Origin of the sequence: Pseudomonas sp. SWRI99 (assembly GCF_014270125.1) — a bacterium.
Classification (GTDB): Bacteria; Pseudomonadota; Gammaproteobacteria; order Pseudomonadales; family Pseudomonadaceae; genus Aquipseudomonas; species Aquipseudomonas hamedanensis.
Window position 1 is genome coordinate 57,114 of sequence record NZ_JABWQR010000023.1, and the last position, 55,894, is coordinate 113,007.

Genomic DNA, 55,894 nt, shown 5'->3' on the forward strand with positions numbered 1-55,894 from the left:
CGAAGTGGAGTTGCCTCATGTCCGACCAAAGCCGCCAGATGACCCCTGAAGAAGCTGCCGAATTCACCGAGCAGGTTTTCAACAAGGCGCGCGACGGTGATGCCGAAATGCTCGATCGCCTGGTGACCGCCGGTTTGCCGGTGAACCTGAAAAACAGCAAGGGCGACACGTTGCTGATGCTTGCCAGCTACTACGGCCATGTTGATGCCGTGAAGGTCTTGCTTAAACACAAGGCCGACCCTGAGATGCGCAATGGCAACGGCCAGAGTCCGATTGCCGGTGCAGCATTCAAAGGCGATCTGGCGGTGGTCAAGACGCTGGTCGAAGCGGGCGCTGACCTTGAAGGCTCGTCGTTCGATGGCCGCACGGCGTTGATGATGGCGGCGATGTTCAACCGCGTTGAAATCGTGGATTACCTGATCAGCAAAGGCGCCGATCCGAAAGCCAAGGACGCCAATGGCGTGACCGCGCTGGACGCGGCCCGCACCATGGGCGCGGTGGACACCACGGCGCAGCTGGAAAAACTCCTGGCCTGAAGTCCTGTGGCGAGGGAGCTTGCTCCCGCTCCAGTGCGAAGCGCTGGCAGAAAGCGGGGGGCCTCGGATTTTATTTGGGCCGCTACGCAGCCCAGCGGGAGCAAGCTCCCTCGCCACAGGTGTCGGGTGCGCTGAAGAATGCGTTATCCTTCGCGCCCTCGAAATCCATCTTCGCCACAGGATCCGCCCTCATGAAAGCCGCACTTGTCGAACTCATCAGCAAAATCAGCTCCGGCTGCATGGGCGAGGACGAGATCCGGACAGTGGCCGATGAAGCGGCGCAAGCTTACGCCGATGCCGACGCTTTTCTGGCCGCCAACCCGGATATCAACTACGACGACACCTTCCCGATTCCGCTGGGCGAGTGGGTGGTGGTCGGCAGCCTGCCGGAAACCGTGCTGTTCCAGGCCGACACTTACGTCGATCTGTTCGCGCAAATCGTCGCCTCGTTCGGCCCGGGTGTGGACTTCAATCTCAAGCCCAAACAATTGGCCAAGACCGAAGCGCTGACCGCACTCAACCGCATTCAGGTGCAGATGAGCAGCCTGAGCAAGGAAAACGGCGGTTACACGCTGATGAACTTCAGCCAGTTGCTCGACGATGAGCTGCAAATGGTGCTGGTCTACGGCAATGACGTCCCTCGGGTGCTGGAGTTGTGTGCCGAAGTCGGCATCGCCGCTGCGCCAGCGCTGGAAGCCTTGAAGGTCGCCGTTCACGTCTGAACGCAATAAAAGGGAACCCTGCGCGCGACCGTCTATCCTAAAAGTGCATGCCACTATTCTGGAGCGACACCATGGGTTCCACCTTCAATGGTCTGATCGGCCTGATCATCCTCGCCCTCGACATCTGGGCCATCATCAACGTGCTGAAAAGCGGCGCCTCCACCGGGATGAAAATCGTCTGGGTGTTGCTGATCATCCTCTTGCCGGTGCTGGGCCTGATCATCTGGGCGATCGCCGGGCCGCGGGGCAACGTCCGAATCTGATAAACACCGCATCCCATTGTAGGAGTGAGCCTGCTCGCGATAGCTATTTCTCAGTCAACGTCTCTGTGACTGATAGACAGCAATCGCGAGCAGGCTCACTCCTACAAGGGTTATGTGTGCAGCCGATCAAGTGACGTTCGACCTGTCATCTTCGGCGACGTAGAATGCGCGCCTTTCCCGGGCAATCGTCCCCACGTTTGACGCCCGCGCATTTATCGGAGCACTCGACCATGACCGTCACCAAGACCAGCGAATACCTGGAAACCCTCTATGAAGGCTACGGCCAGCGTTTTCGCATGGAAAAACTGCTGCACGAAGTGCGCACCGAACACCAGCACCTGGTGATCTTCCAGAACCCGCGCATGGGCCGGGTGATGGCGCTGGACGGCGTGATCCAGACCACCGAAGCCGACGAATTCATCTACCACGAAATGCTCACCCACGTGCCGATCCTCGCCCACGGCACTGCCAAGCGCGTGCTGATCATCGGCGGCGGCGACGGCGGCATGTTGCGCGAAGTGACCAAGCACGCCGGTGTCGAACACATCACCATGGTCGAGATCGACGGCACCGTGGTCGACATGTGCAAAGAATTCTTGCCGAACCATTCCGCCGGTGCTTACGACGATCCGCGTCTGAACCTGGTGATCGACGACGGCATGCGTTTCGTTGCCACCACCAGCGAAAAATTCGACGTGATCATCTCCGACTCCACCGACCCGATCGGTCCGGGCGAAGTGCTGTTCTCGGAGAACTTCTATCAGGCCTGCCACCGTTGCCTGAACGAGGGCGGTATTCTCGTGACGCAGAACGGCACGCCGTTCATGCAGATCGACGAAGTCAAAACCACGGCCGGTCGCCTCAACAGCCTGTTCCCGGACTGGCACTTCTATCAGGCCGCCGTGCCGACCTACATCGGCGGTTCGATGACCTTCGCCTGGGGTTCGACCAACCCGGTCTACCGCAAGCTGAGCCGTGAAACCCTGCAACAGCGGTTTATCGGCAGCGGCATCGTCACCCGCTACTACAACCCGGAAATCCACATCGGCGCATTCGCCTTGCCGCAATACGTGTTGCAGGCCGTCAACAAGCCAAGCAACGACTAAATATTTGCAGGATTTCCTGTGGCGAGGGAGCTTGCTCCCGCTTAAGTGCGCAGCACTCGCAAAATGTGTGGAATTGCCGATTTTGCGGCCGCTGCGCAGCCCAGCGGGAGCAAGCTCCCTCGCCACAAAAGTGATGTTGTTCATACCCCGGTGCTGTAATCCTTTTGAACCAACTATCGCGGGAAAAAGTCGAGATAGAGGTAAGCCCATTTACGGGTTGATCGAGGAGGCACTGATGCAAAAGTGGAAAGTCACTTTCGTGGATGATCACGGTGAAATTGTTGATGAAGTCTTCGAACGTGAGGAATGCCCGTCCGACGATGAGGCCGCACGGCTGATCAAGGAGCGGCTTCTTCCGGTCGCCGCCAAATTGGACCTGAACGATCTGGAAGGGCGCACCGCCGATGCCGGGGTGAAAAACCTCAAGACGCAGAACGGCATCGAAATCCGCAGCATCACCCCCATCTGAATACTTCCTGTCATCTCGTAAACCAGGCCTTGGCAGCAGCGCTCTCTTGGGGCTACTCTGCAAGCGAGATCAGCGAATGGATCGCTAAGGTCTGGTCTTGTCAGCTACATGCTTGCTTCCCGCGCGCAACCACGTTGCCGTAGTACTTTGGCCAAAAGGCCCGGGGCGGGAATACGGAAAGTCTATCCATCAATCGAGGGGGACGATTCATGAGCACAGCCTATCAAGAAGACATCAGCAGCAATGTTCTGCGCCGCATGAAAGAAGGCGGTTTCGATTTTTCCCGTTTCCATCCCATCGAGTTCTACGCGATTTTCCCGGACGAGGAACGGGCGCGCAGGGCAGCAGGCAAATTTCGCGGTGAATCGATCAATGCCCAGGTCAGTGCGCGCGACGATGGCGCCTGGTCGCTGGAATTGAGCAAAGTGATGTATGCGACCTACGACGATATTGGTGATTTCGAGCAGGGCTTTTCCGCAGTGGTCGAGCCCTTGGGCGGCATTATCGAGGGCTGGGGCGTGAAGCAGGAGGTGCGCAATCGCTATCGGTTGAATTGATATTGCGCAGTGTTTGTCGAGCAACGGCTGACCTTCGGGTCGGCCGTTGTTGTTTTCGGAGTACCAAATTGCCGTGGAAAAACCCTGAAACAAGAATCCCGGACAAAAAAAAGCCACCGGAGAGGGTGGCTAAAAGGGAAGACCGATAAGGAGAGGAAACCGGTCAGGGTTACGGCGGGGCAGGCTGCCGAGGCAGTCCAGAGCGGTTGAGCGGCAAGCTTTTCGGCGTCTCTGCCGAGGAGGTTTTGCAGCGAATGCGCGGATTATCCGCAGTCACGCTCAGGCAGTGAAATCAACTCTGACTATGCTGGTGATAGACGCCGCAGTGCGTCGCAATGAAGCGGGGGCAATCGGGCCGGGGCATTTGCCGCACAGGAATGGTGCGCTGCCCGCGGCGTGGATATACAACCGATTGAAATCAAAGCGTTTATGCCGATGGCACGGGCCTTGCGAAGGCCTGTATGTCCGGGTGACAAGGAGTACGGCATGATCCGCACCTATTTTGATGAGATGTACGATGCCGGCGGCCAGGTTCGCCCGCATTATCGAGAGTTCGCCCGTTGGCTGGCGGATACGCCTGACGAGTTGCTCGCCCAGCGGCGACGCGAGGCCGATCTGCTGTTCCATCGTGCCGGCATCACCTTCACGCTCTACGGGGACGAGCAGGGCACCGAGCGCCTGATTCCTTTCGACACCATTCCGCGCAGCATCCCCGCCAGTGAGTGGCGGATTGTCGAGCGCGGCTGCATCCAGCGGGTCAAGGCGCTGAACATGTTCCTCGCCGACCTGTATCACGAGCAGCGCATCATCAAGGCCGGGATCATTCCCGCCGAACAGGTGCTGGCCAACGAGCAATATCAGTTGGCGATGCAAGGCCTGGATCTGCACCGCGACATCTATTCGCACATTTCCGGCGTCGATCTGGTGCGTGACGGCGACGGTACCTATTACGTACTCGAAGACAACCTGCGCACTCCCAGCGGCGTGAGCTACATGCTCGAAGACCGCAAAATGATGATGCGCTTGTTTCCCGAGCTGTTCGCCGCCCAGCGCATCGCGCCCATCGACCACTACCCGAACCTGTTGCTCGACACCCTGAAAAGCTCCAGCCCGCTGGACGACCCGAGCGTGGTGGTATTGACGCCGGGGCGCTTCAACAGTGCGTTTTTCGAACACGCGTTTCTCGCGCGGGAAATGGGCGTCGAACTGGTCGAAGGCGCGGACCTGTTTGTGCGCGACGACAAAGTGTTCATGCGCACCACCGATGGGCCAAAAGCGGTGGACGTGATCTACCGCCGTCTCGACGATGCGTTCCTCGATCCGCTGGCCTTCAATCCGGACTCGATGCTCGGCGTACCGGGGCTGCTGTCATCCTATCGCTCCGGCAATGTGGTGCTGGCCAACGCCATCGGCACCGGCGTGGCGGACGACAAATCGGTGTACCCGTTTGTCACCGACATGATCCGTTTCTACCTCGACGAAGAACCGATCCTGAAGAACGTACCGACCTGGCAATGCCGCAATCCGTCTGAACTGTCCCATGTGCTGGCCAATCTACCGGATCTGGTGGTCAAGGAAACCCAAGGCTCCGGCGGTTACGGAATGCTGGTAGGGCCGGCGGCCACGACGGCTGAAATCGACGCGTTTCGCGAGCGCATCAAGGCCAAGCCTCATGCCTACATCGCGCAACCGACACTGTCGCTGTCAACCTGTCCGACTTTTGTCGAAAACGGCATTGCGCCGCGCCACATCGACCTGCGCCCGTTCGTGCTGTCCGGTCGCGAAACCCGGGTTGTGCCCGGCGGTTTGACCCGTGTCGCCTTGCGCGAAGGCTCTCTGGTGGTGAATTCCTCCCAGGGTGGCGGAACCAAGGACACCTGGGTGGTCGAGGACTGAAGGAAGCTTGCCATGTTAAGTAGAACTGCCTCGGATCTGTACTGGATGTCGCGTTATCTGGAGCGAGCGGAAAACCTCGCGCGGATGCTCGACATCAGCTATTCGCTGTCGCTGATGCCGCAAGACGGGCGCGGCGACGGTCTGCACGAACTCGCCATGCCGCTGCTCATCACCGGCACGCTGGATGATTACCTGGAACGCCACGGCGCATTGCATGCCGAACGCTTGCTGCATTTTTTCGCCCTCGATGCCGCCAACCCGGCGAGCATCTACAGTTGCCTGGGGGCGGCGCGAGCCAGCGCCCATGCGGTGCGCGGGCGTATCACCGCGGACATGTGGGAGAACATCAACGCCACCTGGCTGGAGATTCGCGGGATCGCCGAACAAGGCCTCAGCCGCTATGGCATGAGCCGTTTCTGCGAATGGATCAAGGAGCGTTCGCACCTGTTCCGCGGCGCCTCCTACGGCACGATCATGCGCAACGATGCCTTTCGCTTCATTCGGCTCGGCACGTTTATCGAACGCGCGGACAACACACTGCGCCTGCTCGATGCTCGTTATGAAATGGCCGGCGATCAGGCCGAAGCGGTCAGTGACGGTACGGCGCACGCGTATTACCAATGGAGTGCGCTGTTACGGGCCCTGTCGTCATTCGAGGCCTACACGGAAATTTACCGTGATGCCCCCGGCGCCCGGCATGTCGCCGAGTTGTTGCTGTTGCGCGCCGATGTGCCGCGGTCACTGCGCGCCTGCACCGAAGAAATCGACCAGATTCTTGCGCAATTGCCCGGCGCCAACGGTCGTCCGGCCCAACGCCTGGCCGCCGAAATGGATGCGCGCCTGCGCTACACCGGGATCAACGAAATCCTCGAGGAAGGCCTGCATGCCTGGCTGACCGAATTCATCCCGCTGGTGCGCCAGTTGGGCAACGCCATTCACAGTTCCTACCTGGAGGCTGCATGAGACTTTCCATTAGCCACGAGACCACCTATCACTACGAAGATCAGGTGCGGGCGAGCATCCAGTATCTGCGCCTGACGCCTCACGACAGCGAGCGTCAGCACGTCCTCAGCTGGCAGCTCGACCTGCCGCGTCCGGTGCGTGCGCAGCTCGATCCGTTCGGCAACATCCTGCATGTGCTGACCATGGACGAGCCACACGAAGCGATCATTATCGGCGCTCGCGGCCAAGTCGATATCGACGAACTGCGTGAAGCCGAGCATGAAAGCCAGTCGGCGTTGCCGTTCCTGCGCTTCACTCGTTTGACCGAAGCCGATGAAGCCCTTCGCGCGTTTGCCGAGCACGCCTGCAAGCAGCGCCGTGACCGCACGGCCCTGATCGATTTGATGCACGGTCTGAATCAGCACATGAGCTACACGCCGGGCTCGACCGAAGTCGATACCAGCGCCGCCGAAGCCTTCGCCGGGCGGGCCGGGGTCTGTCAGGATCACACCCACGCGTTCCTGGCCTGCGCCCGCAGCCTCGGCGTGCCATCGCGTTATGTGTCGGGCTATCTGTACAGCGAGGACTGCGAACATCTGGCCAGTCACGCCTGGGCAGAAGCATGGCTGGATGACGCCTGGTACAGCTTCGACGTGACCAATCAACTGGCGCGGCCCGAGCGTCATTTGAAACTGGCGGTGGGCCTGGATTACCTGGATGCCTGCCCGGTACGCGGCATGCGCCGGGGCGGCGGCTGCGAGCAGATGCATGCGAAGGTGTTTGTCTCGCCGACACCGGTCATTTCCGTCCAGCAGCAGTAAGGATTCGCACCATCCCCTGTAGGAGTGAGCCTGCTCGCGATAGCGGCATATCAGGCGATACCGTTGTGACTGACCCACCGCTATCGCGAGCAGGCTCGCTCCTACAAGGGGATCGGTGTCAGGGCTTGGCTTTGCGCCCGGCCATGTGCTTGAGATAGCCGATCAACATTTCCAGATCAGCGTCCGGCAACACCTGCGCCGAAAACCCGGGCATCTTCGCCTGCGGCCACTGACGCAAGCTCTGCGGATCACGAATGTAACGCTTCAAAAAGTCTGCACCGAAATACTCGGTCGGGTTGTACGGAATATTCAGATCCGGGCCGAATTGCGCATCTCCGGCACCGTTGAGGCGATGGCAAGCCAGGCAGTTTTTCTGAAACAGCGCAAAACCCTTGTTTACCGGATCATCGGCCTTCAGCGCGGGATCGGGGAGCAGGGCAGGGAAGCGCTGGGCCACCGGGGCCATCAGCTTGATGCTGGCGACTTGAAACGGCCACTGCTCGGGGCTGATATTGCCGACCTGCGGATCCGTCCACACCAGATAGAACGGCCCAGCGCCGTGTTTGCCCGCGGCCAGCGGCGGCCACGGCTGAGCGGGATCTTCAATGGCCAGCCAAGCTCGTGCGCCTGTGGTGTCGAGCAGCGGCGCCGCCGCCAGTTCGGCAGCAAACCCGTCCAGCGCCACCGCTTGCAGGTGATCTTCGGGCTTGATCCCGGTCAGCAATGCAGCCATGGGCACCGCACGGTAGGTCATGTCTTTTTTATAAGAGACATCGTTCTTGACCGTGAGCGTGCGTATTTGGGGAAGCTTGAGCAGCTCCTCGGTCTGCCAGGTGCGGCTGTTCGCGCCAAGCTGCAACTCCAGCTGTGCGGCAGACAAGGGCATGCTGAGCAGCAAGACCCCGAACGCAATGAGGGTTTTCAAAATGATCGCCGTCCATGTCGTGAAAGTGCACAAAGGTTGGCACAGCCACGCTGGCCCGGGTAGCGGGCCAGTCACATTTTCTGTGGCGACAGTCAGCGCCTGGCGCTTGAGTCAGCCGATGACCTTGGTCAGATTCGGCAAAATCAACAACAGCGTCGTGGCAAAAAGAATGAGCCCTGCTTGACGAACTTTCGGTTGTTTGAACATGGCTTGACCGCCTTTATTGTTATTTCCTGATGCCTGCCTGCATATCCATGACGGCATGCGTTGCACTTCCTGTTGAGGGACGACCGTCTCGGCAAAACCCGACAACGATGACGTACATGTTCACCTTAGGGCCGGTGCGCGCCGTGGCTTAGATCCATTTCACATGGAGATCTCGGAAAATGCGATTAAAAAGCTATGAGGCGTATTGCCAGCTTCTGTAGCGCCCGCTGGCTAGACAACTCGGTGACCTGAACCGGTTCACCTGATCGACGATGACCGTCCGTCTGAGCGTGTACGTCAAGCGCATTGAGCGCTGTGGTCATTGAATCCTGACGCGCTGCGGCCAAGAGTGACGGACCCGCCATCATCACCGCACAGGTTCGAGGACGTCATGACCCAAGCTTTGATATTCGACGCATTACGCACGCCCCGGGGCAAAGGCAAGGCCGATGGCGCCTTGCACAGTGTCAAACCGGTGAACCTGGTGGCCGGATTGCTGACCGCGCTGCAACTGCGCACCTCGCTGGACACCCGTCAGGTCGATGACGTGGTACTCGGCTGCGTGACGCCGATCGGCGATCAGGGCTCGGACATCGCCAAGACCGCCGTGCAGGTGGCCGATTGGGACGTCAGCGTGGCGGGCGTGCAAATCAACCGTTTCTGCGCCTCGGGGCTGGAAGCGGTCAACCTCGGCGCGATGAAAGTGCGTTCCGGTTTCGAAGACCTGGTGGTGGTTGGCGGCGTCGAGTCGATGTCGCGGGTGCCGATGGGCAGCGATGGCGGCGCCTGGGCGCTGGACCCGCAGACCAACCTGCACAGCCATTTCACCCCGCAAGGCGTTGGCGCCGACCTGATCGCTACCCTTGAAGGCTTCAGCCGCCAGGACGTCGACGCCTACGCCCTGCATTCGCAACAGAAAGCCGCGCGGGCCCGGGCCGGCGGGGCGTTCAGCAAGTCGCTGGTGCCAGTGCAGGATCAGAACGGCATCATCCTGCTCGATCACGATGAATTCATTCGTGCCGATTGCACGCTGGAGGGCTTAGGCAAACTCAAGCCGAGTTTTGAAATGATCGGCCAGATGGGTTTCGATGCCACGGCGCTGCGGGTCTACAGCCATGTCGAGCGGATCAACCACGTGCACACCCCCGGCAACAGCTCTGGCATCGTTGACGGCGCCGCGCTGATGCTGATCGGCTCCGAAGCCAAAGGCCGCGCGCTGGGTCTGCAACCCCGGGCGCGGATTGTCGCTACGGCAGTCACCAGCACTGATCCGACCATCATGCTCACCGGCCCGGCGCCAGCCACCCGTAAAGCGTTGGCCAAGGCCGGACTGCGCGTGGAAGACATTGACCTGTTCGAGGTCAACGAAGCGTTTGCCTCGGTCGTGCTGAAGTTCATCAAGGACATGGCCGTCGACCCGGACAAGGTTAACGTCAACGGTGGTTCCATCGCCATGGGCCACCCGCTGGGCGCCACCGGTTGCGCCATCCTCGGCACTCTGCTCGACGAGCTGGACGCCCGGCGCCTGCGCTATGGCCTGGCGACCCTGTGCGTCGGCGGCGGCATGGGCATTGCCACCATCATCGAACGCCTCTGAGCCCCGCATTCAAGGAATCCTGCTATGAGCGAAGCCATTCGTTACGAAAAAGGCCAGGAGGGTATCGTCGTGCTGACCATCGACCTGCCGGGCCAGAGCGCCAACACCATGAACGCCGTGTACCGCGAGGCCATGGCGGCTAGTGTCGCCCGTCTGCTCACAGAGAAAGACAGCCTGGCCGGAGTCATCATCACCTCGGCAAAGAAAACCTTCTTTGCCGGCGGCGACCTCAACGAACTGATCAAGGTCGGCAAGCCGCAGGCCAAAGCGTTCTACGACATGGTGCTCGCCCTCAAAGGCCAACTGCGCACGCTGGAAACACTGGGCAAGCCGGTGGTCGCCGCCATTAATGGCGCGGCACTGGGGGGCGGTTGGGAAATCTGTCTGGCCTGTCATCACCGCGTGGCGCTGGACGATGCTTCGGTGCAACTTGGCCTGCCGGAAGTGACCCTCGGCCTGCTGCCGGGCGGTGGCGGCGTGGTGCGCATGGTGCGCCTGCTTGGCATCGAGAAAGCGCTGCCGTACTTGCTCGAAGGCAAGAAAATCCGCCCGCAGCAGGCGTTGCAGGCGGGTTTGATCGACGCGCTGGCGACAGATCGCGATGACTTGCTGGCCAAGGCCCGTGCCTGGATCGTCGCCAACCCAGCGGCTGTGCAGCGTTGGGACGTCAAGGGTTATCAGATCCCCGGCGGCACACCGTCCAACCCGAAAGTTGCGCAAATGCTGGCAATCGCACCGTCGATCCTGCGCGCGAAAACCCAAGGCACGCTGCCGGCACCGGAGAAGATCCTGTGTGCGGCGGTGGAGGGCGCGCAGGTGGATTTCGACACAGCGCATCTGATCGAAACCCGCTATTTCACGGAGCTGACCACTGGGCAGATCGCGAAAAACCTGATTGGCACGTTCTGGTTTCAGCTCAATGAAATCAATGCCGGCGGTTCGCGACCACAGGGTTTCGCGCCACATAAAACGCAAAAGGTCGGCGTGCTGGGCGCCGGCATGATGGGCGCGGGGATCGCTTTTGTCAGCGCCTCGGCCGGTATCAACGTGGTGCTCAAGGACATCAACCTCGCTGCGGCCGATAAAGGCAAGGCGCATTCAGCGGCACTGCTGGACAAGAAGGTTGCACGGGGGCAGATGACGGTTGCGCAGCGTGATGAGGTGCTGGCGCGGATCCACACCACTGAGGGCGATGCCGATCTGGCCGGGTGCGATCTGGTCATCGAGGCGGTGTTCGAAGACCGCGAACTGAAAGCGACGGTCTCGGCGGCGGCGCAAAAAGTCGTTGGCGGCGAGGCGGTGATTGCGTCCAACACCTCGACGTTGCCGATCACCGGTCTGGCGCGCGCTGTGCCGGATCAAAGCAAGTTCATCGGCCTGCATTTCTTCAGCCCGGTGGAAAAAATGCCGCTGGTGGAAATCATCAAGGGCGCGCAAACCAGCGACGCCACCCTGGCGCGCGGTTTTGATTTCGTCCTGCAAATCAGGAAGACCCCGATCGTGGTCAACGACAGCCGCGGCTTCTTCACCTCGCGAGTGTTTGGCACGTTCACCAATGAAGGCATCGCCATGCTCGGCGAAGGCGTCAGCGCGCCGATGATCGAGACCGAAGCACGCAAGGCCGGGATGCCGGTAGGCCCACTGGCCATCTCCGACGAAGTTTCCCTCAGCTTGATGAGCCACATCCGCACACAGACGGCCAAGGACCTACAGACTGAAGGGAAACCGCTGATCGAGCACCCGGCGTTTGCCGTGATTGACTTGCTGCTCAACGAATACAAACGGCCCGGCAAGGCGGCGGGCGCTGGCTTTTATGATTACCCGGTCGGCGCTCAAAAGCATTTGTGGCCCGAGCTGAAAAGCCGTTTCGAGAAGGCCGATGGGCAGATTTCGTCACAGGATGTGCGTGATCGTTTGCTGTTTATTCAAGCTATCGAAACCGTGCGCTGCGTCGAGGAGGGCGTGCTGACCTCGACGGCCGATGCCAACGTCGGCTCGATCTTCGGCATCGGTTTCGCCGCATGGACGGGGGGCGCGCTGCAGTTCATCAACCAATACGGCGTGAAGGACTTTGTTGCCCGGGCGCAGTATCTGGCGGAGCAGTACGGCGAACGTTTCGCACCGCCGGCACTGCTGCTGGATAAAGCCGCCAACGGTGAGATGTTCTAGGGGCCAAGGGCACTGCGGGGCTTGCCTTGCCAGGGTGTTTCAGGGCAGGCTCTGAGGTGTTCATTATTCCCATCACGTGTCAGGTATTTTTTATGTCGCTACGCATCTGCATACTCGAGACCGACATCCTGCGTCCGGAACTGGTCGACCAATATCAGGGTTACGGGCAGATGTTTCAGCGCCTGTTCTCGCAGCAACCGATTGCCGCCGAGTTCACCGTCTACAACGTGATGCAGGGCCACTACCCGAGCGACGACCTGAGCTTCGACGCGTACCTGGTCACCGGCAGCAAGGCCGATTCATTCGGCACGGATCCGTGGATTCAGACCCTCAAGCAATACCTGCTGGCGCGTTACGAGCGTGGCGACAAACTGCTCGGCGTATGCTTCGGTCATCAGTTGCTGGCGCTGCTGCTCGGTGGCAAGAGCGAACGTGCGACGCAAGGCTGGGGCGTCGGTACCCACAACTACAAACTCGCAGCCAAGGCGCCATGGATGAGTCCGGTGCGTGAAGAGCTGACGCTGCTGATCAGCCATCAGGACCAAGTCACGGCGCTGCCGGAGAACGCCACGGTGATTGCGTCCAGCGATTTCTGCCCGTTCGCCGCGTATCACATCAACGATCAGGTGCTGTGCTTCCAGGGGCACCCGGAATTCATTCATGACTATTCACGGGCGCTGCTGGATTTGCGTCAGGAAGCGCTGGGTGCGCAGATTTACAGCAACGGCGTCGCCAGCCTGGAACAGGAGCATCATGGCGCTACGGTTGCGGAATGGATGATGCGGTTTGTGGCGCACAAGCCAGAAGCTGTTCAGCACTAAAAGGGCCTGCTCCCACAATCCCTGTGGGAGCGAGCCTGCTCGCGAATCGCCCAGGCAACGCGGTCACTGCTACAACCACCCCGACCGCTTGAAACTCGCCCAAAGACTCACACAGCCCACCGCAATAAACCCCAGCACGCCGAAATAGCCGTAATGCCAGGTCAGCTCCGGCATGTTCTCGAAGTTCATCCCGTAAATCCCCGCCACCGCCGTGGGAAACGCCAGAATCGCCGCCCACGCCGCGAACTTGCGCTGCACCACGCTTTGCCGTGACGCCTCGAGCAACACGCCAATCTCGATGGTCTGGCTGGCGATGTCGGCCAGCGTACTGAGGTCCTCCATCTGCCGCGTCACATGGATCTGCACGTCGCGGAAATAGGGGCGCATGTTCTTGTCGATGAACGGGAAGCTGAGCTTCTGCAGTTCTTCGCCAATTTCTACCATTGGCGCTGCGTACCGGCGCAGGCGCACGACATCGCGGCGCAGGCCATGGAGCTTTTGAATGTCACGCTCGTTGAGCGCGCTGCACAGCACGTTGCGCTCCAGTTCATCAATCTCGGCATGAATGGCTTCGCCCACGGGCTGATAGTTCTCGATGACGAAATCGAGCAGCGCATAGAGCACGAAATCTTCCCCATGCTCCAACAGCAACGGACGTGCCTCACAACGTTGGCGGACTTGAGCGTATGAGGCAGAGTGGCCGTTGCGTGCGGTAATGATGTAGCCCTTACCGGCGAAGATATGCGTTTCGATGAACTGCAAAACGCCGTTTTCACGAACGGGCGAATAGGTAACGATAAACAAAGCGTCGCCAAAGGTTTCCAGCTTTGGCCGGCTGTGTTTCTCCAGCGCATCTTCGATGGCCAGTTCATGCAGGTTGAACTGACGTTGCAGGTTGAACAGTTCCTGCGCGTCCGGCTCTTCAAGACCGATCCAGACAAAGTGACCGGGTTTGGCGGCCCAGGCAGCGCCTTCATCCAGCGTGATATTGGTGACTTTCTTTCCCGCGCTGTAGACCGCAGCAGCAACAACTCGACCCATGGTGGTGATTCACTTCTTCTTGGCAGGTGACAGGAATACAAGGCTTCAGCTTAGCCGTGTCGCTGCTTCAGAGTCAGTGAAATCTGTACAGTTCAGTGGGCAAAAGAAAACCCGCACAGGGCGGGTTTGGTTTTCAGGCGGCTTGCAGTTGGCGATCCATCGATTCGATGCATTCGCGCATCTGTTCGCGGCAACGCTCTATCAGCATCGGCATGTCATCCATGGTCAATCCGACTGTAGGAATCGCCGGTAGCGAACGTATGAGAACGTCGCCGCTGCGCCAGCGATTCAGGCGCATGTGCTTGATGTAGCTGCTGACGCACACCGGAACGATCGGCACACCGGCGGCAATCGCCATCTGGAACGCGCCTTTCTTGAATGGCAGCAGCTCCTCACCGAGGTTACGCGTGCCTTCCGGGAACACCCAAATGGAAGTCTCTTCGTTCTGCAGGGTATGGGTGGTGGTCAGCATCGACTGCCGCGCCTTGTGCGCATTGCCGCGGTCGATCAACACATTGCCCGCCAGCCAGAACAACTGCCCGAACAGCGGCACCCACTTCAAGCTCTTTTTGCCGATGCACACGGTGCGCCGCGGCACCACGTTGCCGAACACAAACAGATCGTAGTTGGACTGATGATTGGCGATGATCACGCAGCTGTCGGGTTTGTTCAGCAAACCACCGACGTCGGATTTCACCCGCAGACGCAAAATGCACATCGCCGGAAGCGCGTAGAGGCGGGCGCACAGTCGACTGTTGTCAGGATTGAACGGGCGGCACACGCCGAGGATCACGCCGAGCACCCCAGCCAGAACAAAGTGCAGGCCCATCAATAACATACGAAACACGAACAGCATTTTCAGGCCCCACCGGGACAAAAGGTGGCGCAGTGTACGGATGTGCACTGTTTTCGGCAATTGCCGCTATAGACTCCGGAGATGGCCGATGTTTAAGCGCATGTTTCTAAATTGAAAGGCAGACCTGTCCTAGAGCTGTCGCTGCCTTTTAAATCCCGCGGGCAAGAAAAAGCCCGACACGACGGTCGGGCTTTTCCTATACGCATGGGCCCAGGCTTTAACCCAGATGCTCCTGGTCGAGGATGATCGCATTATCCAGCGTGTCCAGCAGCGCCTTGCGCACTTTCAGCTTGGTGTTTTTGTGCGCTGTCATGTTGATCTTCTTCAACTGACGAGCCGCGGCGAGGGCGGCGCCTTGCAGCTCCTCGGCCGACACCACCTTGTCGAGGAAGCCGGCATCTACCGCACTGTGCGGATCGAACATCTCACCATTGATCACCGAACGGTGGAAGGCCGAGCGACGCAGACGATCACGCGCCAGCTCGATGCCGGCGTGGTGCATGGTCATACCGATCTGCACTTCGTTCAGACCGATGCTGAACGGACCCTCGACGCCGATGCGGTAGTCGGCCGACAGCAGAATGAATGCCCCCTTGGCCACGGCATGACCAGGGCAGGCGACAATCACCGGGAATGGGTGAGACAACAGACGACGCGCCAGGGTCGAACCGGCGGTCACCAGCGATACCGCTTCCTTAGGGCCGGCGGTCATCACCTTGAGATCGTAGCCGCCAGACAAAATGCCGGGCTGACCCGTGATGATCACCACGGCGCGATCCGTCACGGCCTGATCCAGCGCCGCGTTGAAGGCCGCAATCACGTCCGGGGAGATGGCATTGACCTTACCGTTGTTCAGGGTCAGGGTCGCGATACCGTCTTCGAGGTGGTAGGAAATCAACTCACTCATGACGCTATTCCTTGTAAGAAAGATGGGCAGACGTTACCCACCGCCGCCAGTCAGGTAAAGCGCCGTGACTGACCCTCCGGTCACCCTTTTTCGGCTCATCCCGTGTGGTGCGCCATTCTGCTTCTCTATAGAGGCACGTCGCTCACCGAAGAATGGCCGGTTTGCCATGGCCCTCGGTGGCGGCCCTCCGGGTATTCTCTTAAGCACATGAAAATTCTAAAAAAAAGTTTGCCATCGGAAAAGCTTTCGACTACATTAGCGCGCCTCGACAGACAGAACATGTTTGCAGAGATACGGTGAAGTGTCCGAGTGGCTTAAGGAGCACGCCTGGAAAGTGTGTATACAGGAAACTGTATCGAGAGTTCGAATCTCTCCTTCACCGCCACATTCAGTAAACACAAACCCCTGATTTTCCTAGAGAAAGTCGGGGGTTTGTGGTTTTTGGTGTTTGGAAAAGAGCGCTGCATGCTTGGATCGGATGTGCTTCTGTTGTTCCTCGATCATGAGTCGCACGCCGGTTGCAAACGCAGAGTGGAACAAATGCCTTTCCGAGCGCCCGGCGATAGACTCCAAACACGGCTGTTTCGGCTTCACATTTTTTGTAAAAGGACGACTTCCATGATCATTTCCACCACTCACTCCGTTGAAGGACGTGAAATCACCGCCTATCTGGATATTGTCAGCGCCGAATCGGTGCAAGGCGTCAATGTGATCCGTGATCTGTTCGCCGGCATGCGCGACTTTTTTGGTGGCCGGTCGCAAACGCTCGAACGGGCTTTGAAGGAGGCGCGCGTGCAGGCGACCGACGAACTCAAGGAACGCGCGCGCGCGTTGCAGGCGGATGCAGTGGTCGGGGTGGATTTCGAGATCAGCATGCCGGCGGGCAAGGGCGGCATGGTGGTGGTGTTTGTGACCGGTACGGCGGTGAAGTTGCGCTGATCACCTGGCGGTCGTTTGCGCCTGATAGATTTCGATGTTGCCGTGTTTCACCTGTTGATACGCGGTGTACGGCAGAACCAGCGTATCGGCCAGGCCGGAGACTGCCAGATCAAGCAGAACCAGCGGCGCGGCGGGGCGACCGGCGAAACCTTTCTGCGGTAACTCAGGCGCGTGCAGTGTGCAGAAGTCGTAACCGATACCGCTGTAGATTCGGGAAATCGAATCGCAGTGGGTCTGGCGCTTTTTCAGGTCTTCGCCCGCGATGGAGTCTTCCTGGAAAACACTGCTGATCGTTCCGCATCCACTGATCGTGAGAGCCATGCAGAGCAAGGCAGCGGTTTTTAGCATCATGTTGGCAATCCTTGGCAGCGAGACGAGGATGCCAGATTAGCTGACTCGGGAAGGTCTTCGCCATAAGCGGCGAAGCCCATCCGTTCAAAGGATGGGCTTATTGCCGACGATCAGCCTTGTGGTTTGAGAATGACCGTGCCTCTGGAGTCATAGGTCAACGGTGTATCGATAGCGACCAAGGTCGGCGTGCCGCCAGATTGAGCCGGTTGCGCGGGTTCGCTCGGATGATAGATGACGCCTGGCTGCAAAATCGGTTTATCCGGGTACTTGATGGTGATTTCACCCGAGGCGATCTTGTCCTTGAGTTTTTCCGCGGCGGCTTTGCCGGCGGCGATCTGCTCATCCGTGAGCTTGACGACTGGCAGGTTGGGGGATCCGTTGATTTGCATGTTCTCTCCTTGAGATTCATTTGTAGGAAAAAGGGCAGCGGCCATTTGCTGAAAATCTTTAGCGGAGAAAGACCAGAGGTTGTAAGGGCGCGTGTTGAATGGCGGCACATCCATTCGTCGGGATCAGTCAGCATGAACAACGAGTCCAGGAATGACCGACTAGTCTCAAAAGCCTTGGAGGTCGATATTTTTCAGGCAAAGCGGTTTGCCGGTGTCGGCCCCATTGCGGAGGGGAGAGGCTATGACAGGTCCGTATATCGAAGACGATGGCGCTGAGTTTTCATTCAACAACTGCGTGCGCTGCGGGCAGACGGAGTATCAGTCGGGTTTTGGCGAAGATCCGGTGAGCAATGGAAAAATTCGCTCTACAGCTCCGAAAGGGCCGAAAGCGAAGTTTCTGCCCAAGGTCACGGCAAGGAAAGGAAGGTGATTTCGCCCGGTAACCCCGTCATTGAACGGGGTTTTTTATGGACGCAAGCCTACGGGTGGAAACGCCTGGCAACCGTTGACATTTATATGGGTTTTTTTTCACAAACTTTTCACGTGGGTCAACGTAGGGTGAAGCCATCCGTTAGAAAGCAAGTCTCCAGCCCGTCTCCCCAGCGGGCTTTTTTTTGCCTGGCATAAAACCTTTTCCACAATCGCTGTCCAACCCGGCGCCAAGTGCACGCGGATCTTTTGATTTCGTCTGGACTTTTGTGTGTCGAGAGCATTAAATCCCGGCCCGTTTTGTCATCCCAATTTTTTTGAGGTTTTCGTCATGCGTTTAACACTGCCCGCTGTGGTTCTTGGCCTTCTGGTTGCTCAAGGTGCGATGGCCGCCGGCGATGGCACCGCGGCACTGGGTGGCGGCCTGGGCGGCGCGCTGGGTAATGTCGTCGGCCAGAAAATGGGCGGCAGCACCGGTGCTGCGATTGGTGCCGGTGTCGCGGGCGCTGCGGGCAGCGCGGTCGCTGCACGCAAAGGCAGCCGCACCAAGGCAGCCATCGGTGGTGGCGTCGGCGCGGCCGGCGGTTCGGTGATTGGTCACAGCCTCGGTGGCAAAAATGGCGCGACCATTGGCGCGGGCCTGGGCGGTGCAGCCGGCGGTGCGGTGGGCAGCAATCTGGGCAAAGGCCACAAGGGCCACTGAGACGGATCTTCTGTCAGAAAAAGCCCGACTCGATGTCGGGCTTTTTCATGGGTGAACGTTTCTTCATAAATCATCTCCAATTCACATACGCCCCGCTTGGGCGGACTGTCCCGATTCGGGAACTGAGAGGTTCATATGCGATTGTCATTATCTGCACTGTTTTTCGGCTTGTTCGTGGCGCAGGGCGCGATGGCTGCCGGGGACGGCACTGCTGCCGTAGGCGGTGGTCTCGGTGGTGCGCTGGGTAATGTGGTTGGCGGACAGCTCGGCGGAAGCACGGGCGCGGCGGTCGGCGCAGGTGTCGGCGGCGCGGCGGGCGGTGCCCTTGGCGCGAACAAACGTAATCGCACCGAAGCGGCGATTGGTGGCGGCCTCGGTGCCGCGGGCGGCTCGGTCGTCGGCAACAGCCTCGGTGGCTCTACCGGTTCGACCATTGGTGCAGGCTTGGGTGGTGCTGCGGGTGGTGCGGTCGGGAACAACTTGGGTGACGACGACGGCGGATCCCACTCCGGTGGACACAAGCACAAGCATAAGTACAAAAACAAACACAAGAACTGACATTATTGAATCAACGGAAACCCGGCCTGGCGCCGGGTTTTTCGTGTGTGGCCGTTGGAATGAGGAACGATTGGCGGTAGGGCTTTTCGAACGTCATACATCCCATACGATCAAGAGGTTCGCCATGACTCCTGAAACCGAAGGCAAGGAAGAAAAAGGCCCGAGCGGCGTGCCGTTTATCAACGATCCGGAAAAGATCAACGATCCGGGTAATGAAGATCCGGGTTCGCTGATGGATGACGCGACGGTGCCGTTGATCGAGGAGGATGAAGATGACGAGGATGAACAGTAAGCCTTTTCCGGTGGCAATGTTTAGCTGAGTTCTGCCAATCGGATAACGCGGATAGAGGGGCATTGCCCGTTGCCCTAGGTCCATCCTCCTCGCTATGCTGCTGAACCCATTAATCAGATCCGAGTTGCGGCACTTTGCATGTCGCCCGGGATGTCTTTGATAACGGATCCGATGATGAATGCACCGCTGAAGGCGTTCGGCCCGATCAAGGCCGTGATTTTCGATATGGACGGGTTGTTGCTGGACACGGAGGGCATTTACACCGAGGTCACCTCCATCATCGCCGGGCGTTACGGGCGAACCTTCGACTGGAGCGTCAAGCAGAACATCATTGGTCGCGGTGCCAGCGATCTAGCCAATTACGTGGTGCAAGCGCTTGAGCTACCGATCACCCCGGAAGAGTTTCTGACGATCCGCGAGCCGCTGATGCGCGAGCGTTTTCCAATGGCTCAGGCAATGCCGGGGGCCGAGGCGCTGGTGCGTCACCTCAAGGCGAACGACATTCCGATTGCGGTCGGCACCAGTTCGTCACGCCAGTCGTTCGGCCAGAAAACCACCTTGCACCGCGACTGGTTTGCGCTGTTCGATTTCATCGTCACGGCGGACGATCCGGAAGTCGGCGCGGCCAAACCGGCGCCGGATATCTTCCTTACCGCTGCCCGGCGTCTGGGTGTCGCGCCGAAGGATTGCCTGGTGTTCGAGGATTCGCCGTTTGGTGTCACCGCAGCAAAAGCGGCCGGTATGACCGCGATCGCCATCCCTGACGCGGCGATGGCCGATGAAAAATACGCCCACGCTGACGGCATTCTTCGCTCGCTGAAAGCCTTCACCCCAAGCGCGTTCGGCTTGCCGGCGCTGGAATGGGCTTGACCCTCAACGGAAAAAACGCCGCCCTTTGTAGCACGAAGGGCGGCGTTTTTTTTGCGGTTTAAAAACTAATCAGGCGCCGAAACCACCGTCGATGGTCAGGCTGGCCCCGGTGATATAGCCGGCTTCCGGCCCGGCCAGATACGCTACGAAACTGGCAATTTCATCGGCGGTGCCGTAACGGCCCACGGCCATGAGGGGAATCAGGCTTTCGGCGAAGTCACCGTGTGCCGGGTTCATGTCGGTGTCAACCGGGCCGGGCTGCACATTGTTGATGGTGATGCCCCGTGGGCCGAGATCGCGAGCCAGGCCCTTGGTCAGACCGACCAGTGCCGATTTGCTCATTGCATATACGCCGCCACCGCCGAATGGCATGCGGTCGGCGTTGGTGCTGCCGATGTTGATGATCCGCGAACCTTCGCCCATGTGTTTCGCCGCTTCCTGCGAAGCGATGAACACGCTGCGCACGTTGATCGCCAGCGTCTGATCGAAGTCTTCCAGTTTGAACTCTTCCAGCGGTGCGATGGCCAGTACGCCGGCGTTGTTGACCAGAATATCCAGGCGGCCAAACGCTTCGACCGTGGCGCTGACGGCGTGGCGGATCGCGTCGGCATCGGCGCTGTCGGCCTTGATCGCCAAGGCTTTGCCACCATTGCCAGTGATGCTGTTTTGCAGTTCTTCAGCTTTTGCCGCCGAGCTGACATAGGTGAAGGCTACCGCGGCGCCTTCAGCAGCAAGGCGTTTGACGATGGCCGCGCCGATACCGCGCGAACCGCCTTGAATCAGAGCGACTTTGCCGCTGAAGTTTTGAGTGGTCATCTTCGATCTCCAAATGTTCAAGGCGGGATGCCCTGTTGTTGCAGCCGAGTATCGACCTGTTACCGACAACCGTGTAGACCCTGATTGCTATAGTCTGTGTAAACCAGAAGTTTATAGTGGCGCTCATGGAAACCTTCAGCAGTATCGAATGCTTCGTGCGCAGTGCCGAAGTCGGCAGTTTTGCCGAAGCGGCGCGACGCCTGAGCCTGACGCCGGCCGCGGTCGGCAAAAGCGTGGCGAAGCTGGAAGCCCGACTAGGGGTGCGACTGTTTCAGCGCAGTACCCGCAGCCTGACACTGACCGAAGCCGGGCAGCGCTTTTTGACGGAGGTCAGCGCGAGCCTGACTACGATCCAGAATGCCGTGGCCAATCTGGCCAGCGCCGAAGGGCAACCTGCCGGGTCGTTAAAAGTCAGCATGGGCACGGTGTTCGGACGTTTGTATATCGTGCCGCTGCTCGGTGAGTTTTTGCGTCGCTACCCGGCGATCAACCCGGACTGGCACTTCGATAATCGCCAGGTCGACCTGATCGGGCAGGGCTTCGACGCAGCCATCGGCGGCGGCTTCGAACTGCCACCGGGTGTGGTGGCGCGCAGGCTGACCGCGGCCCATCGGGTACTGGTGGCGTCAAAGGATTATCTGCACAGCCATGCGCCGATCAGCCATCCCGATGATCTCGCCCGACACGACGGGATTCTGATTCGCTCACCGCAAACCGGGCGCGTACGCTCCTGGCAACTGACCCACCGCGATCAGCAGCATAACCCGTTGACGTTAAAGCTGCGGATGACCATGAGCGATTCCGAAGCAGCCTGCGCGACGGCAGCGCAAGGTTTGGGGATTGCCCTGGTGAGCATGCCGTTCGCCGTTGGGTATCTGGAGGCGGGGACGTTGCAGCGGGTGTTGCCGGACTGGTTTGTCGATGATGGCAACATCTCGATCTATTACGCCGAGCACAAACTCCTGCCTGGCAAGACTCGCGCGTTTGTCGATTTCGTTATCGAGCAGTTTGCCGAGCAGGGCTTGGCGCGGCGGTTTAGTGCTGTTTGAGCAAGGCTTGGGACTTGGTTGCGGCCATCGCGAGCAGGCTCACTCCTACATTTGGAATGCGTTCCCCTGTAGGAGTGAGCCTGCTCGCGATGAACGATGACACGGTCTATCGAGCAAACCGCCCCGGCCAGCCAACAATGTTCTTCGGCCGCGGCGTCGCATAGGTGCGCACCTTGGACGTCGACAAGTTCAAGCGCACCAGCGCTTCGGCAATCGTCACCGCCGCCGTCACGCCATCCACCACCGGCACTCCGGTGCGTCGACGAATCTGCTCGTCCAGCCCGGCCATGCCGCCGCAACCCAGGCATATCACTTCTGCCTTGTCCTGCGTTACCGCCAGTTCGGCCTGGTGCACAATCGCTTCCAGCGCGCGCTGCGGCTCGTGTTCCAGCTCCAGCACGGCCAGGCCGCTGGCCCGCACCGAGGCACAGCGATCCCACAGGCCGGAGAGTTTCAGGCGATCCTCGATCAGCGGCACGGTGCGATCCAGCGTGGTCACTACCGAATAGGCATGGCCGAGGAACATCGCCGTGCTGGCGGCGGCGTCGGTGATGTCCACCACCGGCACGTTGAGCAATTCCTGCAGGCCCTCGCGGCCGTGTTCGCCGTAGCCAGCCTGAATCACGGCATCGAATGGCTGATCGTAGGACATCACGCGATCCATTACGGCGATGGCGGCCAGGTAGCTTTCGAAATTGCCTTCGATCGACTCGGCGCCGAAGTATGGCGTCAGGCCGACGATTTCCGTACCGGGTGAGGCGACGGCCTGCGCCGAACGGGCGATGGCATCGGTGATGGATTCGGTGGTATTGACGTTGACCACGAGAATGCGCATGGAAAATCCTTATTGCGGGCAGTTTTGCGGCCCGAAACCGGGCCGCGAGGAAATTAATGGCAGACGTTATCGACCGCGATGGCTTCGCCGCTGACATCGGCGTAGTGCGGCTGACGTTTGGCAATGATCAGATACAGCATGCCGGCGATTCCGGCGCCGATCAGCCAGGAAAATGGCGAAACGCTGTGGAAGCCCGGGACCAATGCCAGGACGATGGCGATCAACGCAGCAGGAATAAACGCCGCCACCGCGCGGAAATTGACGCCGCGACTGTAGTAATAAGCACCGTGTGGCGCTTCGCTGTAGAGCTGTGGCACATGGATCCGGCCTTTGCGGATCAGCCAGTAGTCAACCATGATCACTCCGTACAGCGGGCCGAGCAGAGCGCCCAGGCCGGACAGGAAATACACGATCACCAACGGACTGTTGTAGAGATTCCACGGCAGGATCAACACGGCGATGGTCGCGCTGATCAGCCCGGCGCGGCGGAAGGTCAGGTATTTCGGCGCCAGATTACTGAGCACGAACGCCGGGGCGACGAAGTTCGCCATGATGTTCACCGCGACGGTGACGATCAGGAACGCCAGGCAACCGAGTACCAGAAAAAACGTGTTAGGAATCGAAGCGATGATCTCGGTCGGACTTTCGATGATGCGGCCGTTGATCTGGAATTGCGCGCCGCACAGCACGACGGTAATCGCGGCGAACAGCAGAATATTCACCGGCAAACCCCAGAAATTTCCCACCTGGATGGTTTTGCGGCAGGGCGACGAGCGGGCGAAGTCGCAGAAGTTGAGGATCAGCGTGCCGTAGATCGCCAGCCATAAAGCGCCGCCGGCAAAGATGTTGCGCCACATCTCACCGCCCGTCAGCGGCTCGCGGATCGACCAGGCGATGGTTGCGTTGGCCTGGAAATACATCCACGCGGCAAGGGCGGCAACCGTCAGCAAAATCACCGGGCCGGCAAAGGCTTCATAACGGCGGACCATTTCCATGCCGTAGGCGAGGATGACCAGTTGCACCAGCCAGATTGCCACGAAGCACACCCAACCCAATGTCGACAGACCGAGGATCGAGTTGTGGTCGTATTCAGCGAAGCCGGGATGCACGGCGGTCAGCAACACACGAAACACCACCGAGGCCAGATAGGTCTGGATGCCGAACCAGGCGATGGCGATAACCGCCCGGATCAGTGCAGGAATCTGCGCGCCGTGGATGCCGAAACTGATGCGGCTGATCACTGGAAACGGCACGCCGGTCTTCTGGCCCATGTACCCGGACAGGTTCATGAAGAAGTACACCAGCGCCGCGCCGATCCCCAACGACAACAGAATCTGCCAGCCGCCCAGGCCCAGCGCATACAGGCCGATGGCGAACGAATAATTGGCGATGTTGTGCACATCGTTGGTCCACAGGGCAAAGATGCTGTATTTGCCCCAGCGTCGACCTTCGGCCTTGGTCGGCGCCAGGTCGCTGTTGTGCAGGCGCGGACTCAGCGGCTCGTCCACCCCGTCATGGGGCAACGGTTGGTCAAGTGTGGAGGACGGCAGATTCAGCGCGATGTTGTTCGAAAGACTTGTACGCATTCCGGCAGGCTCCTGATGCTCAGGGCCGCGATGACTGTGCATGAGCCGCCAGGCTCGACAAATCTTCGTCGCGGCAATGAAACATCGCAGGTTAGGGGCATCTGCAGCCTGTACGGGATAGGGCGCTTCAGGCGTGCGGATCGAAAGTGTGTGCATGTTTTGCGGTTTTGTATACAAAACATGTATGCACTTAAGCCAGATCTGTGCCAGTTGCGAATCTATGGGCGGCCGTACTCATTTCGAAAAGTTATCGAGGCGCGGTAAGTTGCTGAAAAAATGGAAATTTAAATTGACCGAATGAACAGGTTAATTTTTTCAGGGAAAAATTTCGGGGGCAGGCGAGGGCGGGAATCTTTTGAAAGGCGTGTAACTTTTCAGGGCGTGAAAACAAAAAGTGCACACATAAATGGCACCGATGGTGACATTTGTGTGTACACATTTTTCGCGTCGCTCGAGATTACTGTAGGAGTGAGCCTGCTCGCGATAGCGCTGTATCAGCAAGACCCATCTCAGCTGACACAGCGCTATCGCGAGCAGGCTCACTCCTACACAGGGAAATCAGCGCGGCTGAGGACTAGACCTTGCTCTTGCTGATGATGTTCCCCGCATGCAACCCGCACTCTTTCTGCGTCGCTTCTTCCCACCACCACCGGCCTTCGCGCTCATGCTGGTTCGGCAGGACCGGGCGGGTGCAGGGCTCGCAGCCGATGCTGATGAAGCCGCGCTCATGCAGGCTGTTGTACGGCAATTCCAGCATACGGATGTAGCCCCAGATCTCTTCGCTGGTCATCTGCGCCAGTGGGTTGAACTTGTACAGGGTGCGTTCCGGCGTCGAGAACGCGGTGTCGATTTCCAGCACAGCTACAGCGCTACGGGTGCCCGGGCTCTGGTCGCGGCGCTGGCCGGTGGCCCAGGCTTTGACGCCGGACAGTTTGCGCCGCAGCGGTTCGATCTTGCGGATGCCGCAGCATTCGCCGTGGCCGTCGCGGTAGAAACTGAACAGGCCTTTTTCCTTCACGAACGGTTCCAGTTTCGCGTGGTCCGGCGAGACGATTTCGATGTCGATCTTGTAGTGCTCACGTACCTGTTCGATAAATCGGTAGGTCTCGGGGTGCAGACGACCAGTGTCGAGGCTGAACACTTTGACGTTTTTGTTGAGCTTCCAGGCCATGTCCACCAGCACCACATCCTCGGCGCCGCTGAAAGAGATCCACAGGTCATCGCCGAACTCGGCAAACGCCAGTTTGAGGATGTCTTGGGCGGATTTATTGGCATAGGTCGTGGCGAGTTCCACGACGTCGAACGTTGGGCTCATCAGGGCGGCTTCCTACAGGTCGGTGGCGCTGGGCGCTCTATATGGCGACGATGGTAACAAAAAGCTGCCGCGCCCGGGGCGTCCCGTGCGTTGCGCCCGTCAGGTGCAGGCGCTAGAGTTCGGCCTCGCTCGACTCAAATAATCACTACAAACGGGAGTGTCTTGTGGAAATTGCTTGCCTGGATCTTGAAGGGGTATTGGTACCGGAAATCTGGATCGCCTTCGCCGAAAAAACCGGAATCGAATCCCTCAAGGCCACCACCCGGGACATTCCCGATTACGACGTGCTGATGAAGCAGCGTCTGCGCATTCTCGATGAACACGGCCTGAAACTGTCGGACATCCAGGAAGTGATCGCCACGCTGCAGCCGCTGGAGGGTGCCGTGGAATTCGTCAACTGGCTGCGCGAGCGCTTCCAGGTGGTGATTCTCTCGGACACCTTCTATGAGTTCTCGCAGCCGCTGATGCGCCAACTGGGCTTTCCGACCTTGCTCTGCCATCGGTTGATCACTGACGAAACCGGGCGGGTGACCAGCTATCAGTTACGCCAGAAAGATCCCAAGCGCCAGTCGGTGCTGGCGTTCAAGAGCCTGTATTACCGGGTGATTGCAGCGGGCGATTCGTACAACGACACGACGATGCTGGGTGAGGCGGACGCGGGGATTCTGTTTCATGCGCCGGAGAATGTTATTCGTGAATTCCCGCAGTTTCCGGCGGTGCATACGTTTGCCGAGCTGAAGCGGGAGTTCCTCAAAGCCTCAAGCCGCGACCTCAGCTTGTAACTGATACTTGTGGCGAGGGATCAGAGGTTCTGCAGGGCGTCGAGGAGTGATGATCGTTCCCACGCTCCGCGTGGGAATGCCTCAACGGACGTTCCGCGTTCGGCTTTGGATGGGACGCGGAGCGCCCCGGGCTGCATTCCCACGCAGAGCGAGGGAACGATCAACTGATACTTGTGGCGAGGGAGCTTGCTCCCGCTCGGCTGCGCAGCAGTCGCAAAGATTTTGGGAGCGCTCCGCCCTCCAGCGGGAGCAAGCTCCCTCGCCACAAGTGGTCAGAGGTTCTGCAGGGTGTCGAGGAGAATCCGCACTTTGGTAATCGATTCCTGATACTCGGCCTGCCACTGCGAATCAGCAACGATCCCGCCGCCGCCCCAGCAGCACACCTGCGCATCCTTGACCAGCAGACTGCGAATCGCGATGGAGCTGTCCATCTCGCCGCGCACGTCGAGATACAGCAACGAACCGCAGTACAACCCACGCCGGGTTGGCTCCAGCTCATCAATGATCTGCATGGCGCGAATTTTCGGCGCGCCGGTGATCGAGCCGCCGGGGAAACTGCCGGCAATCAAATCCAGTGCGTCGCGATCATCCGCCAATTCTCCGGTCACGCTGCTGACCAAGTGGTGCACATTCGGATAGCTTTCCAGACTGAACAATTCCGGCACCCGTACCGAGCCGATGCGGCACGTGCGCCCGAGGTCGTTGCGCAACAGATCGACGATCATCAGGTTCTCCGCGCGATCCTTGGGGCTTGCCAGCAGTTCGGCGGCGTTGGCCGCGTCTTCGCCGGGCGTCAGGCCGCGGGGGCGGGTGCCTTTGATCGGGCGGGTTTCCACCTGGCGCTGGCTGACTTTGACGAAGCGTTCCGGCGACAGGCTCAGCACTGCGCCGCCGTCGGGCAGACTCTGGAAACCGGAAAAAGGGGTCGGGCAGGCTTGGCGCAGGGCGCAATAAGCCAGCCATGGATCGCCCTCGCACGGCGCGCGGAAGCGCTGGGCAAAGTTGACCTGATAGCAGTCACCGGCCTGAATGTACTGCTGAATGCGTTCGAACGCCTGACGGTATTCGTCGGCCGAGAGATCGGCGCTCATCGGTTTGTTCAGTTTGAACGGCGTCAGTGCGTCAGCCCGTGGTTGGGTGAACAGCGCCGTCAATCGCTGCTGTTCACCGGCGGCAACCGACGGATGAAAGACCAATTGGCTGGTTTGAGTCTGGTGATCGCTGATCAACGCCCAGTCGTACAGGCCAAAACGCGCTTCGGGCAATTGCAGATCATCCAGCGCCTGGCTGGGCAAGTATTCCAGATGCCGCCCGAAGTCATAGCTCAGATAACCGATCAGGCCGCCGGCGAACGGTAACTCATACCCAACCGGCAATTGCGCTTCGCCCAAACGGCCGAGGTTGTCGCGCAGGCGTTGCAGAAAATGCGCGCCGCCCTCGTCCGGCAGCACCGCCAATTGTTCCAGCGGCCAGGCGCTGAGCAGGTCATAACGGCCCCGCTCGGCACTCGGCCGACCGCTGTCGAGCAGCACGGCGCCAGGGGCGTTGCGAATGACCGCGAAGTAGTCAGCGGGATTGGCGCGGTAGGGCAGCGGGAATACGGAACAGGTCAACATGGGCGGGGCAGATCGGCCATCGAGGCGGGGGTGGGGATTGTAGTCTTCTGTAGGAATTGCTCCTAGAGGGGATGTCGGTGATTGGCAGATTGGCGGCAGGGGTATTTCTGTGGTGACTGTGAATAAGTCATCGCGAGCAGGCTCACTCCTACAGGGGAACGCTTTCCAAATGTAGGAGTGAGCCTGCTCGCGAAGGCCGCGGCTCGGTTTTGGATCAGCCCTCGACCGCAGGAATATGCCCAAACATTTCCTGTGTAAACGCCACGCGCTCGTCAACCGACTCCTTCACCCCGCGCGCTTTCAGCTCTTCCAGCCGTGCTTCAACCGCATGGGTACGCAAGGTCAGCCCGCAATCATTGGCAATCTGGATATTCAGCCCCGGCCGCGCATTCAGCTCCAGAATCAGCGGACCTTTCTCCTGATCGAGCACCATGTCGACGCCGATGTAACCCAGTCCGCACAGTTCATAGCAGCCGGCCGCGAGTTTCATGAAGCCGTCCCAGTAGGGCAGTTGCACACCGTCCACTGCGTTGGTGGTGTCGGGGTGTTTGGTGATGATGTTGTTCAGCCAGGTGCCGCGCAGGGTCAGGCCGGTGGCCAGGTCGACACCGACGCCGATGGCGCCCTGGTGCAGGTTGGCCTTGCCGCCGGACTGGCGGGTCGGCAGACGCAGCATCGCCATCACTGGATAACCCATCAGCACGATGATGCGAATGTCGGGCACGCCTTCGTAGCTGATGCTCTTGAAGATCTGGTCCGGCGTCACGCGGTACTCGATCAGTGCGCGGTCGCGGTGGCCGCCCAGCGAATACAGGCCGGTGAGGATGCTGGAAATGTGATGCTCCAGCTCTTCATGGGCGAGGATCTTGCCTGACACAGTGCGGTAGCGGCCTTCGAAACGGTCGGCGATGACAATGATGCCGTCACCGCCGGCGCCCTGGGCCGGTTTGATCACGAAGTCGCTGCGTCCGCCGATGATCTCGCCGAGCTTGTCGATTTCCTTCTCGGTGGAGATCACCCCGTACAGCTCTGGCACGTGAATGCCAGCGGCAATGGCGCGTTCCTTGGTGATGATCTTGTCGTCGACAATCGGGTACAGACTGCGCTTGTTGTACTTGAGCACGTAGTCGGCGTTACGTCGATTGATGCCCATGATGCCCCGGGCTTCCAGGGCCTTCCAGGTCTTCCAGAAACCGAACATCAGGCGTCAGCCTTCTTCAGGAAAGCCTTGAACCGCACCAGTTCGGTCAGGCGGTAGCCGCGGTAGCGACCCATCGCCAGCATGAAGCCGACCAGAATCAGCAGGATCGCCGGGAACGTGAAGACGAAATACACCAGTTCCGGCACGGTCATGATCAAGTGCGCCAGGGACGCGGCGAACAGCGTGCCGATCGCCACTTTCATCGCATGGCTGGCGCCGCGCTCTTCCCAGGTAATCGACAGGCGTTCGATGGTCATGGTCAGAATCACCATCGGGAACAGTGCCACCGACAAGCCACGTTCCAGGCCGAGCTTGTGGCTGAACAGGCTGATCGCGGCGATCAACACCACGACAAACGTCAACACCACCGACAGGCGCGGCAGCATTTGCAGCTTCAGATGCTCAAGATAGGAGCGTAACGACAGGCCCAGCGCCGTGATTACGGTGAACAGCAGAATGCCGAAGCCCAGTTGCGTTTCACGGAAGGCCAGGGCGATCAGCACCGGGGTGAACGTGCCGAGGGTCTGCAGGCCGATCAGGTTGCGCAGGATCAGGATCACCAGCACGCCGATCGGGATCATCACCATGATCATGAACGTCTGCTGGGTCTGCAGTGGCAAGCCGTACAGGGAGTATTCGAGGAAGTTGGCGTCGGTGTTTTCGTCGGTCAGCTTGGCCAGGCGAATCGCGTTCATCTCGCTGTTGTTGAGGCTGAACGTTACGTTGGCCTTCTTGCCGCCATCGACAGTGATCAGGTTTTCATCGCCGGTCCACCACAGCAGGCGGTCGGTCGGCAGGCCCTGTTCGCCGGTTTCCGGGTTGAAGTACAGCCAGTCAGTGCCATTGAAGCTGCGCAGCCACAGTTCCGGCATTTGCGGCTGATCGGCGACGAGGCGGATGGTGTGGACTTTTTCTACTGGCACGTGAGCGATGGACAGCAGCAGTTCGACGATTTTCGCTTTGTGCGCGGTGGACGGATCGCCGGCCAGCAGCAGTTTCACGTTGTCATCGTTGAGGTTGTTGACCCGCTTGATCGCTTCGCCAATGAAGGTTTCGACGTCGGCCGAATGCTGGCGAATCGGCGCGAGCAGCGCTTCGGCGGCGATTTTTTCCGGGCCTTCGATGACCATGCTGTCGCGGAAGGTCGGGCCTTTGACCTTGGATTTTTCGGCGGTGTAGCGCTTGGTCAGTACCAGGCGGTAGTAGAGCGTCTGGTTGCCTTTGGCGCGACGGGCCGACCAGGTCACCTTGCGGTTGCCGTCGACGCGGTTGACCGCGACGCCGTAGTTATTGGAGATGAAGCTTTCGTTGAGGCTGACGTAGTCGCGGCTCAGCGGCGGCACGAACATCTGGATCTTGACCGGGTCCTTGGTGCTGGCGACGAACTCGACCTTGGCGTCGATGTTCCACAGGTCGTCGGTGGCGTCTTCGGTCACCGGGATGCCGAGCACGAAAATCTGATAGGCCGTAACCGAAACGCCCAGCAGCACCAGCACGGCGATCAGGATTTTCAGGTGGAAGGTTAGAGAACGCATGGAAATTACTCGGCGGTATGAGCGGCGATGGTGCAGGCAGGTTTGCCGGCAGCGTATTTAAGACTGGGGTCGACCAGCGCGTCGAAGCGTTTCAGCGCCTCGGAGCCAATCAAAAGCGGGTATTGGAACGCACTTCGGTCGGTCAGGTTCACTTCGATGCTGCGCATGGCCGAACCCATGCAGATATCCAGCTCGATCACCGGACGGGCGGTGTATTTCTTGCCTTCTTCCGGATCGTAGTCGCCGGCGCGGCGCTTGATCTTGCTGACGCGGGCCAGTGGCCGTTCGATCGGGTGCGAATGCGCGGCATCGATGGCCAGGTAGAAGCGTACCCAGGACTCACCGTTGCGTTTGAAGCGTTTGATGTCGCGGGCGCTCAGCGAGGCGGTTTTCGCCCCGGTGTCGAGTTTGGCCGCGACTTCCAGATTGATGCCATCGAGCGAAGCGTATTCGTTGAGGCCATACACGGTTTTTTCCCCCGCGGCGGCGAGGCCGGGCAGGCAAAACAGTGCGAAAAATGTCGGGAAAGGCTTGAGTCTCATAAATCCTGGTGCGCAGCGTTCCGTGGTCGGTTGGGGCACCTGACACAGCGTGCGCAGGTCCCTTCGTGTGCCTTTCAGCTTTTTATGACAAGCCTGTAAATGGCCAGCAAATGCGGGCGGCATTCTAGCACGGTGGTTTTATGGCGCCAGCGCTTGCGCCGTCCCGTCACCCTTGAGCAGATACCCCTGTGGGAGCGAGCCTGCTCGCGAAGGCGCAATATCAGTCAGCATCTGTTTCGAATGACACACCGCCTTCGCGAGCAGGCTCGCTCCCACAGGGGGTAAGCGAACAGTTGGCTGCGGTTATTAGACGATTGTCGACAATACCTAATTATCCTTTGACGGATGCGGGCTAATTAGCTAGTTTTTGCCGCATTGGATATCAAGGTGTCGACAATCATGCTGGATCAACTCGATCCCCCAGTCATCAGCGGCGAAGATACCGAGACGCTTTCGGAAAACGTCTTCCGGCGCATTCAGGCCGCTATCGTCAAAGGTGAAATCGCCCCGGGCAGCAAGATTTCCGAGCCGGAGCTGGCGCGCACCTACGGCATCAGCCGCGGACCGTTGCGTGAGGCGATTCATCGCCTGGAGGGCCAGCGCCTGCTGGTGCGTGTGCCGCACGTCGGCGCGCGGGTGGTGTCGCTCAACCATGCCGAATTGATCGAACTCTACGAAATCCGCGAATCTCTCGAAGGCATGGCCTGCCGCCTGGCGGCCGAACGCATGAGCGTAGAAGAAATCGATGAGCTGCGCCGGGTGCTGGAAACCCACGAGCGCGACGCAGCGTTTCAGGCCGGTGTCGGCTACTACCAGCAGGAAGGCGATTTCGACTTCCACTACCGGATCATCCAGGGCAGCGGTAATCGCACGCTGACGCAGATGCTTTGCGGTGAGCTGTACCAACTGGTGCGCATGTACCGCATTCAGTTTTCCACCACGCCGAACCGACCGCGTCAGGCTTTCGCCGAACATCACCGGATTCTCGATGCCATCGCCGACCGTGACGGCGAGCTCGCCGAATTGCTGATGCGCCGCCATATCGGCGCCTCGAAACGCAACATCGCCCGTCATTACCAGGACGGCGCCCACAATAAGACAGCCACTGAACGAGGTGAGTCATGAGTTCCAGACTGAACACGCCAGGCCAGCGTTTCCGCGATGCGGTCGCCAGCGAGCATCCATTGCAAGTGGTCGGTGCGATCAACGCCAACCACGCGCTGCTGGCCAAGCGCGCCGGTTTCAAGGCGATCTACCTGTCCGGTGGCGGGGTGGCCGCAGGTTCGCTCGGCGTGCCGGATCTGGGCATCACCGGTCTCGATGACGTCTTGACGGACGTGCGGCGCATTACCGACGTTTGCGACCTGCCGCTGCTGGTAGACGTCGACACCGGTTTCGGCTCGTCAGCGTTCAACGTCGCGCGCACCGTCAAATCGATGATCAAGTTCGGCGCGGCGGCGATTCATATTGAAGATCAGGTCGGCGCCAAGCGCTGTGGCCATCGCCCGAACAAAGAGATCGTCAGCCAGCAGGAAATGGTCGATCGCATCAAAGCCGCGGTCGATGCGCGCACCGACGACAGCTTTGTGATCATGGCGCGCACCGACGCGCTGGCGGTGGAAGGCCTGGAATCGGCGCTGGATCGCGCGGCGGCGTGCATCGAAGCGGGCGCCGACATGATCTTCCCCGAGGCGATTACCGAGCTTGAGATGTACAAGCTGTTCGCCAGCCGGGTGAAAGCGCCGATCCTGGCCAACATCACCGAATTCGGCGCGACGCCGCTCTACACCACCGAGCAACTGGCTGGTGCCGACGTGTCGCTGGTGCTGTATCCGCTGTCGGCGTTTCGCGCGATGAACAAGGCCGCGGAAAACGTCTACACCGCGATCCGCCGCGACGGCACGCAACAGAATGTCATCGACACCATGCAGACTCGCATGGAGCTTTACGATCGTATTGATTACCACACGTTCGAGCAGAAGCTCGATGCGTTGTTTGCACAGAAAAAAGGCTGAACAAACCCCTGTGGGAGCGAGCCTGCTCGCGAATGGGCGCCAACGATAACGCGGTGTCCCTGATGCACTCTTCGCGAGCAGGCTCGCTCCCACCTGTTTCCCCTACAAATTCAAGAAAACTGGAGACAACAATGGCCGAAGCAAAAGTACTCAGTGGCGCCGGGCTCCGGGGCCAGGTGGCCGGGCAAACCGCATTGTCCACCGTGGGCCAGGCCGGAGCCGGGCTGACTTACCGCGGCTACGATGTGCGCGAACTGGCCGCCGACGCGCAATTTGAAGAAGTAGCGTACCTGCTGCTGTACGGCGAACTGCCGACCCAGGCGCAACTCGCCGCCTATCAAGACAAACTGAGCAAGCTGCGCGACTTGCCGCAAGCGCTCAAGGAAGTGCTGGAACGCATCCCCGCCGATGCCCATCCGATGGACGTGATGCGCACCGGCTGTTCGTTTCTTGGCAACATCGAGCCGGAGAAAGACTTCTCCGAGCAGCGCGACAAGACCGATCGCCTGCTCGCCGCGTTCCCGGCGATCATGTGCTACTGGTATCGCTTCAGCCACGACGGCAAGCGCATCGATTGCGTGAGCGACGAGCCGAGCATCGGCGGCCACTTTCTGCACTTGCTGCATGGCAAGAAGCCGAGCGAACTGCACGTCAAAGTCATGAACGTGTCGTTGATTCTTTACGCCGAACACGAATTCAACGCCTCGACGTTTACCGCACGTGTTTGCGCATCGACCCTGTCGGACCTGTATTCCTGCGTCACCGCAGCTATCGGCTCGCTGCGCGGTCCGTTGCATGGCGGCGCCAACGAAGCGGCAATGGACATGATCGAGCGCTTCTCTTCGCCCGAGGAGGCGATCAAGGGCACCCTCGGCATGCTCGAGCGCAAGGACAAGATCATGGGCTTCGGCCACGCGATCTATAAGGACAGCGACCCGCGCAACGAGGTGATCAAGGGCTGGTCGAAAAAACTCGCCGACGAGGTCGGTGACAAGGTGCTGTTCGCGGTTTCCGAAGCGATCGACAAGACCATGTGGGAGCAGAAGAAACTGTTCCCCAACGCCGACTTCTACCATGCCTCGGCGTACCACTTCATGGGCATTCCGACCAAGCTGTTCACGCCGATCTTCGTCTGCTCGCGCCTGACCGGCTGGGCCGCGCACGTTTTCGAACAGCGCGCCAACAACCGCATCATCCGCCCAAGCGCCGAGTACACCGGCGTCGACCAGCGCAAGTTCGTGCCAATCGAACGTCGCTGAATGGTGAGTGCCAAGCGCTGATCCGAGATTCACCGAAGCCCCTGTGGGAGCTGGCTTGCCAGCGATGACTGAGTCACATCCAGCATTGATGTCGACTGACCCACCGCTATCGCTGGCAAGCCAGCTCCCACAGGGTTCAGTGTGAATTTCGAAGTCAGTGCCAGGCCCACCCTTTGAAATCACCGTGACCCCGAGTCCTGACCCGATGAACACACAATTTCGCAAGAACCTGCCCGGTACGCCGCTGGATTACTTCGACACCCGCGCGGCGGTCGAGGCGATCCGGCCCGGTAGCTACGACACCCTGCCGTACACCTCCCGCGTGTTGGCGGAAAATCTTGTGCGTCGCTGCGATCCGGCGACGCTCACCGACTCGCTCAAGCAATTGATCGAACGCAAACGCGACCTCGACTTCCCGTGGTTCCCGGCACGTGTGGTGTGCCACGACATTCTCGGCCAGACCGCGCTGGTCGACCTCGCCGGCCTGCGTGACGCCATTGCCTTGCAGGGCGGCGATCCGGCGCAGGTCAATCCGGTAGTGCCGACGCAACTGATCGTCGACCATTCGCTGGCGGTCGAGGCGGGCGGTTTCGATGCCCAGGCGTTCGAGAAAAACCGCGCCATCGAAGATCGGCGCAACGAAGACCGTTTCCACTTCATCAACTGGACCAAAAAGGCCTTCAAGAACGTTGATGTGATTCCGCCGGGCAACGGCATCATGCACCAGATCAACCTGGAGAAAATGTCGCCGGTGATCCAGGTGCGCGACGGTGTGGCGTTCCCGGATACCTGCGTCGGCACCGACAGCCACACGCCGCATGTCGATGCGCTGGGCGTCATTGCCATCGGTGTCGGCGGCCTTGAAGCCGAGAGCGTGATGCTCGGTCGCGCATCGTGGATGCGTCTGCCAGAAAGCGTTGGCGTCGAGCTGACCGGCAAGCTGCAACCGGGCATCACCGCCACCGACATGGTGCTGGCGCTGACTGAATACCTGCGCAAACAGAAAGTCGTCGGCGCCTGGCTGGAGTTCTTCGGCGAAGGCGCGGCGGCGCTGACTCTCGGCGATCGCGCGACCATCTCCAACATGGCCCCGGAATACGGCGCCACGGCGGCGATGTTCTACATCGACCAGCAAACCATCGATTACCTGAAACTCACCGGCCGTGAGGACCAGCAGGTTCAACTGGTCGAGCAATACGCCAAGCTCACCGGCCTGTGGGCCGACAGCCTGAAGGGCGCGCAATACGAGCGCGGCCTGACCTTCGACCTGTCTTCGGTGGTGCGCAACATGGCCGGCCCGAGCAACCCGCATGCGCGCGTCGCGGTCGCGGATCTGGCCGCCAAAGGCATCTCCGGTCAGTGGGATGACGTGCCAGGGCAAATGCCCGACGGTGCGGTGATCATCGCGGCGATCACCAGTTGCACCAACACCAGCAACCCGCGCAACGTCATCGCCGCCGGCCTGCTGGCGCGCAATGCCAACAAACTCGGCCTGACGCGCAAGCCGTGGGTGAAATCCTCGCTGGCACCGGGCTCGAAAACCGTGGCGCTGTACCTTGACGAAGCGGGGCTGACCACGGAGCTGGAACAGCTCGGTTTCGGTGTCGTGGCGTTTGCCTGCACCACCTGCAATGGCATGTCCGGCGCACTCGACCCGGTTATCCAGCAAGAAATCATCGACCGCGACCTGTACGCCACCGCCGTGCTCTCGGGCAACCGCAACTTCGACGGCCGCATCCATCCGTACGCCAAGCAGGCGTTCCTCGCGTCGCCGCCGCTGGTGGTCGCTTACGCGATTGCCGGGACCATCCGTTTCGATATCGAGAAGGATGTGTTGGGCGTGGTCGATGGCCGCGAAATCCGCCTGAAGGACATCTGGCCGAGCGACGAAGAAATCGATGCGGTGGTCAAGTCTTCGGTCAAGCCTGAGCAGTTCCGTCAGGTCTACATTCCGATGTTCGCCGTCCACGAAGACACCGGCCCGAAAGTCGCACCGCTCTACGACTGGCGCGAGATGAGTACTTATATTCGCCGTCCGCCGTACTGGGAAGGTGTGCTGGCCGGCGCGCGTCCGCTCAAGGGCATGCGTCCGCTGGCGGTGCTGCCGGACAACATCACCACCGACCACCTGTCGCCGTCGAACGCGATCATGCTCGACAGCGCCGCCGGCGAATACCTGGCGAAGATGGGCTTGCCGGAAGAGGACTTCAACTCCTACGCCACCCACCGTGGCGACCACCTGACTGCACAACGCGCGACGTTCGCCAACCCGAAACTGTTCAACGAAATGGTCGTGGAAAACGGCAAGGTCAAGCAGGGTTCGCTGGCCCGCGTCGAGCCTGAAGGCAAGGTCATGCGCATGTGGGAAGCCATCGAAACCTACATGGAGCGCAAGCAGCCGCTGATCATCATTGCCGGCGCCGACTACGGTCAGGGTTCGTCCCGTGACTGGGCGGCCAAGGGCGTGCGCCTGGCCGGTGTCGAGGCGATTGCCGCCGAAGGTTTCGAGCGCATTCACCGCACCAATCTGGTGGGCATGGGCGTGTTGCCGCTGGAATTCAAACCGGGCACCGACCGCCATACGCTGGCCATCGATGGCAGCGAAACCTACGACGTGGTCGGCGAGCGCAAGCCGCGCGCGGACCTGACGCTGGTGATTCATCGCAAGAATGGCGAGCGGGTAGACGTGCCGGTGACTTGCCGTCTCGATACCGCTGAAGAAGTGTCGATCTACGAGGCCGGCGGCGTGTTGCAGCGCTTTGCCCAGGACTTCCTCGAGGGTTCGGCGGTGGCTGTTTAAATAGGTTCAGTGGCCAGGGGATGATGAGTCCTCTGGCCGCTTTGAAGGAGCAATCATGGCTCACGCAGCTAATTTCGCACCGCAGATCAAAATTCCCGCCACTTACATGCGCGGCGGCACCAGCAAAGGTGTGTTCTTCAGCCTCAAAGATCTGCCCGAAGCGGCGCAGGTTCCAGGCCCCGCCCGCGACGCGCTGCTGCTGCGGGTGATTGGCAGCCCCGACCCGTACGACAAGCAGATCGACGGCATGGGCGGCGCTACATCAAGCACCAGCAAAACCGTGATTCTGTCGAAAAGTACCCGCGCCGATCACGACGTCGATTACCTGTTCGGCCAGGTCTCTATCGACAAGCCGTTCGTTGACTGGAGCGGCAACTGCGGCAACCTCTCGGCGGCGGTCGGCTCGTTTGCCATCAGCAACGGTCTGGTCGATGCCAGCCGTATTCCGCACAACGGTGTCGCCGTGGTGCGCGTGTGGCAGGCCAACATCGGTAAAACGATTATTGCCCACGTGCCGATCACCCACGGCGAAGTGCAGGAAACCGGTGATTTTGAACTCGACGGCGTGACTTTCCCGGCGGCCGAAGTACAGGTTGAGTTCATGGATCCGGCGGCGGAAGAAGAGGGAGGCGGTGGCTCGATGTTCCCCACCGGCAATCTGGTCGATGAGCTGGAAGTTCCGGGGGTGGGTACGTTCAAGGCGACCATGATCAACGCCGGGATCCCGACGATTTTCATCAACGCCGAAGACATCGGTTACACCGGCACCGAGTTGCAAGGCGCGATCAACGGCGATCCGAAAGCGCTGCTGATGTTTGAAACCATCCGCGCCTATGGTGCGTTGCGCATGGGCCTGATCTCCCACCTGGAAGAAGCAGCGAAGCGTCAACACACGCCGAAAGTCGCGTTCGTGGCCAAGCCTGCGGATTACGTAGCGTCGAGCGGTAAAGCGATTGCCGCGGGTGATGTCGATCTGCTGGTGCGCGCGTTGTCGATGGGCAAGCTGCACCACGCGATGATGGGCACGGCGGCGGTGGCGATCGGCACGGCGGCGGCGATTTCCGGAACCCTGGTGAACCTGGCGGCGGGTGGCGTTGAACGCAATGCCGTGCGTTTCGGCCACCCGTCCGGAACGTTACGCGTCGGCGCTGAGGCGACGCTGGAAAACGGCGAGTGGGTGGTGAAAAAAGCCATCATGAGTCGCAGCGCGCGTGTTCTGATGGAAGGGTACGTACGCGTGCCCGGCGATTGTTTCTGATACAACACCGAACAAACTGTAGGAGTGAGCCTGCTCGCGATAGCGGGCAGACATTCAGCATCAGTGTTGTCTGACACGCCGCCATCGCGAGCAGGCTCACTCCTACAGTCGATTGCATTTCAACCATAAAAAAAATAGCCCTGAACCGAGGTCCCATCAACGAACCACTTCACGAGTGAATCGAACATGAGCGCCAACGTCGACCTGAACAACCGCCCCGACTACGACCGTGTCCTGCAGGACATCGCCGATTACGTTCTGACTTTTAAACCCGAATCCAGCGAAGCGCTGACCACCGCCCGCCACTGCCTGATGGACACGCTGGGCTGCGGCCTGCTGGCGCTGCGTTTTCCAGAATGCACCAAACTGCTGGGCCCGATCGTTGAAGGCACCGTCGTGCCTCACGGCGCACGGGTTCCCGGCACGCCGTATCGTCTGGATCCGGTGAAGGCCGCATGGGACATCGGCTGCATCGTCCGCTGGCTCGACTACAACGACACGTGGCTCGCCGCCGAGTGGGGGCATCCTTCGGACAACCTCGGTGCAATTCTTGCGGTGGCCGATCACCTGTCGCAAAAACGCCTGGCCAAGGGTGAAGCGCCGCTGACGGTGCGCGATGTGCTGGAAGCGATGATCATGGCGCACGAGATTCAGGGCGTGATTGCCTTGGAAAACTCCTTCAATCGCGTAGGACTCGACCACGTCATTCTGGTGAAAGTCGCCTCGACCGCCGTCACTGCCAAACTGATGGGCGCCAATCGCGAGCAGCTTTTATCGGCCTTGTCCCACGCGTTCGCCGACGGGCAGGCACTGCGTACCTATCGCCACGCGCCAAACGCCGGCTCGCGAAAATCCTGGGCGGCAGGCGATGCGACCAGTCGGGGAGTGCGTCTGGCCGACATTGCGATGCGTGGCGAGATGGGCATTCCCGGTGTGCTGAGCGCCAGGCAGTGGGGCTTCTATGACGTGTCGTTCAGTCACACCAACAACGATCTGGCGCTGAAGCCGGACGACAAACGCGCCTTCGGTTTCTCGCGACCGTTCGGCAGCTACGTCATGGAAAACGTGCTGTTCAAGATCAGCTTCCCCGCAGAGTTTCACGCGCAAACGGCTTGCGAAGCAGCGGTGACGCTGCATCCCCAGGTGCGCAATCGACTGCATGAGATAGACCGCATCGTCATCACCACGCACGAGTCGGCGATCCGCATCATTTCCAAGGCCGGGCCGCTGGCCAACGCCGCCGACCGCGACCACTGCCTGCAATACATGACCGCGGTACCGCTGGCGTTCGGTAATCTGATTGCTGAGCATTACGAAGATGATTTCCACAAGGCGCACCCGATCATTGATGTGCTGCGCGACAAAATGCTCATCGTCGAGGAGCCGCGTTTCACCCGTGAATACCTCGAGGCTGACAAGCGCTCGATTGCCAACGCCGTGCAGGTTTTCTTCAAGGACGGCAGCAGCACCGACAGCGTCGTCGTGGAATACCCGATCGGCCACCGCCGTCGTCGTGCAGAGGGCATTCCCCTGCTTGAGGACAAGTTCAAAGCGAATCTGGCGACGCGCTTCAGCGCCCAGCGCAGCGGCGAAATATTCGATTTGTGCAAGGACCAGACGCGGCTTGAGGCGACGCCGGTCAATCGCTTTGTCGATCTGTGGGTTATCTGAACCATTTTTCAAACGGCAACTTGGTGATCGCAAAACCGCTCAACAGGATCGCCGAATAGATCATCAGCTCCTTCGAGAGCGCCTGGCCCTCATACCAGGCGCCGATGATCACGGCGAACACCGGAAAAATGATAAACACGAATGACAGAATGATCGGGCTCAAGCGTTTAAGCAGCAGAAAATAAACGATGAACCCACCCACCGACGCCACCAGTCCGAGATAGAGCAGGGCGCCCCATGAGCGCGTGGTCACGTTCTGCAACTGCGGCGCTTCGAAGCTCAGCCCGACAATTGATAACAGCAGCCCGGCGATGCCGATCGGCAAGGTGTTATAGGTGATCACGCTGATCGCGCTGCCGTGTTTTTTGGTCACCACGTAGCACAGCGCGTGCAGCACCGCTGCACCGAGAATCGCCAGCACACCGAGCCATTCGGCTTTATCCACATGCAAACCCTGGCTGCGGATAATCATGAACAGACTGCCAAAACCAATGGCAATGCCGAGCATCTGCGAAGGGTAGATTTTCTCGCGCAGAAATAACGCAGAGAACACCAGAATGAACACCGGCATGCAGCTGAACAGCAGCGCCGTCAGGCCCGACGACACATGGATTTCGCCGTAGTTGAGCAGGTAATAGGGCACGCTGAAATACGACAGCGTGACGAACACAAAGAACCAGCGACTTTGCCGAGGGAACAGCAAAGGCTCCTTGCGCAACAGCGCGAAACTCAGGAACAGCGGGAAAGCAATCAAAAAGCGCAGGCCTGCGGCAGTGAGTGGCGGCACGCTCTCAACCGCGATCTTGATCCCCAGCCATGTAGTGCCCCAGCTCAGACAAACGATGAGAAACAACAGGCTGGTGATAAATCCGGCGAGCCAAGGCTTGTTGATGCTGATCGGTGTGCTGACAGTGGTCGACATGGCGCGTACTCCCTGCGTGCGGATTGACCGCTTCGTTGAAAGGGTCTATCTCTGATTGAACCTGTTTCCAGCACGCTATTCGGGGCGCTAATGACTGTCAAAGCAAGTATTGCCATGGTGTCAATCCTGCGGGACGGGCTCGCCAACCGCGCGGGTGTGAAATACAAACGCCTCGCCGACGCCGTCGCGCACGCGATCGAGGAGGGCATTATCGACGCCGGCAGCAAGCTGCCACCGCACCGGCTATTGGCCGACAGTCTCGGCGTCACCATCGGAACGATCAGCCGTGCTTATGGCGAGCTTGAGCGTGTCGGCTTGGTCGTGGCCCGTGTAGGAGATGGCACGTATGTGCGTCAGCGCGGGATGGATCGGCCTCAGGACAAAGGCTTTCGCAACGTCAGCGACGAGCCGCTGGCGTATTTCGACATGAGCCGGAACCAACCGATACCGGGTCAGGAAGCGGCGTTCATGAGCCAATCGCTGAAGGATCTGGCTACCGATCCGGACGTCTTGCGGCAATTGACCGGCTACACCGCCGAAAGTGGTTTGGCACGGCATCGGTTGGCGGGCGCTGTCTGGTTGCGTCATGGCGATTTTGTGCCGCACGCCGATCAGGTGCTGTGCGTCAACGGCGGTCAGCACGGTTTGCTGTGCGCGTTGATGGGCTTGCTCAAGGCAGGCGACACGCTGGTCACCGAGCATTTGTCCTACCCCGGATTGATCAGCGTCACACGTCAGCTCGGGATAAAGCTTATCGGCGTCGCGATGGACGACGAAGGACTTCTACCCTCGGCATTGGAGGACATTTGCCGTCAGCACCGGGTTAGCGCGCTGTATTGCACGCCGACGATCCAGAATCCTACGGCCGCCGTGATGTCGGTCCCACGGCGTAAGGCGATCGCCGGGCTCTGCCGCGAACACAATCTGCTGATCATCGAAGACGAAGCGCACGCCGTGCTCGACCGCCAGCGGCCCCTGCCGCTGAGTGACTTCGCAGCGGAACGCTCGGTGCTGATCGGCAGTTTGAGCAAGGCGGTGTCGGCCGGGTTGCGCGTGGGTTATCTGCACGCGCCACAGGCGCTGATCGGGCGGCTGAGCGCAGCCATTCGTGCCACGTGCTGGATGGCCAATCCGCTTTCGATGGAAGTGGCAAGCCTATGGATCGAAAGTGGCATGGCCGAGCGCTTGCTGGATGAACAGATCAGCGAAATCACTCGGCGCAAGGCTTTGGTGGCGCCAGTCATGCAGGATTTGAATTACAACACTCACCCCTACAGTCCGCATTTCTGGGTGCAAGTGCCTGAGCTGTGGCGGGCGTCGCAGATCGCGGCGGAATTGAAAGAGAACAACTATCTGGTGGCCACCGCCGAGGCGTTTGCGGTCGGGCATGGGGCGGTGCCGCAATGCATTCGGGTGAGTGTGTGCAATCCGGTGGGGGATGATCAGTTGTTGCTTGCAGGCTTCGAAGCCCTGGCCAGGGCATTGACGGAAACCGTGTGATCGTTCTTCGCGAGCAAGCCCGCTCCCACAGGTTTCGGGTGTGTCTGCAAAATTTGCATTCACCACAAAACCCTGTAGGAGCGAGCCTGCTCGCGAAGGCGCCAGGCCAGGCAATGCAGAACTACTTGAACCGCCGCTCCCACAGGTTTCGGGTGTGTCTGCAAAATTTGCATTCACCACAAAACCCTGTGGGAGCGAGCCTGCTCGCGAAGGCGTCAGGCCAGGCAATGCAGAACTACTTGAACCGCCGCTCGACGCCTTTCTCGACCAGGATCTTCGCCGAGATCTCTTCCACGGAGAAATGCGTCGAGTTGATGTGCGGGATGTTCTCGCGACGGAACAGGTTTTCCACTTCGCGCACTTCGAATTCGCACTGGGCGTAGCTCGAATAACGGCTGTTGGGCTTGCGCTCGTTGCGGATCGCGGTGAGGCGGTCCGGGTCGATGGTCAGGCCGAACAGCTTGTGCTGGTGGGCGCGCAGGGCGGTGGGCAGGGTCAGGCGTTCCATGTCGTCTTCGGTCAGCGGATAGTTGGCCGCGCGGATGCCGAACTGCATCGCCATGTACAGACACGTCGGGGTTTTGCCGCATCGCGACACGCCTACTAGTATCAGATCGGCTTTGTCGTAATAGTGGGTGCGTGCGCCGTCATCGTTGTCGAGGGCGAAGTTCACCGCCTCGATGCGCTCCATGTAATTGGAGTTGTGCCCGATGGAGTGCGACTTGCCGACGGTGTAGGACGAATGCTCGGTCAGCTCCTGTTCGAGCGGCGCGAGAAAGGTCGAGAAAATGTCGATCATGAAACCATTGGACGTTGCGAGAATCTCACGAATGTCCTGATTGACGATGGTGTCGAAGATGATCGGACGAAAGCCGTCGGTTTCAGCGGCTTTGTTGATTTGTTGTACCATGGCTCGCGCTTTTTCCACGCTGTCGATGTACGGACGCGTGAACTTGCTGAAGGTAATGTTTTCGAACTGCGCCAAGAGGCTTTGACCCAGGGTTTCGGCGGTAATGCCGGTGCCATCGGAGATGAAGAAAGCAGATCGTTTCATTTGCACCTTGGGCCTTAAGTTAATTGACACTCTTGGATATGATAGGCGCGATTTGCCGGTCGCCATTGGCCCGCATTCTCACTTATTTTCCAGGTCCAGGCCATACAACCGGCCGAGGCTCCCCCGGGCCGCCGGTTTCTGAGCTTTTCCAACACAGTTAGTGGAGAGATCACCTTGGTAGAGTACGTAGTTTCCCTCGATAAGCTCGGCAAACACGATGTTGAGCATGTGGGGGGCAAGAACGCATCCCTGGGCGAGATGATCAGTAACCTGGCAGGCGCCGGTGTTTCGGTCCCCGGCGGCTTCGCCACGACGGCTCAGGCCTATCGTGATTTCCTCGAACTGAGCGGCCTGAACGAGCAGATCCACAAGGCCCTCGACGCGCTCGACGTCGACGACGTCAATGCCCTGGCCAAGACCGGCGCGCAGATCCGTCAATGGATCATGGACGCCGAATTCCCGGAAAAACTCAACGCCGAGATCCGCACCGCGTTCGCCGCGCTGTCGGCTGGCAACCCTGACGTGGCCGTGGCCGTGCGTTCCTCCGCCACCGCCGAAGACCTGCCGGACGCTTCGTTCGCCGGTCAGCAGGAAACCTTCCTGAATATCCGTGGCGTGGACAACGTGATCCGCGCCGCCAAAGAGGTGTTCGCCTCGCTGTTCAACGACCGCGCCATTTCCTACCGCGTGCACCAGGGCTTCGACCACAAACTGGTCGCCCTGTCGGCCGGCGTGCAGCGCATGGTGCGTTCGGAAACCGGCACCGCCGGCGTCATGTTCACCCTTGATACCGAATCGGGTTTCCGTGATGTGGTGTTTATCACCGGCGCTTACGGCCTGGGCGAAACCGTGGTTCAAGGCGCGGTCAACCCGGATGAGTTCTACGTCCACAAAGGTACGCTGGAAGCCGGTCGTCCGGCGATCCTGCGCCGCAACCTGGGCAGCAAAGCGATCAAGATGATCTACGGCGACGAGGCCAAGGCCGGTCGTTCGGTCAAGACCGTCGAGGTCGACAAGACCGAACGCGCGCGTTTCTGCCTGACCGACGCCGAAGTCAGCGAGCTGGCCAAACAGGCGATGATCATCGAGAAGCACTATGGCTGCCCGATGGACATCGAGTGGGCCAAAGATGGTGACGACGGCAAGCTGTACATCGTGCAGGCGCGTCCGGAAACCGTGAAAAGCCGCACCCAGGCCAACGTCATGGAACGTTACCTGCTGAAAGAAACCGGCACCGTGCTGGTGGAAGGCCGTGCGATTGGCCAGCGCATCGGCGCCGGCAAAGTACGCATCATCAAGGACGTCTCCGAGATGGACAAAGTCCAGCCGGGCGACGTACTGGTCTCCGACATGACCGACCCGGACTGGGAACCGGTCATGAAGCGCGCCAGCGCCATCGTCACCAACCGTGGCGGGCGTACCTGCCACGCGGCGATCATCGCTCGCGAGCTGGGCATCCCGGCGGTGGTCGGTTGCGGCAACGCTACCCAACTGCTCAAGGACGGCCAGGGCGTGACCGTGTCCTGCGCCGAAGGTGACACCGGTTACATCTTCGAAGGCGAACTGGGCTTCGACATCAAGAAAAACTCCGTCGACGCCATGCCGGAGCTGCCGTTCAAGATCATGATGAACGTCGGCAACCCGGACCGCGCCTTCGACTTCGCACAACTGCCGAACGCCGGTGTGGGCCTGGCCCGTCTCGAGTTCATCATCAACCGCATGATCGGCGTGCACCCCAAGGCGCTGTTGAACTACGACGGTCTGCCGCCGGAGATCAAGGAAAGCGTCGACAAGCGCATCGCCGGTTACGACGATCCGGTTGGTTTCTACGTCGAGAAACTGGTCGAAGGCATCAGCACCCTCGCTGCAGCGTTCGCACCGAAGAAGGTCATCGTGCGTCTGTCGGACTTCAAGTCCAACGAATACGCCAACCTGATCGGCGGCAAGCTGTACGAGCCGGAAGAAGAAAACCCGATGCTGGGCTTCCGTGGCGCTTCGCGTTACATCAGCGAATCGTTCCGCGACTGCTTTGAACTCGAATGCCGTGCGCTGAAACGTGTGCGCAACGAGATGGGCTTGACCAACGTCGAAATCATGGTGCCTTTCGTCCGTACCCTGGGCGAAGCCAGTCAGGTGGTCGATCTGCTTGCCGAGAACGGTCTGGCCCGTGGCGACAACGGCCTGCGCGTGATCATGATGTGCGAACTGCCATCCAACGCGATTCTGGCGGAAGAATTTCTGGAATTCTTCGACGGTTTCTCGATCGGCTCCAACGACCTGACTCAACTGACGCTGGGTCTGGATCGCGATTCCGGGATCATCGCGCACTTGTTCGACGAACGTAATCCAGCGGTCAAGAAGTTGCTGTCGAACGCGATTCAGGCGTGCAACAAGGCTGGCAAGTACATCGGCATCTGCGGTCAGGGTCCTTCCGATCACCCGGATCTGGCCCGTTGGTTAATGGAGCAGGGCATCGAAAGCGTGTCGCTGAACCCGGACACAGTGCTGGAAACCTGGTTCTTCCTTGCCGAAGGTCAGGCGCAGGCTTGATCAACATGTGAACGGGCCGCTTCCTGCTGTAGGAGTGAGCCTGCTCGCGATAGCGTCATGACAGTCAACATTGATTCGAATGACACACCGCCATCGCGAGCAGGCTCACTCCTACAGGGGGAAGGGGCCTTGAGATTGAAGTAGGGCGGGCTCCATTGGATGCCGCCCTTTTTTGTGCAAGAGCATTATGCAAAGCAGCAGCAACCTGTTTCCTGTCGCCCTGATCAGCGCCGAGCGGCGCGGCGATCTGAGCGAAGACGTCTATCGATTGAAGCCCGGCAACAGCCGTGACTGGTCCGTCGAGATCGCGGTAACCCGCCTGGGCATGGCCGATGAGGCGGTGCCACGTGGCGTGCCGGTGATTCTGTTGCACGGCAGTTTTTCCAATCGACGCTTCTGGTTTTCCCCTAAAGGCCTGGGTCTGGGTGCGCATCTGGCGCGGCTGGGCTTTGATGTTTGGATTGCGGAAATGCGCGGCCATGGCTTGTCGCAACGCAACGAGGACTATCGGCACAACTGCGTCGCCGATTACGCCCGTTACGATTTGCCGGCGATCGCTGCGTTCGTCCGTGAGCAAAGCGGACAGATCCCGCACTGGGTCGGCCATTCTCTGGGCGGCATCACCCTGGCAGCCGCGCTCGGCGGTGAATATCTCGGCGAGCCGGCGGTGGCCTCGGCGGCGTTTTTCGGCACCCAGGTCAGCCGCACGTACTGGCCGCTGAAAATTCCACCGGTGGAGTGGGGCGGGCGCTTTATTCTCAAGCGTTTTGCACAGTTGTCCGGCTCCCGGCTCAAACGCGGTCCGGAAGACGAGCCGATCGGCCTGGCCATCGAAAGCATGCGCTGGTACGGCTTGTTCGGCCGGTTTGGCGACAAGGACAAGGATTGGTGGGCAGGGCTGGCGGATGTGCAGGTCCCGGTGCTTGCGGTGAGCGCAGCGGGGGATCACCAGGACCCGGCCTGGGCCTGTCGCAAGCTGTTCGATCAGATAGGTTCCGAGCACAAGCAATTCATCAACCTGGGCCGCGAGCAGGGCTTCTCGGATAATTTCGGTCATGTCGAGATGCTGGTCAGCAAAGCGGCGCAGGCTGAAGTGTGGCCGCTGGTGGCGTGCTGGTTGAACGATCAGCAGACGCCGTTGCTGGCGCAGAAGGCTGATCTGGCGGCTGCGGGATGAACCGGCAGGGCTGAAAAGGACGTTCCGTTCAGCGAGGGTTGCGGCTAAGATATGACGCGTTGTGCGGTTCTGGTCATATTTCGTGGCTGTTTAGCGATTACGTTTCAGCGTTTGTTCAGGTTCGCTCAGCGACCATGGCATGAACTAAGGTAAACAGCGACCGCCGGAACTCGTCTCATCAGATGCGGCATCCTTGATCCCCTGCTACAGGAGCTTTTCGATGGAACATTACCTTACGCCTGACCTGTGCGACGCCTATCCGGAACTGGTGCAGGTGCTGGAACCGATGTTCAGCAATTTCGGCGGTCGTGACTCGTTCGGTGGCGAGATCGTGACCGTCAAATGCTTCGAGGACAACTCGCTGGTCAAGGCTCAGGCCGAGCTCAACGGCAAAGGCAAGGTGCTGGTCGTTGATGGCGGAGGTTCCCTGCGCCGCGCGCTGCTCGGCGACATGATTGCCGAGAAGGCTGCAAAAAACGGTTGGGAGGGGATGGTGATCTACGGCTGCATCCGTGACGTCGACGTCATCGCCCAGACCGATCTTGGCGTGCAGGCGCTGGCCAGCCACCCGATGAAGACCGACAAGCGCGGCATCGGTGACCTTAACGTTGCCGTGACGTTCGCCGGTGTCACCTTCCACCCGGGCCACTACGTTTATGCGGACAACAACGGCGTGATCGTCTCGCCGAGCCCGCTGAAAATGCCTGAATAAGCTTTCGATAAAGGGATGCGGATGTTCGAGGAAGAAAACGCGCAGTGGGGGCTGGTGCACGCCCTGGTGCTGGACGGTAAAGGCGGTGCGCGTTCGATAGCCCGGACTGAACTCGACGACTTGCAGTTGCAGGCTCATGAAAGCCTGTGGCTGCATTGGGATCGCAGTCATCCACAGACCCAGACCTGGCTGCGTAAATTCAGCGGACTCAACGAATTTACCTGCGACTTGCTGCTGGAAGAAAACACTCGACCGCGGCTGCTGCCGTTGCCGGACGCCGAATTGCTGCTGTTTCTGCGTGGCGTCAACCTCAATCCGGGGGCCGAGCCGGAAGACATGGTCTCGGTGCGGATTTTTGCGTCCGCCCAACGGGTGATTTCCCTGCGTTTGCGTCCGCTGCGCGCCACCGATGAATTGCTGGCGATTCTGAGTGAGGGCAAAGGCCCGAAAACCTCTTCCGAATTGATGCTGTACCTGGCGCAGTTTCTCACCAACAAGGTTCAGGATCTGGTCGCTTGCCTGTCGGAAGTGGTCGATGAAGAGGAAGAAAAACTCGATGCCGACGAACGGTATACTCCGGAGCACGGTGCCATTTTGCACATCCGCCGCCGGGCCGCCGGACTGAAACGTTTTCTTGCACCGCAGCGGGATATTTTCGGACAGCTGACACGGATAAAACTGCCGTGGTTCGTCGAAGACGACGCCGACTACTGGAACGAATTGAACAACAGCCTGACCCGTTATCTGGAAGAGCTGGAATTGACCCGAGAGCGCGTGGGGCTTGTGCTTGAGGCCGAAGACCGACGCTTGAGCGTGCGTATGAATCGCACGATGTACCGCTTCGGCATCATCACCTGCATCTTTTTGCCGATGAGTTTCATCACCGGTCTGCTGGGTATCAACGTCGGCGGTATTCCGTTCGCCAGCAGCCCTTACGGTTTCCTGATCGCCTGCTCCACGGTGCTTGCCCTGGCCTTGGGCCAGTGGTGGTTGTTTCGCCGTTTGCGCTGGGTGTGAACATGGCGCATGTGACCCGAGCAAATTTGCCCGCGTCTTTCACAGACATCACGAGAGGTGCGTATGCACGATCCGTTTGAACAGTCTTTGCGCGACATGCTCAACGCTTCGCCGTCCAGCCGCGACGACGATGCCTGCCTGGGCCGCGTACTTAAAACCGCCAACCGCCAGGTCGGCGCCGGTGATCTGTTCAGCCTGCTGGGCCGCTGGCTGCCCGCGCTGATGATCGCCCTGAATAACGGATCGGCTCATGTCTCGCCGGTTTCCCGTCTGCGTAAACCTACCGCTCGCACTGCTGATAAGGCTGATTGAATATGGAACTTGATCTCTGGACCCAGAGCCTCGTCACTGCAATGACTGCGTTATGGACCAAAGTCGCTAATTTCATCCCGAACCTGTTCGGCGCACTGGTCGTGCTGCTGTTGGGTTTCGTCGTGGCCAAACTGCTCGACACCTTGTTGTCCAAACTGCTCGCCAAACTGGGCCTCGATCGCCTGATGGGCGGCACCGGACTGACCAAGCTGATGTCGCGCGCCGGGCTGCAAGTACCGATCTCGACACTGATCGGCAAAATCGTTTATTGGTTCGTTCTGCTGATTTTCCTGGTTTCTGCGGCAGAATCCCTTGGCCTTGAGCGGGTTTCAGCTACGCTGGACATGCTGGCGTTGTATTTGCCGAAAGTATTCGGCGCCGCGCTGGTGTTGCTGGTAGGGGTTTTGCTCGCGCAACTGGCCAATGGGCTGGTGCGCGGGGCGGCAGAAGGCGTAGGCCTGGACTACGCTTCCGGGCTGGGGCGGATTGCCCAGGGGCTGGTGATCATCATCAGCATCTCGGTCGCCATCAGTCAGCTGGAAGTCAAGACTGACCTGCTGAACCATGTGATTGTCATTGTATTGATTACCGTTGGTCTGGCAGTTGCGCTGGCCATGGGGTTGGGAAGCCGGGAAATTGCCGGTCAGATTCTTGCGGGAATCTATGTGCGTGAGCTGTACCAGGTTGGGCAACAAGTGCGTGTAGGCGAGGTCGAAGGCCAGATCGAGGAAATCGGTACGGTTAAAACCACCGTGCTGACCGATGAAGGTGAGCTAGTCTCTCTTTCCAATCGGATCCTGCTGGAACAGCATGTGAGTAGCCGCTAATCCGGCAAACCCTGCTAATGTATGCCGCCGCAAAATGCCAGCTGAGGCTGGTTGCGGCGGACATTGACCTGACTGTCGGCACGACTTGTTTTGAATAAAGCCCAACCGCTATCTACGCGCTACGACCCCCGCGAGCTCTCTGATGAGGAGTTGGTCGCGCGCTCGCATACCGAGCTGTTTCACGTAACGCGCGCCTATGAAGAGTTGATGCGGCGTTACCAGCGAACATTATTTAACGTCTGCGCGAGATATCTTGGGAACGATCGCGACGCAGACGATGTCTGTCAGGAAGTGATGCTGAAGGTGCTGTATGGCCTGAAGAACTTCGAGGGGAAATCGAAGTTCAAAACCTGGCTGTACAGCATCACTTACAACGAATGCATCACGCAGTATCGGAAGGAACGGCGTAAGCGTCGCTTGATGGACGCTCTCAGCCTGGACCCTCTTGAAGAAGCGTCTGAAGAAAAGGCGCCGAAGCCGGAGGAGAAGGGTGGGCTTGATCGCTGGCTGGTGTATGTGAATCCGATCGACCGCGAAATTCTGGTGCTACGATTTGTCGCAGAGCTGGAATTTCAGGAGATCGCAGACATCATGCACATGGGTTTGAGTGCGACAAAAATGCGTTACAAACGTGCTCTAGATAAATTGCGTGAGAAATTTGCAGGCATTGCTGAAACTTAGTTCAGCGCAAATATCTCTTACGTGTAGGCAAGTTCTGATAGACTTGCCGCCGAGTTGTCCCCCGGTTTGCGGGACTGCTTCACAATCACCAGATGGGGATTTAACGGATGAAACTGAAAAACACCTTGGGCTTGGCCATTGGTTCTCTGATTGCCGCCACTTCGTTCGGCGCTCTGGCACAAGGCCAAGGCGCAGTTGAAATCGAAGGCTTCGCTAAGAAAGAACAATTCGACAGCGCTCGTAACTTCAAGAACAACGGCAACCTGTTCGGCGGTTCGATCGGTTACTTCCTGACCGACGACGTAGAACTGCGTCTGGGCTACGACGAAGTTCACAACGTACGTGCCGACGATGGCAAGAACGTCAAAGGCGCTAACACCGCTCTGGACGCTCTGTACCACTTCAACAACCCAGGCGACATGCTGCGTCCATACGTCTCGGCCGGTTTCTCCGACCAGAGCATCGACCAGAACGGCTCGAACGGTCGTAACCGTTCCACCTTCGCCAACGTTGGCGGCGGTGCCAAGCTGTACTTCACCGAGAACTTCTACGCCCGTGCTGGCGTTGAAGCTCAATACAACATCGACCAGGGCGACACCGAGTGGGCTCCTAGCGTCGGTATCGGTGTGAACTTCGGTGGCGGCTCCAAGCCTGCTGCTGCTCCAGTTCCAGCACCAGCTGAAGTCTGCTCCGACAGCGACAACGATGGCGTTTGCGACAACGTTGACAAGTGCCCGGACACCCCAGCCAACGTAACCGTTGACGCTGATGGCTGCCCAGCAGTTGCTGAAGTTGTTCGTGTTGAGCTGGACGTGAAATTCGACTTCGACAAGTCGGTAGTCAAGCCTAACAGCTACGGCGACATCAAGAACCTGGCTGACTTCATGAAGCAGTACCCATCCACCACCACTACTGTTGAAGGTCACACTGACTCCGTCGGTCCTGACGCTTACAACCAGAAACTGTCCGAGCGTCGTGCAAACGCCGTCAAGCAAGTTCTGACCAACCAGTACGGTGTTGAATCGTCCCGCGTTCAGTCTGTTGGCTACGGCGAATCCCGCCCAGTTGCTGACAACAAAACTGACGCTGGCCGCGCTGTAAACCGTCGCGTAGAAGCGCAGGTTGAAGCTCAAGCTAAGTAATTAGCTGCCGCTCTGAGAAAAGCCCGGCTTAGGCCGGGCTTTTCTTTGTCTGCGATTTGGCTTTGCGGCTTTGAAGATCGTCCGAACGCGGGCCGAACCTTCGGCAGCGCCTACAGGACGTGCGCAGATCCAATGTAGGAGCTGTCGCAGGCTGCGATCTTTTGCTCTTCAACAGCAGCAGCCACAGCGCCAATCACGAGAATCGCCGGGCTCTTCAATTCAAACGCACACGCATCCTCAGCCATCGCAGTCAAATCACTGCGGCATTCGCGCTGATGTGGCAACGAGGCGTTTTCAATCATCGCCACCGGCGTATCCGCCGCCATCCCTCCGGCCAACAGCTGATCGCGAATCTCGCCCAGCTTGGCCACGCCCATGTAAACCACCAACGTCGTCCCGCCTTGGGCCAGAGCCTGCCAATTCAGCTGGCTGTCGTCCTGCGTGTGGGCAGTGACCAGCGTCACGCCACGGGCGACACCGCGCAGGGTCAACGGAATATCGCATTGCGTTGCCCCGGCCAGTCCGGCAGTAATGCCGTTAACCAATTCCACCTCGACCCCGCGCTCGCGCAGCCACTGCGCTTCCTCACCGCCGCGACCGAAAATGCACGGGTCGCCACCCTTGAGCCGCACTACGCACTTGCCATGGCGGGCGTAACGCAACATCAGCCGGTGAATGAATGCCTGCGGCGTCGAACGGCAGCCACCGCGCTTGCCCACGGCGATCACCCGCGCCGTGGGGCAATGCTCCAGCACCGCGTCATTGACCAGATCATCGATCATCACCACATCTGCCTCGCGCAGTGCGCGCACGGCCTTGAGCGTCAGCAGCTCGGGATCGCCAGGGCCTGCGCCCACCAGCCAGACTTTCGCATTCATGGTGTTGTCCTCATTAAATGACCGCGACCGGCCGCGTTTCGGCAGCCAGCAGACGCTTGATTTCCGGCACGCAGGAACCGCATTGCGTACCGCATCGGAGATTGGTTTTCAGGGCTTGCAAGTCCATGCCTTGGCGAATGCCCGCGCAGACCGCGTTCAGGCTGACGTTTTCGCAATTGCACAACGTCTTGTCAGTCGCGATGGCCCCGGCACCGCCCGGCGGTGCGCTCATCGGGGCCAGTAGCCAGCGCCGCAGTTGTTCGTCTGCACGACCTTCGAGCCACAGGCTTTGCAGCCAATGTTGCGCAAGGGTTTCGCCGGCGAGGCGAATCGCTGTGATTCGGCCGTTTTCGATGCGCACGCGTTTACCGATGGCACGACGCGGGTCGTCGTAGGCCAGAACCGGGCCCTCAATCAGCGACAGGCATTGATCGATCTCGCCAAGCAGCCGTGGATCCGGCGCGACGGTGCTGGCAGCGCGTATCAGCAATGCCGGACGTTCACGTCCTACAAGGCTGATACTGACGTAGGAAAATGCCTCACAGAGCGGTCGTAGAGTCTCCAGGTGCCGTTGGACATCGCCCTCGATCAAGGCAAACAGTTGCCACGGCAGGTTCACCGGTTCCAGACGGACGCCGCTGTGCTTGAGTTCTGGTTGTTTGGACAACGGATCGAAGGCCGGCAAGGTCAGGCTGTTGACGCCGCCCTTGAGGAAACGATCGCCCCAGTGCATCGGCAGAAACGCTTGCCCCGGACGCACGCTGTCGTCGCTGCCAACCGCGACAATCACCGCGCCGCGACGGCTTTTCAAATTGACCAGATCCCCGGATTGCAAACGATGCCGGCGCATTTCGTCCGGGTGCAGGCTCAAGACCGCTTCGCTGACATGGCCGAACAATTGCGCGGCGGTGCCAGTACGGCTCATGCCGTGCCACTGGTCACGCAGGCGGCCGGTGAGCAAGGTCAGCGGGAAGCGCGCATCGCGCTGCTCTTTGGCGGCGCGGTAGGGATCGGCAATGAACTGCGCACGGCCATTGCTCGTAGGAAAAATTCCGTCGCTGTACAAGCGCGCCGTGCCCTGGCGGGCGCCAGTCGGGAAGGGCCACTGCTGCGGCCCGATCTCGTCGATCAGTGCGTGACTGATCCCGGACAAATCCAGATCGCGCCCGCGGGTCAGCAGTTTGAATTCATCGAACAATTGCGAAGGCTGATCGAAGCTGAACAGGCTCGTTTGCAGCGGCCGCAGACGTTTCTCCAGACGCTGTGCGAAATCTACCGTGATCGCCCAGTCCGGCCGTGCTTCGCCCGGAGCGGCAACGGCTTTGCGTACGTGGGAAATGCGTCGCTCGGAATTGGTCACCGAGCCTTCCTTCTCGCCCCAACTGGCGGCGGGCAAGAGCAGGTCGGCAAACGCAGCGGTTTCGGTGGTGCGAAAGGCTTCCTGCAACACCACAAACGGGCAGGCCTGAAGCGCTGCGCGTACTGCGCTTTGATCCGGCATCGACTGTGCGGGGTTGGTACAGGCAATCCACAGCGCCTTGATCTTGCCGCTGCGCACCTGCTCGAACAATTCGATGGCACTCAGGCCTGGCGCTTCCGGCAAGCTTGCCACGCCCCAATACGCCGCCACCTCGGCGCGGTGCTCAGGGTTTGCGGCGTCACGATGGCCGGGCAGCAAATTCGACAAACTACCGGTTTCCCGCCCACCCATGGCGTTCGGCTGACCGGTCAGGGAGAAAGGTCCTGCACCAGGACGACCGATTTGGCCGGTAGCCAGGTGCAGATTGATCAGTGCGCTGTTTTTCGCGCTGCCGGCCGTGGACTGATTCAGGCCCATGCACCACAGCGACAGAAAGCTTGGCGACGTGCCAACCCATTCCGCGCATTGCTGCAACTGCTCGATGCTGATGCCGCACAGTTGCGAAACCATTTGCGGGGTGTAATCGCGGACCAGCGTTTTCAGCGCGGCGAGGCCTTCGGTATGCGCGCTGATGAAATCGCGATCCACCCAGTCTTCCCACAGCAGCAGGTGCAAAATCCCGTGGAACAAAGCGACATCGGTGCCCGGAAGAATCGCCAGATGCAGGTCAGCCAGATCGCAGGTGTCGGTACGACGAGGGTCGATAACGATGACTTTCATCTGCGGACGGCGGGATTTTGCTTCTTCCAGCCGGCGAAAGAGTACCGGGTGGGCGTAGGCCATGTTACTGCCGACGATCATCACGCAGTCACTGAGTTCCAGATCCTCGTAGCTGCACGGTGGTGCATCGGCGCCGAGGCTGCGCTTGTAGCCAACCACCGCTGAAGACATGCACAGCCGCGAGTTGCTGTCGATGTTGTTGGTGCCAACCAGCGCCCGCGCAAGCTTGTTGAACGCGTAGTAGTCCTCGGTAAGCAATTGCCCGGAGATATAGAACGCCACGCTGTCCGGGCCGTGTTCGGCGATGGTGTCGGCGAACACATTGGCGGCGTGCTC

The 55,894-nt window shown here is 59.8% G+C and carries 53 protein-coding genes, 1 tRNA gene and 2 pseudogenes (1 of these 56 running past the window's edge); 37 read left to right on the top strand and 19 right to left on the bottom strand.

What is annotated here, in order from left to right:
• Positions 1 to 17: 17 nt before the first annotated feature.
• From HU743_RS18960 to HU743_RS19000, 9 genes are all read left to right on the top strand, one after another.
• Positions 18 to 536: an ankyrin repeat domain-containing protein gene (locus HU743_RS18960; RefSeq protein ID WP_186622811.1), complete on the top strand. Its 519-nt coding sequence runs from the start codon at positions 18 to 20 to the stop codon at positions 534 to 536.
• Between the two features lie 191 nt (positions 537 to 727).
• The gene (locus HU743_RS18965; RefSeq protein ID WP_186650510.1) at positions 728 to 1,258 is read left to right on the top strand and encodes a hypothetical protein; all 531 of its coding nucleotides are present in this window, start codon (positions 728 to 730) and stop codon (positions 1,256 to 1,258) included.
• A 71-nt stretch (positions 1,259 to 1,329) separates the two neighbouring features.
• Complete coding sequence (locus HU743_RS18970; protein ID WP_016773784.1) at positions 1,330 to 1,521, top strand: PLDc N-terminal domain-containing protein; 192 nt, start codon at positions 1,330 to 1,332, stop codon at positions 1,519 to 1,521.
• A gap of 230 nt (positions 1,522 to 1,751) precedes the next feature.
• The gene (gene speE, locus HU743_RS18975; RefSeq protein ID WP_186650512.1) at positions 1,752 to 2,627 is read left to right on the top strand and encodes a polyamine aminopropyltransferase; all 876 of its coding nucleotides are present in this window, start codon (positions 1,752 to 1,754) and stop codon (positions 2,625 to 2,627) included.
• Positions 2,628 to 2,862: 235 nt separating this feature from the next.
• Entirely contained in the window at positions 2,863 to 3,096 is a 234-nt protein-coding gene (locus HU743_RS18980; RefSeq protein ID WP_186622600.1) for a hypothetical protein, read from the top strand.
• A gap of 209 nt (positions 3,097 to 3,305) precedes the next feature.
• Entirely contained in the window at positions 3,306 to 3,653 is a 348-nt protein-coding gene (locus HU743_RS18985; RefSeq protein ID WP_003223226.1) for a ribonuclease E inhibitor RraB, read from the top strand.
• A 486-nt stretch (positions 3,654 to 4,139) separates the two neighbouring features.
• A complete protein-coding gene (locus tag HU743_RS18990; protein ID WP_186622601.1) occupies positions 4,140 to 5,549 on the top strand; it encodes a circularly permuted type 2 ATP-grasp protein in 1,410 nt (469 codons plus the stop codon).
• Positions 5,550 to 5,561: 12 nt separating this feature from the next.
• Entirely contained in the window at positions 5,562 to 6,512 is a 951-nt protein-coding gene (locus HU743_RS18995; protein WP_007914063.1) for an alpha-E domain-containing protein, read from the top strand.
• The gene (locus HU743_RS19000; RefSeq protein WP_186622603.1) at positions 6,509 to 7,312 is read left to right on the top strand and encodes a transglutaminase family protein; all 804 of its coding nucleotides are present in this window, start codon (positions 6,509 to 6,511) and stop codon (positions 7,310 to 7,312) included. The genes HU743_RS18995 and HU743_RS19000 overlap by 4 nt, the downstream gene beginning before the upstream one ends.
• 118 nt (positions 7,313 to 7,430) lie before the next feature.
• On the opposite strand, the pseudogene HU743_RS19005 reads toward HU743_RS19000, so the two are convergent.
• Both HU743_RS19005 and HU743_RS19010 read right to left on the bottom strand, forming a co-directional pair.
• A pseudogene (locus tag HU743_RS19005) lies at positions 7,431 to 8,253 on the bottom strand (cytochrome c).
• A gap of 95 nt (positions 8,254 to 8,348) precedes the next feature.
• Positions 8,349 to 8,501, bottom strand: a complete 153-nt coding sequence (locus tag HU743_RS19010; protein ID WP_186551608.1) for a hypothetical protein — start codon at positions 8,499 to 8,501, stop codon at positions 8,349 to 8,351.
• Between the two features lie 334 nt (positions 8,502 to 8,835).
• Between HU743_RS19010 and HU743_RS19015 the strand changes: the two genes are divergently transcribed.
• The 3 genes from HU743_RS19015 (at position 8,836) to HU743_RS19025 (ending at position 13,031) form a co-directional block, all read left to right on the top strand.
• Positions 8,836 to 10,041 carry an acetyl-CoA C-acetyltransferase gene (locus tag HU743_RS19015; protein ID WP_186650514.1) on the top strand — a complete coding sequence of 402 codons (1,206 nt, stop codon included), beginning with the start codon at positions 8,836 to 8,838 and terminating at the stop codon, positions 10,039 to 10,041.
• 24 nt (positions 10,042 to 10,065) lie between these two features.
• Positions 10,066 to 12,210, top strand: a complete 2,145-nt coding sequence (locus HU743_RS19020; protein WP_186650516.1) for a 3-hydroxyacyl-CoA dehydrogenase NAD-binding domain-containing protein — start codon at positions 10,066 to 10,068, stop codon at positions 12,208 to 12,210.
• A gap of 92 nt (positions 12,211 to 12,302) precedes the next feature.
• Positions 12,303 to 13,031 carry an amidotransferase gene (locus HU743_RS19025; RefSeq protein WP_186650518.1) on the top strand — a complete coding sequence of 243 codons (729 nt, stop codon included), beginning with the start codon at positions 12,303 to 12,305 and terminating at the stop codon, positions 13,029 to 13,031.
• A 69-nt stretch (positions 13,032 to 13,100) separates the two neighbouring features.
• Here HU743_RS19025 and HU743_RS19030 read toward each other — a convergent pair whose 3' ends face one another.
• The 3 genes from HU743_RS19030 to HU743_RS19040 all read right to left on the bottom strand — a co-directional run bounded on the left by HU743_RS19030 (position 13,101) and on the right by HU743_RS19040 (position 15,835).
• Complete coding sequence (locus tag HU743_RS19030; RefSeq protein ID WP_186551602.1) at positions 13,101 to 14,072, bottom strand: magnesium and cobalt transport protein CorA; 972 nt, start codon at positions 14,070 to 14,072, stop codon at positions 13,101 to 13,103.
• Between the two features lie 133 nt (positions 14,073 to 14,205).
• On the bottom strand, positions 14,206 to 14,928 hold the full coding sequence (locus HU743_RS19035; protein ID WP_186650520.1) for a 1-acylglycerol-3-phosphate O-acyltransferase: 723 nt from the start codon (positions 14,926 to 14,928) through the stop codon (positions 14,206 to 14,208).
• A gap of 217 nt (positions 14,929 to 15,145) precedes the next feature.
• Positions 15,146 to 15,835 carry a crotonase/enoyl-CoA hydratase family protein gene (locus HU743_RS19040; protein ID WP_186551600.1) on the bottom strand — a complete coding sequence of 230 codons (690 nt, stop codon included), beginning with the start codon at positions 15,833 to 15,835 and terminating at the stop codon, positions 15,146 to 15,148.
• 295 nt (positions 15,836 to 16,130) lie between these two features.
• Here HU743_RS19040 and HU743_RS19045 point away from each other — a divergent pair.
• Both HU743_RS19045 and HU743_RS19050 read left to right on the top strand, forming a co-directional pair.
• Positions 16,131 to 16,220, top strand: a tRNA-Ser gene (locus HU743_RS19045).
• 233 nt (positions 16,221 to 16,453) lie between these two features.
• Positions 16,454 to 16,774, top strand: coding sequence for a YbjQ family protein (locus HU743_RS19050; protein WP_186551599.1), 321 nt, complete (start codon positions 16,454 to 16,456; stop codon positions 16,772 to 16,774).
• Here the strand turns inward: HU743_RS19050 and HU743_RS19055 are convergent, their stop codons facing one another.
• On the bottom strand, positions 16,775 to 17,125 hold the full coding sequence (locus tag HU743_RS19055; RefSeq protein ID WP_186551598.1) for a YceK/YidQ family lipoprotein: 351 nt from the start codon (positions 17,123 to 17,125) through the stop codon (positions 16,775 to 16,777). It lies immediately after the preceding gene.
• Positions 17,126 to 17,235: 110 nt separating this feature from the next.
• Positions 17,236 to 17,514, bottom strand: coding sequence for a hypothetical protein (locus HU743_RS19060; RefSeq protein ID WP_186650522.1), 279 nt, complete (start codon positions 17,512 to 17,514; stop codon positions 17,236 to 17,238).
• A 241-nt stretch (positions 17,515 to 17,755) separates the two neighbouring features.
• Here HU743_RS19060 and HU743_RS19065 point away from each other — a divergent pair, with 241 nt between their 5' ends.
• The 5 genes from HU743_RS19065 to HU743_RS19085 all read left to right on the top strand — a co-directional run bounded on the left by HU743_RS19065 (position 17,756) and on the right by HU743_RS19085 (position 20,366).
• The gene (locus HU743_RS19065) at positions 17,756 to 17,944 is read left to right on the top strand and encodes a hypothetical protein (protein ID WP_186650524.1); all 189 of its coding nucleotides are present in this window, start codon (positions 17,756 to 17,758) and stop codon (positions 17,942 to 17,944) included.
• Positions 17,945 to 18,274: 330 nt separating this feature from the next.
• Positions 18,275 to 18,646 carry a bacteriocin gene (locus HU743_RS19070; protein ID WP_186622613.1) on the top strand — a complete coding sequence of 124 codons (372 nt, stop codon included), beginning with the start codon at positions 18,275 to 18,277 and terminating at the stop codon, positions 18,644 to 18,646.
• A 135-nt stretch (positions 18,647 to 18,781) separates the two neighbouring features.
• Complete coding sequence (locus HU743_RS19075; protein WP_186551594.1) at positions 18,782 to 19,204, top strand: YMGG-like glycine zipper-containing protein; 423 nt, start codon at positions 18,782 to 18,784, stop codon at positions 19,202 to 19,204.
• Positions 19,205 to 19,328: 124 nt separating this feature from the next.
• A complete protein-coding gene (locus HU743_RS19080; RefSeq protein ID WP_186551593.1) occupies positions 19,329 to 19,496 on the top strand; it encodes a hypothetical protein in 168 nt (55 codons plus the stop codon).
• Positions 19,497 to 19,670: 174 nt separating this feature from the next.
• A complete protein-coding gene (locus tag HU743_RS19085; protein ID WP_186650526.1) occupies positions 19,671 to 20,366 on the top strand; it encodes an HAD-IA family hydrolase in 696 nt (231 codons plus the stop codon).
• A gap of 69 nt (positions 20,367 to 20,435) precedes the next feature.
• On the opposite strand, the gene HU743_RS19090 is transcribed toward HU743_RS19085, so the two are convergent.
• On the bottom strand, positions 20,436 to 21,182 hold the full coding sequence (locus HU743_RS19090; protein ID WP_186551591.1) for a 3-oxoacyl-ACP reductase family protein: 747 nt from the start codon (positions 21,180 to 21,182) through the stop codon (positions 20,436 to 20,438).
• A 125-nt stretch (positions 21,183 to 21,307) separates the two neighbouring features.
• On the opposite strand from HU743_RS19090, the gene HU743_RS19095 reads away from it, so the two are divergent.
• Entirely contained in the window at positions 21,308 to 22,231 is a 924-nt protein-coding gene (locus HU743_RS19095) for a LysR family transcriptional regulator (protein WP_186650528.1), read from the top strand.
• Positions 22,232 to 22,337: 106 nt separating this feature from the next.
• On the opposite strand, the gene HU743_RS19100 is transcribed toward HU743_RS19095, so the two are convergent.
• The 3 genes from HU743_RS19100 to HU743_RS19110 form a co-directional block, all read right to left on the bottom strand.
• Positions 22,338 to 23,066: an aspartate/glutamate racemase family protein gene (locus HU743_RS19100; RefSeq protein WP_186650530.1), complete on the bottom strand. Its 729-nt coding sequence runs from the start codon at positions 23,064 to 23,066 to the stop codon at positions 22,338 to 22,340.
• A gap of 53 nt (positions 23,067 to 23,119) precedes the next feature.
• Positions 23,120 to 24,652, bottom strand: coding sequence for an NCS1 family nucleobase:cation symporter-1 (locus tag HU743_RS19105; RefSeq protein WP_186551588.1), 1,533 nt, complete (start codon positions 24,650 to 24,652; stop codon positions 23,120 to 23,122).
• Between the two features lie 574 nt (positions 24,653 to 25,226).
• Entirely contained in the window at positions 25,227 to 25,967 is a 741-nt protein-coding gene (locus HU743_RS19110; RefSeq protein ID WP_186650532.1) for a phosphoadenylyl-sulfate reductase, read from the bottom strand.
• Positions 25,968 to 26,131: 164 nt separating this feature from the next.
• Here HU743_RS19110 and thrH point away from each other — a divergent pair, with 164 nt between their 5' ends.
• On the top strand, positions 26,132 to 26,749 hold the full coding sequence (gene thrH, locus HU743_RS19115) for a bifunctional phosphoserine phosphatase/homoserine phosphotransferase ThrH (RefSeq protein WP_186650534.1): 618 nt from the start codon (positions 26,132 to 26,134) through the stop codon (positions 26,747 to 26,749).
• A 272-nt stretch (positions 26,750 to 27,021) separates the two neighbouring features.
• Here the strand turns inward: thrH and pabB are convergent, their stop codons facing one another.
• The 4 genes from pabB to HU743_RS19135 form a co-directional block, all read right to left on the bottom strand.
• Positions 27,022 to 28,365, bottom strand: a complete 1,344-nt coding sequence (gene pabB, locus HU743_RS19120; protein WP_186650537.1) for an aminodeoxychorismate synthase component I — start codon at positions 28,363 to 28,365, stop codon at positions 27,022 to 27,024.
• 214 nt (positions 28,366 to 28,579) lie between these two features.
• A complete protein-coding gene (locus HU743_RS19125; protein ID WP_186551584.1) occupies positions 28,580 to 29,566 on the bottom strand; it encodes an alpha-L-glutamate ligase-like protein in 987 nt (328 codons plus the stop codon).
• The gene (locus tag HU743_RS19130) at positions 29,566 to 31,101 is read right to left on the bottom strand and encodes an inactive transglutaminase family protein (RefSeq protein ID WP_186551583.1); all 1,536 of its coding nucleotides are present in this window, start codon (positions 31,099 to 31,101) and stop codon (positions 29,566 to 29,568) included. The genes HU743_RS19125 and HU743_RS19130 overlap by 1 nt, the downstream gene beginning before the upstream one ends.
• A gap of 5 nt (positions 31,102 to 31,106) precedes the next feature.
• Positions 31,107 to 31,643, bottom strand: coding sequence for an ATP-dependent zinc protease (locus tag HU743_RS19135; RefSeq protein ID WP_016983749.1), 537 nt, complete (start codon positions 31,641 to 31,643; stop codon positions 31,107 to 31,109).
• A 188-nt stretch (positions 31,644 to 31,831) separates the two neighbouring features.
• On the opposite strand from HU743_RS19135, the pseudogene HU743_RS27460 reads away from it, so the two are divergent.
• The 7 genes and pseudogenes from HU743_RS27460 to prpD form a co-directional block, all read left to right on the top strand.
• A pseudogene (locus HU743_RS27460) lies at positions 31,832 to 31,921 on the top strand (metal ABC transporter ATP-binding protein); the annotation flags it as partial.
• Positions 31,922 to 32,045: 124 nt separating this feature from the next.
• The gene (locus tag HU743_RS19140; RefSeq protein ID WP_186551606.1) at positions 32,046 to 32,768 is read left to right on the top strand and encodes a GntR family transcriptional regulator; all 723 of its coding nucleotides are present in this window, start codon (positions 32,046 to 32,048) and stop codon (positions 32,766 to 32,768) included.
• On the top strand, positions 32,765 to 33,658 hold the full coding sequence (prpB, locus tag HU743_RS19145) for a methylisocitrate lyase (RefSeq protein ID WP_186551582.1): 894 nt from the start codon (positions 32,765 to 32,767) through the stop codon (positions 33,656 to 33,658). Before HU743_RS19140 ends, prpB begins: the two co-directional genes overlap by 4 nt.
• Positions 33,659 to 33,789: 131 nt before the next feature.
• The gene (gene prpC, locus HU743_RS19150; protein ID WP_186650539.1) at positions 33,790 to 34,917 is read left to right on the top strand and encodes a 2-methylcitrate synthase; all 1,128 of its coding nucleotides are present in this window, start codon (positions 33,790 to 33,792) and stop codon (positions 34,915 to 34,917) included.
• Positions 34,918 to 35,122: 205 nt separating this feature from the next.
• On the top strand, positions 35,123 to 37,717 hold the full coding sequence (gene acnD / locus HU743_RS19155) for a Fe/S-dependent 2-methylisocitrate dehydratase AcnD (RefSeq protein ID WP_186650541.1): 2,595 nt from the start codon (positions 35,123 to 35,125) through the stop codon (positions 37,715 to 37,717).
• A 55-nt stretch (positions 37,718 to 37,772) separates the two neighbouring features.
• Complete coding sequence (prpF, locus tag HU743_RS19160; protein WP_186650543.1) at positions 37,773 to 38,975, top strand: 2-methylaconitate cis-trans isomerase PrpF; 1,203 nt, start codon at positions 37,773 to 37,775, stop codon at positions 38,973 to 38,975.
• 186 nt (positions 38,976 to 39,161) lie between these two features.
• Positions 39,162 to 40,646: a 2-methylcitrate dehydratase gene (prpD, locus tag HU743_RS19165; protein WP_186650545.1), complete on the top strand. Its 1,485-nt coding sequence runs from the start codon at positions 39,162 to 39,164 to the stop codon at positions 40,644 to 40,646.
• On the opposite strand, the gene HU743_RS19170 is transcribed toward prpD, so the two are convergent.
• Positions 40,639 to 41,568, bottom strand: coding sequence for an EamA family transporter (locus HU743_RS19170; RefSeq protein WP_186650546.1), 930 nt, complete (start codon positions 41,566 to 41,568; stop codon positions 40,639 to 40,641). The two genes, prpD and HU743_RS19170, sit on opposite strands and share 8 nt — an antisense overlap.
• A gap of 90 nt (positions 41,569 to 41,658) precedes the next feature.
• On the opposite strand from HU743_RS19170, the gene HU743_RS19175 reads away from it, so the two are divergent.
• On the top strand, positions 41,659 to 43,068 hold the full coding sequence (locus tag HU743_RS19175) for a PLP-dependent aminotransferase family protein (RefSeq protein ID WP_186650548.1): 1,410 nt from the start codon (positions 41,659 to 41,661) through the stop codon (positions 43,066 to 43,068).
• 235 nt (positions 43,069 to 43,303) lie between these two features.
• Here HU743_RS19175 and HU743_RS19180 read toward each other — a convergent pair whose 3' ends face one another.
• Complete coding sequence (locus tag HU743_RS19180; protein ID WP_016773826.1) at positions 43,304 to 44,122, bottom strand: pyruvate, water dikinase regulatory protein; 819 nt, start codon at positions 44,120 to 44,122, stop codon at positions 43,304 to 43,306.
• A gap of 174 nt (positions 44,123 to 44,296) precedes the next feature.
• Here HU743_RS19180 and ppsA point away from each other — a divergent pair, with 174 nt between their 5' ends.
• The 8 genes from ppsA to HU743_RS19220 all read left to right on the top strand — a co-directional run bounded on the left by ppsA (position 44,297) and on the right by HU743_RS19220 (position 52,540).
• Entirely contained in the window at positions 44,297 to 46,672 is a 2,376-nt protein-coding gene (ppsA, locus tag HU743_RS19185; RefSeq protein ID WP_186650550.1) for a phosphoenolpyruvate synthase, read from the top strand.
• Positions 46,673 to 46,859: 187 nt separating this feature from the next.
• A complete protein-coding gene (locus tag HU743_RS19190) occupies positions 46,860 to 47,849 on the top strand; it encodes an alpha/beta fold hydrolase (protein ID WP_186650552.1) in 990 nt (329 codons plus the stop codon).
• A gap of 220 nt (positions 47,850 to 48,069) precedes the next feature.
• Complete coding sequence (gene rraA / locus HU743_RS19195; RefSeq protein WP_186551573.1) at positions 48,070 to 48,561, top strand: ribonuclease E activity regulator RraA; 492 nt, start codon at positions 48,070 to 48,072, stop codon at positions 48,559 to 48,561.
• A gap of 21 nt (positions 48,562 to 48,582) precedes the next feature.
• Positions 48,583 to 49,578 carry a zinc transporter ZntB gene (locus tag HU743_RS19200; RefSeq protein ID WP_186650554.1) on the top strand — a complete coding sequence of 332 codons (996 nt, stop codon included), beginning with the start codon at positions 48,583 to 48,585 and terminating at the stop codon, positions 49,576 to 49,578.
• Between the two features lie 63 nt (positions 49,579 to 49,641).
• Positions 49,642 to 49,890, top strand: a complete 249-nt coding sequence (locus tag HU743_RS19205) for a hypothetical protein (protein ID WP_008076827.1) — start codon at positions 49,642 to 49,644, stop codon at positions 49,888 to 49,890.
• A gap of 2 nt (positions 49,891 to 49,892) precedes the next feature.
• Positions 49,893 to 50,717, top strand: a complete 825-nt coding sequence (locus tag HU743_RS19210) for a mechanosensitive ion channel domain-containing protein (protein WP_095138641.1) — start codon at positions 49,893 to 49,895, stop codon at positions 50,715 to 50,717.
• 90 nt (positions 50,718 to 50,807) lie between these two features.
• Positions 50,808 to 51,398 (top strand): RNA polymerase sigma factor SigX, encoded by a 591-nt coding sequence (gene sigX / locus HU743_RS19215; RefSeq protein WP_016773832.1) that lies wholly within the window; start codon positions 50,808 to 50,810, stop codon positions 51,396 to 51,398.
• 107 nt (positions 51,399 to 51,505) lie between these two features.
• The gene (locus tag HU743_RS19220; RefSeq protein ID WP_126361745.1) at positions 51,506 to 52,540 is read left to right on the top strand and encodes an OmpA family protein; all 1,035 of its coding nucleotides are present in this window, start codon (positions 51,506 to 51,508) and stop codon (positions 52,538 to 52,540) included.
• Between the two features lie 110 nt (positions 52,541 to 52,650).
• On the opposite strand, the gene cobA is transcribed toward HU743_RS19220, so the two are convergent.
• Both cobA and HU743_RS19230 read right to left on the bottom strand, forming a co-directional pair.
• A complete protein-coding gene (gene cobA / locus HU743_RS19225) occupies positions 52,651 to 53,418 on the bottom strand; it encodes a uroporphyrinogen-III C-methyltransferase (protein ID WP_186650556.1) in 768 nt (255 codons plus the stop codon).
• A gap of 13 nt (positions 53,419 to 53,431) precedes the next feature.
• A protein-coding gene (locus HU743_RS19230) for a nitrate reductase (RefSeq protein ID WP_186650558.1) crosses the window boundary here: on the bottom strand, positions 53,432 to 55,894 show its 3' portion. It continues 249 nt past the right edge of the window; only the last 2,463 of its 2,712 coding nucleotides appear in the window; the start codon falls outside the window, past its right edge; the stop codon is at positions 53,432 to 53,434.

Excerpts from the sequence above, each read along its gene's own strand:
- HU743_RS19030 (WP_186551602.1), bottom strand. The coding sequence starts at position 14,072 with ATGGGTCGAGTTGTTGCTGCTGCGGTCTACAGCGCGGGAAAGAAAGTC.
- HU743_RS19205 (WP_008076827.1), top strand. The coding sequence starts at position 49,642 with ATGCACGATCCGTTTGAACAGTCTTTGCGCGACATGCTCAACGCTTCG.
- HU743_RS19190 (WP_186650552.1), top strand. The coding sequence starts at position 46,860 with ATGCAAAGCAGCAGCAACCTGTTTCCTGTCGCCCTGATCAGCGCCGAG.
- prpF (WP_186650543.1), top strand. The coding sequence starts at position 37,773 with ATGGCTCACGCAGCTAATTTCGCACCGCAGATCAAAATTCCCGCCACT.
- HU743_RS19170 (WP_186650546.1), bottom strand. The coding sequence starts at position 41,568 with ATGTCGACCACTGTCAGCACACCGATCAGCATCAACAAGCCTTGGCTC.
- HU743_RS18985 (WP_003223226.1), top strand. The coding sequence starts at position 3,306 with ATGAGCACAGCCTATCAAGAAGACATCAGCAGCAATGTTCTGCGCCGC.
- HU743_RS19130 (WP_186551583.1), bottom strand. The coding sequence starts at position 31,101 with ATGCGTTCTCTAACCTTCCACCTGAAAATCCTGATCGCCGTGCTGGTG.
- HU743_RS19090 (WP_186551591.1), bottom strand. The coding sequence starts at position 21,182 with ATGACCACTCAAAACTTCAGCGGCAAAGTCGCTCTGATTCAAGGCGGT.
- rraA (WP_186551573.1), top strand. The coding sequence starts at position 48,070 with ATGGAACATTACCTTACGCCTGACCTGTGCGACGCCTATCCGGAACTG.
- prpB (WP_186551582.1), top strand. The coding sequence starts at position 32,765 with ATGAGTTCCAGACTGAACACGCCAGGCCAGCGTTTCCGCGATGCGGTC.
- HU743_RS18965 (WP_186650510.1), top strand. The coding sequence starts at position 728 with ATGAAAGCCGCACTTGTCGAACTCATCAGCAAAATCAGCTCCGGCTGC.
- HU743_RS18980 (WP_186622600.1), top strand. The coding sequence starts at position 2,863 with ATGCAAAAGTGGAAAGTCACTTTCGTGGATGATCACGGTGAAATTGTT.
- speE (WP_186650512.1), top strand. The coding sequence starts at position 1,752 with ATGACCGTCACCAAGACCAGCGAATACCTGGAAACCCTCTATGAAGGC.
- HU743_RS18990 (WP_186622601.1), top strand. The coding sequence starts at position 4,140 with ATGATCCGCACCTATTTTGATGAGATGTACGATGCCGGCGGCCAGGTT.
- HU743_RS18970 (WP_016773784.1), top strand. The coding sequence starts at position 1,330 with ATGGGTTCCACCTTCAATGGTCTGATCGGCCTGATCATCCTCGCCCTC.
- HU743_RS19040 (WP_186551600.1), bottom strand. The coding sequence starts at position 15,835 with ATGAGTGAGTTGATTTCCTACCACCTCGAAGACGGTATCGCGACCCTG.
- HU743_RS19025 (WP_186650518.1), top strand. The coding sequence starts at position 12,303 with ATGTCGCTACGCATCTGCATACTCGAGACCGACATCCTGCGTCCGGAA.
- HU743_RS19075 (WP_186551594.1), top strand. The coding sequence starts at position 18,782 with ATGCGATTGTCATTATCTGCACTGTTTTTCGGCTTGTTCGTGGCGCAG.
- HU743_RS19080 (WP_186551593.1), top strand. The coding sequence starts at position 19,329 with ATGACTCCTGAAACCGAAGGCAAGGAAGAAAAAGGCCCGAGCGGCGTG.
- HU743_RS18995 (WP_007914063.1), top strand. The coding sequence starts at position 5,562 with ATGTTAAGTAGAACTGCCTCGGATCTGTACTGGATGTCGCGTTATCTG.
- HU743_RS19210 (WP_095138641.1), top strand. The coding sequence starts at position 49,893 with ATGGAACTTGATCTCTGGACCCAGAGCCTCGTCACTGCAATGACTGCG.
- HU743_RS19035 (WP_186650520.1), bottom strand. The coding sequence starts at position 14,928 with ATGCTGTTCGTGTTTCGTATGTTATTGATGGGCCTGCACTTTGTTCTG.
- HU743_RS19015 (WP_186650514.1), top strand. The coding sequence starts at position 8,836 with ATGACCCAAGCTTTGATATTCGACGCATTACGCACGCCCCGGGGCAAA.
- HU743_RS19050 (WP_186551599.1), top strand. The coding sequence starts at position 16,454 with ATGATCATTTCCACCACTCACTCCGTTGAAGGACGTGAAATCACCGCC.
- HU743_RS19110 (WP_186650532.1), bottom strand. The coding sequence starts at position 25,967 with ATGAGCCCAACGTTCGACGTCGTGGAACTCGCCACGACCTATGCCAAT.
- HU743_RS19200 (WP_186650554.1), top strand. The coding sequence starts at position 48,583 with ATGTTCGAGGAAGAAAACGCGCAGTGGGGGCTGGTGCACGCCCTGGTG.
- pabB (WP_186650537.1), bottom strand. The coding sequence starts at position 28,365 with ATGTTGACCTGTTCCGTATTCCCGCTGCCCTACCGCGCCAATCCCGCT.
- HU743_RS19055 (WP_186551598.1), bottom strand. The coding sequence starts at position 17,125 with ATGATGCTAAAAACCGCTGCCTTGCTCTGCATGGCTCTCACGATCAGT.
- prpD (WP_186650545.1), top strand. The coding sequence starts at position 39,162 with ATGAGCGCCAACGTCGACCTGAACAACCGCCCCGACTACGACCGTGTC.
- HU743_RS19105 (WP_186551588.1), bottom strand. The coding sequence starts at position 24,652 with ATGCGTACAAGTCTTTCGAACAACATCGCGCTGAATCTGCCGTCCTCC.
- HU743_RS19180 (WP_016773826.1), bottom strand. The coding sequence starts at position 44,122 with ATGAAACGATCTGCTTTCTTCATCTCCGATGGCACCGGCATTACCGCC.
- HU743_RS19100 (WP_186650530.1), bottom strand. The coding sequence starts at position 23,066 with ATGCGCATTCTCGTGGTCAACGTCAATACCACCGAATCCATCACCGAT.
- HU743_RS19175 (WP_186650548.1), top strand. The coding sequence starts at position 41,659 with ATGACTGTCAAAGCAAGTATTGCCATGGTGTCAATCCTGCGGGACGGG.
- HU743_RS19065 (WP_186650524.1), top strand. The coding sequence starts at position 17,756 with ATGACAGGTCCGTATATCGAAGACGATGGCGCTGAGTTTTCATTCAAC.
- cobA (WP_186650556.1), bottom strand. The coding sequence starts at position 53,418 with ATGAATGCGAAAGTCTGGCTGGTGGGCGCAGGCCCTGGCGATCCCGAG.
- HU743_RS19135 (WP_016983749.1), bottom strand. The coding sequence starts at position 31,643 with ATGAGACTCAAGCCTTTCCCGACATTTTTCGCACTGTTTTGCCTGCCC.
- HU743_RS19070 (WP_186622613.1), top strand. The coding sequence starts at position 18,275 with ATGCGTTTAACACTGCCCGCTGTGGTTCTTGGCCTTCTGGTTGCTCAA.
- HU743_RS18960 (WP_186622811.1), top strand. The coding sequence starts at position 18 with ATGTCCGACCAAAGCCGCCAGATGACCCCTGAAGAAGCTGCCGAATTC.
- HU743_RS19125 (WP_186551584.1), bottom strand. The coding sequence starts at position 29,566 with ATGTTCGGTTTCTGGAAGACCTGGAAGGCCCTGGAAGCCCGGGGCATC.
- HU743_RS19220 (WP_126361745.1), top strand. The coding sequence starts at position 51,506 with ATGAAACTGAAAAACACCTTGGGCTTGGCCATTGGTTCTCTGATTGCC.
- HU743_RS19095 (WP_186650528.1), top strand. The coding sequence starts at position 21,308 with ATGGAAACCTTCAGCAGTATCGAATGCTTCGTGCGCAGTGCCGAAGTC.
- acnD (WP_186650541.1), top strand. The coding sequence starts at position 35,123 with ATGAACACACAATTTCGCAAGAACCTGCCCGGTACGCCGCTGGATTAC.
- HU743_RS19020 (WP_186650516.1), top strand. The coding sequence starts at position 10,066 with ATGAGCGAAGCCATTCGTTACGAAAAAGGCCAGGAGGGTATCGTCGTG.
- HU743_RS19085 (WP_186650526.1), top strand. The coding sequence starts at position 19,671 with ATGAATGCACCGCTGAAGGCGTTCGGCCCGATCAAGGCCGTGATTTTC.
- HU743_RS19010 (WP_186551608.1), bottom strand. The coding sequence starts at position 8,501 with ATGCCGTCATGGATATGCAGGCAGGCATCAGGAAATAACAATAAAGGC.
- HU743_RS19000 (WP_186622603.1), top strand. The coding sequence starts at position 6,509 with ATGAGACTTTCCATTAGCCACGAGACCACCTATCACTACGAAGATCAG.
- HU743_RS19060 (WP_186650522.1), bottom strand. The coding sequence starts at position 17,514 with ATGCAAATCAACGGATCCCCCAACCTGCCAGTCGTCAAGCTCACGGAT.
- prpC (WP_186650539.1), top strand. The coding sequence starts at position 33,790 with ATGGCCGAAGCAAAAGTACTCAGTGGCGCCGGGCTCCGGGGCCAGGTG.